We start from the raw sequence: 57,671 nt of genomic DNA, 5'->3' as shown, positions 1-57,671 counted from the left end.
CTTACAGTTGCGTTCGCGCTGCCTTTGGGTCGCTATATCGCAAAAGTATATTTGGGGCAACCTACGTGGCTGGATTTTATGTCGCCACTCGAAAATGTTATTTACAAACTCTGTCGCATCAATCCTAAAAAAGAAATGACGTGGAAAGAGCACTTGGTGGCGTTGCTGACCATCAATTTTATTTGGTTTTTCTGGATGATGTTTATTCTGATGAACCAAGGTTGGCTTCCGCTAAATCCCGACAGCAACCCTTCCATGAGTCCCGATCTCGCATTCAATACAGCCATTTCATTTTTGGTCAATTGTAATTTACAACACTATTCCGGAGAAACGGGTGCCACTTACCTATCTCAAATGGCTGGATTGATGTTCATGCAATTTGTGACGGCAGGTACAGGAATGGCGGCGGCGGCAATTGTATTTAAAGCCATGAAACCTCTCCCCTCCGAGGGAGAGGCTTATACAAAGACTCCCTCCCTTCAGGGGAGGGTTGGGGTAGGATTAGGCAACTTTTATGAGTATTTTCTCAAATCATGCACTCGTATTTTATTGCCTATTTCGTTGGTATCGGCTATTTTTCTGGCCTTCAACGGCACTCCTATGAACTGGGAAGGAAAAGCCTCCATCGTAACCCTGCAGGGCGATTCGGTGCAGGTATCACGCGGGCCTGCGGCGGCCTTGATTGCCATCAAACAGGCAGGAACCAATGGTGGTGGATACTTCGGAGCTAATTCAGCCCACCCCCTGGAAAACCCTAATTACCTGACCAACATCGTTGAAAACATTCTCATTATCCTCATTCCGATTGCCTTTATCTTCGCGTTGGGTTTTTATCTTAACCGTAAAAAACTCGCTTGGATGATTTTTGGCGTCATGACTCTGGGCTTTTTCATTCTTTTGAGTGTCTCCGTTTATTTTGAAATGCAGGGTAATCCTGCCATCGACAAAATGGGTATCAGTCAAACGTTGGGCAGTACAGAAGGAAAAGAAATGCGCTTTGGATCGGCCGCTTCGGCTTTTTGGGGTATCACCACTACAACCACTTCCAACGGATCGGTCAATGCCATGCACGACAGCATGACGCCGCTTTCGGGGGCCATGCAAATGATCGACATGATGATCAATGCACTTTACGGAGGCGTGGGCGTGGGCTTCCTGAATTTTTACATCTTTATCATTATTGCCGTCTTCATTTCAGGGTTGATGGTGGGACGAACACCCGAATTTCTGGGCAAAAAGATTGAAGCCAAAGAAATGAAAATAGCCACGATCATCGCGTTGCTCCACACTTTTTTGATCCTGTCCTTTACGGCTCTTTCAAATTATGTATTTACCAAAGACCCAAGCGTAGGTTGGCTCAACAACCCCGGTTTTCATGGGTTTTCGGAAATGCTGTATGAATACACTTCTTCATCGGCCAACAACGGCTCGGGCTTTGAAGGCTTGGGCGACAACAACCCTTTTTGGAACATCACCTGTGGGATCGTGCTGATTTTGAGCCGCTACTTACCCATTGTAGGTCCAATCGCCATTGCCGGGATTTTAGCCAATAAAAAGTACATTCCCGAATCGGCCGGAACGCTCAAAACCGATACCGCTACGTTTGGTTTTATGGTTTTTGCCGTGATTTTCATCATCGCAGCCCTGTCTTTCTTCCCCGCATTAGCGCTGGGACCGTTGGCTGAGTTTTTCACTTTAAAATAATCTATCCCAAAGATATGAAACGTTCCCAATCCAATTCTCTCTTTCAGGGAGGGATGGCTAAAACAGCTCTGCTGGAGTCGTTTGTCAAATTAAATCCCGCTGTTATGTACCGTAATCCCGTTATGTTTACGGTTGAGATCGGAACGGTGGTGATGTTTATCGTATGCCTTCAAATTGCCTTTGGCGGTGATACCACCCAAGGAAGTTTAGCCTATAACATCGTTATTTTTACGGTGCTGTTTCTAACCTTACTTTTTGCCAATTTTGCCGAAGCCATCGCAGAAGCGCGCGGAAAAGCCCAAGCCGACAGTCTGCGCAAAACCCGGGAAGAAACGCCGGCCAAAGTTATCAGAACGATGGGCCGATTGAAGATAAATGAATTACAGATCATTCCGTCTTCCCAACTCGAAAAAGGGGATGTGTTTGTCTGCGATGCGGGTGATATTATTCCGACCGACGGCGAAATCATTGAAGGATTGGCAACCATTGATGAATCTGCTATTACAGGAGAATCTGCTCCCGTTATTCGCGAAGCAGGGGGTGATAAATCGTCGGTAACGGGCGGAACCAAGGTGCTTTCGGACCATATAAAAGTCAAAGTGACGACGCAGCCCGGCGAGAGTTTTCTGGACAAAATGATTGCCTTAGTAGAAGGAGCTTCGCGTCAGAAAACCCCTAATGAAATTGCGCTCACGATCTTGTTGGCCGGTTTTACGCTGATCTTCGTTATCGTCTGCGTTACGCTTAAACCTTTTGCCGATTATGCCAATACGCCTATTACGATTTCTGCCTTTATCTCTCTTTTTGTGTGTTTGATTCCAACGACGATTGGCGGTTTGCTTTCTGCCATCGGAATTGCCGGTATGGACCGGGCATTGCGGGCCAATGTGATCACCAAATCCGGGAAAGCTGTCGAAACGGCCGGTGATATTGACACCCTGCTTTTGGACAAAACAGGAACCATTACCATTGGAAATCGCAAAGCCACGCAATTTTGGCCAACAGAAGGCATCAGCCAAGATAGGTTTATTACTTCCGCGCTGTTTTCCTCCTTAGCCGATGATACACCTGAAGGTAAATCAATTCTTGAATTAGGCCAACAAAAAGGGCAGAAACTCCCTTCTCTTCCCCAAAATGCCGAGATGATAAAATTTACGGCCGAAACGCGCTCATCTGGGGTCAACTTACCAAACAGTGTTCGTATCCGAAAAGGAGCTCAGGATTCCATTCGCAATCTGATCGAAAGAGCGGGCAACGTATTTCCAAAAGATACCGCTGAACAGGTTAGAATAATCGCGACGAATGGCGGTACGCCTTTGGTCGTATCCGAAAACGAGAAAGTGTTGGGTGTCATTGAATTACAGGATGTTATTAAACCGGGTATTCAGGAACGCTTTGAACGTTTGCGTAAAATGGGGGTAAAAACAGTCATGGTAACGGGCGATAATCCACTCACGGCCAAGTACATTGCCAACGTGGCCGGCGTGGATGATTTCATTGCCGAAGCCAAACCGGAAGACAAAATGAACTACATCAAAGCCGAGCAGGCAAGCGGCAAGCTCGTGGCTATGATGGGAGACGGTACCAACGATGCCCCCGCCCTAGCCCAAGCGGATGTAGGCGTAGCGATGAACAGCGGTACACAAGCTGCCAAAGAAGCCGGCAATATGGTTGATCTGGACAACGATCCCACCAAACTGATCGAGATCGTGGAAATCGGCAAGCAATTGCTGATGACACGCGGTACACTCACTACGTTTTCCATTGCCAACGACGTAGCCAAGTATTTTGCCATCGTTCCGGCATTGTTTATGGCCTCGATCCCTGCATTGCAGTCACTCAATATCATGCATTTGGCCAGCCCACAAAGTGCCATTCTATCGGCCGTCATTTTCAACGCCATCATTATTCCAATGTTGATTCCGTTGGCGTTGAAAGGCGTGGCGTACAAACCTATTGGGGCAAGCGCCCTGCTGCGCCGCAACTTGCTGATTTATGGCTTGGGAGGTCTGATCGTACCTTTTATCGGTATCAAACTCATTGATATGATTGTAGGAAGTCTGATGTGAGATTATTGTAGGTTACTCAGCTTGTGATGGAGGTTACTCATAACCTCCATCCGGGTTTCTCAAAACCCAATGAGAGGGTTGGTGTCGGGGGTTACTCCTAACCCCCGACCGGGTTTCTTAAAACCCAATGAATAATCATGATAGATTTAAAATTCGTCCGTACGACAAAAAACAGTTCCAATTATTAAAATGAAAACGCACATAGTTCCCGCTCTATTGATGACCCTCGCAACGTTTGTTGTATTTGTGGTTATCTATCCTCTGATCGTTTGGGGGTTTGCCCAATTTGCTCCCGAACAAGGTCGTGGAGAAACCGTTTCTGTCAACGGTAAGGTCGTAGGTTTTGCCAAAATAGGTCAGAAATTTACCGATGATAAATACTTTTGGTCGCGCCCATCGGCGGTAGAATACAACGCTGCCGGCTCTGCAGGCTCCAATAAAGGGCCTTCCAATCCTGATTATTTGGCGCAGGTACAGGCTCGGATCGACACATTTTTGGTGCATAATCCTACGGTACAAAAATCAGCCATTCCTTCTGAGCTCGTCACAGCTTCGGGAAGCGGACTTGATCCTGACCTCTCGCCGCAAGGTGCCGAGGTGCAAATTGCCAGAATTGCCAACGCCAGAAATATCGCTGAATCTAACGTTCGGGAGTTGGTAAAAAGACACACCAAAGGCCCGCTTTTGGGTATATTCGGGCCTTCGAAAGTCAATATTTTGGCCTTGAATATCGCTTTAGACCAATTGAAGTAACGATTAACGACTGCCGGACAAATACGTTCTGAACCGGCAGTTCCTTATTTTCCACAAATCAGACATTATCATGAATAAGTTTATAACAACCATAATAGTCGGTCTGCTGTTCTCACCGGTATTTGCTCAAAAGATTGACTCCACCGCAAAGCTTATCATAAGTGGCTACATAGAAGCCTATTACAGCTATGATTTCAATCAACCTACCAACAATGACCGCCCGGTATTTGTATACAGTCACAATCGTCATAATGAATTTAATATCAATTTAGGTTTTATCAAAGCCGCTTATGCCGGCGAACACGTTCGAGGAAATGTAGCTTTGATGGTTGGGACGTATGCCAATGCCAATTTGGCCGCCGAACCGGGCACCTTGCGTAATATATTCGAAGCCAATGTCGGCGTTAAACTTTCAAAAACGAAGAATATCTGGTTAGATGCAGGCGTTTTTGCCTCACACATCGGTTTTGAAAGTGCCGTTTCAAAAGATTGTTGGACGCTTACCCGCAGCCTGATGGCCGATAATACACCCTATTATGAAACAGGAGCAAAAATCAGCTACACCACCGACAGCGGCAAGTGGTTCTTATCCGGGTTGGCGCTTAATGGTTGGCAACAAATGCGGCGGGCCGATGGTACTACGCGTTTGGCAGCGGGTACCCAAATCACCTTTAAACCTTCCGGTAAAATAACACTTAACTCCAGTACATTTTTGGGTGGCCGCCCCGATAACTCCAACCGAACGCGTTTTTTTCATAACCTCTACGGTACCTTTCAGTTAACGGAGAAATTGGGTTTCATTGCTGATTTCGATTACGGCATGGATCAGCGTCAAACCGGTTTAGCCGGCTATGATTCCTGGACAAGTTGGGTTGCCATTCTAAAATATCAACTTAGCCCTAAAGTGAGCGCAGCAGGGCGTATCGAAAATTATACGGATAAAAAGAGTTTGGTCATTGCTGTCACTCCTTCAAACAATTTCCACGCCAATGGGTATTCCATTAACTTTGACTACGCTCCGATTCCCAATGCAGTATGGCGCATAGAGGCCCGTCAATTCGTTAGTCGGGACGATATTTTCGAAAAAAACGGCAGAGCAACAAACCATGATTTTACGTTGACTACTTCACTGGCAATCTCATTTTAACATTACCTTATTTGGCCATGCCTGAGCAAACCGAACAAAACGCCCAATATTTCCTTGACCTCATCAAAAAATCACGACGAGGTAAGTTTAAGGTATATATCGGTATGAGTGCCGGCGTAGGGAAAACGTACCGAATGTTGCAGGAAGCCCACGCCCTTTTGCGCAACGGCGTAGATATTAAAATTGGTTTTGTGGAAACCCATCGTCGGGCTGATACGCACGCATTGACAGAAGGTTTGCCGCTCATTCCGCACCGTACGGTTTTTTATCGGGGAAAAGAGCTGGCAGAAATGGATTTGCAGGCCATTCTGAACCTTCATCCTGAAGTGGTGATCGTGGATGAGTTGGCGCATACCAATATCCACGGCTCCAAAAATGAAAAGCGTTGGCAAGATGTATTAGACATTTTGAATGCCGGAATCAATGTCATTTCGGCCGTTAACATTCAGCATCTTGAAAGCCTCAACAACGATATTCTGCGTATTACCGGCGTTGAAGTCAAAGAAACAGTGCCCGATAGTGTATTGGAACAGGCTGACGAAGTGGTAAACATTGATCTCACCGCCGATGAACTCATTGCCCGCCTGAAAGAAGGTAAAATCTATGATCGTACCAAGATTGAAACGGCGCTCAATAATTTTTTCAAATCCGATAAAATCTTGCAGTTGCGCGAATTGGCGCTGAAAGAAGTGGCGTCGCAGGTAGAACGAAAGATAGAGACAGAAGTCCCCAAAAACGCCGCCTTCCGCTCCGAACGATTTGTGGCCTGCATCAGTTCTAACCATGAAATTGCCAAGAAAATAGTGCGTAAAACCGCCCGTTTGGCCAGTTATTACCAAGGAAAATGGTACGTATTGTACGTTCAAACGTCGGGAGAAGCTACCGACAAAATCGGCTTGGCAACTCAACGTCACCTCATTAATAATTTTAAATTAGCCACTGAACTCGGCGCCGAGGTGATTAGGGTCAGAAGCAATGAAGTAGCACAAACTATTTTTGATACGGCTAAAAAACACAATATTACTACCGTTTGCATCGGCAAACCGCACGGCAATTTCTGGAAAAACCTTACAGGCAATTCACTCTTTTTCAGACTATTGCAAAAAGTTTCCGATACTGACATTGATTTAGTAGTCATCAGTTAAAAAATCCCCTCCCTCACAGGGGAGGGCTAGGGTGGGGTCATGAAACTAAAAACCAAACTTCGTCTTGCGCTTACCTTTCTGTTTGCCGTGATCCTTTTACTCGGCACGTTAGGAGCATGGTATCTCAAAAAACTCTCCAACGAAGCGCAGGAGATATTGAAAGACAATTATATCTCGCTCGAATACATTCGTAACATGCGTAATGTGATTGATGAAAATGTGTGGAAAAATGAGAATATCCTGCTTTTTGAAAAAAGCCTTTTCTTTCAGGAACAAAATATCACAGAAATAGGTGAAGCTGAAGCTACGCAGCAATTAAGAAGGCACTTCAACGCTTTTCGTCGGAATCAGGACAGTACTCGTATTCGACTCATTACGCAGCAGTTGGCTAAGCTTACGGATGTCAATATGCAGGCCATTGTGCGCAAAAATGAGCAGGTCAAAAAAACCGCTGATGAAGTGTATACCTATATGGTGCTTATTGCTACGATTTGTGCACTGGTGGCTTTTTCATTTATCATCAATTTCCCGAATACCATCGCCGAACCTATCCAACAGCTTACCGAAGGATTGCGGGAGATCAGCCGAAAAAATTACGAATCGAGGTTAGGAGTAGAGCGCAGTGATGAATTGGGTGAAATGGCACATGCGTTCAATCAAATGGCACAAAAACTTGACGAATATGAACACAGCAGTTTGGCAAGGGTACTGTTTGAGAAACGCCGTACCGAGACCATTATCAACCAAATGAATGACGCCATCGTAGGCTTGGATGAAAATAATCATTTGCTGTTCATTAACTCTGTCGGCGCTGAAATGCTTGGCCTGGACGCCTCCCAAATAGCGGGTAAATACGCTCCGGATGTTGCCCTCAAAAATGACTTATTACGCACCTTGCTAAACGACGAAACCTCTTCCAAGCCGCTCAAAATATTTGCCAATGAGCGTGAAAGCTATTTTGCGAAAGAGGTATTGGACGTACAAAACGGTGAACAGCGAATTGGCAGGGTAATTATTCTTAAAAACATTACTCCTTTCCACGAGTTGGATCAAGCCAAGACCAATTTTATTGCTACCATCTCTCATGAGTTAAAAACTCCCATTTCCGGTATCAAAATGAGCCTCAAGCTCCTTGCCAATCAACGCATTGGTGAGTTGAACGATGAGCAGAAAAACCTGCTTAATCACATTCAGGAAGACAGTCAGCGCTTACTTACCATTACCGGTGAATTGCTGGATATGTCACAGGTCGAAACGGGCAATATTCAATTGAATTTCAGAAATGTAGCTCCACAGGAAATTGTTGAAATGGCAACCGGTGCCTTACGTTTTGCGGCCGAGCAAAAACACATTGACCTTCACTCCGATCTTCCCTCCTCATTGCCTGCCATTCAGGCCGATTCAGACAAAACAACATGGGTATTGATGAATTTTCTTTCCAACGCCATTCGGTACAGTCCTGAAAAATCCATTATAGAGATTTCTGTTAAAACCAATCAAAAATACGTAGAGTTTTCGGTGCAGGATGTTGGAAAAGGCATTGAACTTAAATATCAACAACGCATCTTTGACCGCTATTTTCAAGTGCCTACCAATGGCCAAACCAAATCCGGCACCGGGCTTGGTCTGGCCATTTCCAAAGAGTTTATCGAAGCCCAAAAAGGACACATCGGCGTTGAAAGTGAACCGGGAAGCGGCAGTCGTTTTTGGTTTCAGTTACCGGTAGTTTAGCTCGTCGGGATTTTTAATCCCGATGCAGTCTGATGGCAGATTTGCAATCCGCATTACCCTTTCCAAAGTCCCTTGGCTCGTCGGGATTTGCAATCCCGACGTAATCTGATGGCGGATTTGCAATCCACACTATCCCTGCCAAAGTTTTCTAATAACTACCAAATGAGAAAATAATACAACTGGCACCACAAATCCCGGCAACCAAATAAAAGAAGGTTTTAAGACGCCAACATTCGGTTGCTCAAAACCCAATTGCTGAAAGGGAAACGGCGCAGACAAAACTGCCGTAGTTACGATATTTATCAATAGCCCCAACGCAATTATATTCCACCAAAGCAATACTCTAGAAGACCATTTGTTCCGAGAAAAAACCATAAATACCACAAGGGGAGCGGTTAAACCCGCCAAAATATCCAAGTTTCGTCCTTCAAAAGTCATGACTCCGGGAATTTGACCAACTATAAATAATTGAAAAAGCAAAAGCTCTACCCCGATTCGTACCGTGTGTATCCAAGTCAGTTGACGAAGTGGTAATTGATCAATGAATTTGCGGCCATCCAAGCGTAGAAATAAAATTATAATCAGTAATAAAGGAGGCAGAATCGCTATCAAAAATCGAGGTGGTACTACCGTTACATTTAAAAAGAAGGCGTTTTCTGCCAAAACATAGAGAAAACTCAACCAAAGTAAACAGCCCATCAAAATAAGCAGCGCCTGCTTTTGGGAATTCTTTCGAAGGATATAATACATTCCAATAACAAGCAGTATGACCAATAACGTAAAACAGGCCGAAAGCCACACGGGAATGGGAAGATAGAGGGAGTGTAAATCGGGTTGCATGATGAAAAAAATAAAAGACCGGCAATAGTACCGGCCTCAAAGTAAACACACCCAATTTGATGGTTTATACCAATAAACAACTTTAAAAATGAATGGTACACTTTATGAGGACGAATGGTCAACCGTTGACGGCAGAATCCAGCCACTTTCTAAACTCGGCACTTCGATAGCGACTTACAACTACATCTTCTGTGGCTTGTTGTTGGTGCAATGAAGGCGACAATGAAACAACCAATTTGCGATTTACGTCGTCTTTCACCGACTTGATTGCGCCCAATCCTGCTATAATTTGTCGATTTAACGGAAAGAAATAATCATTTTCCAATTGCTCAGAGAGCTGCATCAGCGACTGATAATCAGTCGTTAGCTTTGTTCCATTGGATTTAACCAAAAGTACTATTCCTCCTGTCGAATAAAAATACGCTATTTCAGCGGGTTGCAGAAGTACTTGCCCGCTCACCGTCTCTACTCGAATCAAACTTGGCACCGCAGTTAGTTGGCTTTTTTTATGCAAGCGATGATCAAATTCAATGCTCGTCTGCGATTTTGCCCAATAAATGGTTTGAAGCAAATACAAGGCAATATAACTGCCATTAAAAATAGTGGCAATCGTAGCACATACCACCATTCCCGTTGCTAAGATTGACGGCGTGGGCCAACGGCCTGCATATATCCATTGCGACAGCGGAAATACTACCAAAAAGGTAAGCATCGTGCATAAACCATTCAATCCTATCTGCCGAACAATCCGTCGTAAGGGATCAATATAAAACGGCATTCGAACATCCATCCAATGAAACAGACGCACGTTTACTTCCCAACACGAAAACATCACAGTAGCAACAGTCAAAAAATACGGCCAAGGAAATTGGTAAGTGACTTGCCAAGGGAATTGTTTAGTAAAAACGACATGAGAGGCAACCAAAGCGGCTAACGGGATAGCAATAATTCTTGCATTCCGGTCTTGTTTCCGCGAAAATACCCTTTCCATGCTTCCTGTTTTAAACCGCTAAAATCCATTGGGTTTTACCCTTCATCTGTTACATCAAACTCTTTGTATACCAATCCGATTTCCTGCCGTACGGCATCAAGCAGAGAAATCAGATTCATACTATCTGTCAACGACCACCCATCACTTTCAAGCTTTTTTGCTGTCAGACAGGCATTCACCTCTTCTATTTCGTACTGATACCCCCACGTCGGGCGGTCAAACGTAAATGTTTCAGTTGTTTCATCAGCATATTCTACGGTAACTTCCTTGCTTTCATGCCAACGTGAGCTAATGGATATAGACCCTTTTTCCCCGTACACAAATGCTTCACAAGGGGTTTTAGCCATGAACGTACAATCCAGAAAGGCAAATTTTTCGTCATTATAAGTCAACGTCATTCCCGTAGACTCATCTACTTTAGTTGCACCAAAAATAGCCTGTGCCGTAATTTTGGTAGGTTTTCCTAAAATGAGGTAAGAGAAAAACAAAGGGTAAATACCGATATCAAGCAACGCACCACCACCCAGATCTTTATTAAAAGTGCGCCTATCCACATCATAGGGCGCTTTAAAACCAAAGTCTGCTTTCACACCCAATACTTTTCCAATGGCTCCCGATTCGATGATTTCAAGGGTTTTGAGCGTAGTTGGCAGAAAACGTGTCCATAGGGCTTCCATTAAAAAGACATTTTTGCTGCGTGCTACGTGGATCATTTCGCTTACCTGAGCGGTATTCATGGCAAAAGGCTTCTCGCACAAAACAGCAATTCCTGCATTGAGACATAACAGCGTATGTTCAAAATGCCCGATGTGAGGCGACGCAATATAAACTACATCCAGTTCGGGACAATTAATAATCTCTTCGTAGCTTCCGTAGGTGTATGTTGCCCCATATTCACGGGCAAACAGTTGCGCCCGCCCTAAATCACGCGAGGCTACGGCCGTGAGTTTGGCATTAGCTACCTGCATTAAGTCTTGAGCAAATTTATGCGCGATGCGCCCCGGCCCGATGATTCCCCAACGTGTCATGTAGATTTTGGTTTGAGTTTAGACAAAGAAACAATCAGACAAACAAGAATTCCAAATAGTTGGCGGAATTAATCACTTTCGTGTTAACAATTAGAAAATTATGGAATTAGAATTATGACTGCAAGATAAATATCCTCTACCCTTCCCGACGTTTCTTATAGGCTTTGGCAAACATGAACAACAAGAACCCAAATGCCAACACCCCGGAGAAAGCATAAAGAAAATTGAGCATGCTTTTCAAAACACCAAGCAACACAATGCTTACCAAAAAGAGCGTAGGAAGTTCGTTGAGAAGACGAAACTGGAAAGAATCAAAGGGCTTTTCACCTTTTTCCAGTTTAACAATGATACGCTTACACCAAAGATGATAAACGGTGAGAAGAATGATAATGGAAAACTTAACATGAAACCAACCCATTTGCCAATACGAAGGATTGAGAAAGGTCATAGAAAGGCCGCAAGTCCAAGTAAGCATCATGGCGGGATTACAGATGATTTTGTAAGCACGTCGTTCCATAAGGCCGAATTGCTCCTTAAAAGGCTGACGAAGGTGCTCGGGTTTTTGATCCGCCTCGGTATGGTATACAAATATACGTACCAAATAAAATAAGCCTGCGAACCAGGCCACGGCACCGATGAGGTGAAAGGCTTTAATGTAAAAAAGAGCCATAACTTGATGTTAATTGTTAATCGAAAGGAGTTATTCCAATAAAACCCCAAATAACGATTAACAATTAACAATTAACAAGTTTTGGGCTATCCAACCAATAATTTTTGACCTCTGCGCACCATATTTCCCCGAAGGCGATTCATCTTTTTCAGGCGAGATACATCAATTCCGTACCGCTCTGCAATCGTTGAAAGCGTATCTCCTGCCTGTACACGGTGATAACGTATTTTAATTTTTGTATTGGCCTTGCTTTTAGAAGAACCTCCGGCCAAACGTTGCAAAGTAGTTGACTCTTTATAAACAATGAGTCGTTTTCCTCTCTGAATTTTATTGGAACGTATTCTATTCCATTTTTTCAGATCATACGTATCTACACCATAACGATTCGCGATTTTTCCGAGTGTCTCGCCCGAGCGTACCGTATGGTACACTTTTTGGGTTTTGCGTTTAATGATGGTCTCAGGATCATCGCTCTCATCTTCGGCAGCGACAAGACCTCCTACTTTTTTAATGCCTGTAGTACTGTCTGAAATATCACCATTGGCTGCCAGAGCGGCAATAGCGCTAAACGGCGTTCTGGAAGCAGAGTCCCAGATCATTTGGCGGTTTTCTGCCAGATAATTATAACAATGGTTGGGAACTCGCAGTATACAGTTTTTAGTCTTCGCCGGTAATTCTGTATTGATAAGCATAGGATTCAGCTTATACAGTTCCTCCATTGTGATTCCTCCCAACTTGGCAAAAGTAAAGAGGTTGAAATAACCCGAAACCTGAATGGTATCTGACACCGTCGGAAATTCAGGAACTTCAGGAAAAATACCATGATCGGCGTGGTAGTGCATCATGTAGGTAATCGCCACAAACTGAGGAACATAATGCCGAGTTTGCTTAGGCAAAAAGTTATATATTCCCCAAAAAGTACTAGATCCTGACCGACGCATAGCGCGTTTTACATTGCCCGGCCCGACATTATAAGCAGCCAATGCCATTTCCCAGTCCCCAAACGCATTGTAAAGGCGCTTCAAATAACGACAGGCAGCATCCGTTGATTTTACCGGGTCAAAACGCTCATCAATATAATCATCCTGATGCATTCCGTATTCACGTCCGGTAGCGGGCATAAACTGCCACAATCCCCCCGCACCTGCATATGAAATGATTCGGGGATTCAATCCTGATTCGATCAACGAAAGAAATTTCAACTCACGCGGCATCCCGTATTTTTCGAGGGTCTGCTCATAAAGCGGAAAAAATAAATTCATCTGCTCCAGCATCTTTTTAACAAAGCTGGGCTTCCGATAAATGAAGTATTCAACAAATTGATGTGTTACCTTATGATACCGCAATGGAATCTCGTTCTGCAACTTGGCCAACCGTTCTCGTATCACCATTTCCGGTACCGTTGAGTCTGCCATTACCTCAACTTGTAATAGTTGCTCTTCTACCGTACCGGTATCAGCTTCTACTTCCTGTGAACGAACGGATGTTCCTGTTCCAAGCCAAAACATCCCCATCAACATCCCTACCCCCGCGATTCGCTTCAATTCCATCATTGCTTTTGGTGTTTTCTCGTTAGGTTTTACATTTTTTTCGTTTCGTTTTCAATGGCTGAGCTGTGTGCCTATACAACAGAATGCTGCGGCGTATGTGTATCTATAAGCTGTTTTGAAAAAGCCAATAATTCAGCCTCTCCAAAGGGTTTTCCCATTATTTGCAATCCCATCGGCAATCCCTGCGCATCCACTCCATTTGGGATCGAAATGGCAGGATTTCCCACTACATTGGCTTGCACCGTAAAAATATCCGCCAAATACATCTGCAACGGATCTTCGGTTTTGTCACCAATCGGAAAAGCCGTTGTAGGAGTGGTAGGCATCAGTAAGAAATCATATTTTTCAAAAACTCGGTCGGTTTGTTCTTTCATCAACCGACGTACTTTTTGAGCTTTGGTATAGTAGGCGTCATAATAGCTCGCACTCAGAACAAAAGTTCCGAGCATGATCCGACGCTTCACTTCTTTTCCAAATCCTTCACTCCGTGATCTTTTGTATAAAGAGGTCAGGTCTTCCGCTTTATCGGTTCTATGACCATAGCGAACCCCATCAAATCGGGAAAGATTTGAACTGGATTCGGCGGTAGTCAGGATGTAATACGTGGGAAGAATATACGCGAGTAAATCGAAGTCAACGGGCTCTACTACATGCCCCAACTCGCGCAATGAATCTAATTTAACCTGCATTGCCTGTTTGATCTCAGGTTGTAAACCTGCACTTTCCAAGCCTTCGCGGAGATACCCGAGACGAAGCGTTGGTTTCAAACTATCCGAAAGTTGAGTATAAGCCGCGACAGGCCGTGTAGAAACTGTACTGTCAAAATCATCAGCACCTGCCATGATTTCGAGCAACAACGCCGCATCTTCAACACTTTTGGTAATAGGTCCAATACAATCAAAGGAAGAACCATACGCCACCAATCCCCAGCGAGAGATGCGCCCATAGGTTGGCTTAAAACCGACTAATCCGCAAAAGGCGGCGGGTTGGCGCACTGAGCCTCCCGTATCAGAACCTAAGGAAACCAAACACATATCTGCCTGCACCGCTACCGCAGAGCCTCCTGATGAACCACCCGGAACCCGGGTAATATCTGCCGCATTGCGAACAACGCCAAAGGCAGAGTTTTCATTGGAAGATCCCATTGCGAATTCATCGCAATTTTGGCGCCCAATGATAATTGCATCTTCGTCTAAAATTCGCTGAATTGCGGTGCCTGTAAATTGGGATACGAAGCCCTCCAGAATTTTACTGCCGGCCTGTAACCCGTGGTCTTTGTAGCACAATACATCTTTGATTCCAACAACCATCCCGGCCAATCTTCCTGCTTTTCCTGCGGCAATTTTCAGATCAATTTCTTCGGCACGTTGGCGTGCTTCTTCATCATAAACTGCCACAAAAGCGTTCAGGGTCACGTTTTTCTCTTCAATATTTTTAAGATAATACGCTACCAACTGACGACACGAAACGGAACCGTCATTCAAATCTGCCTGTATTTCACGAAGCGATGTGTAGTACTTCAAAACGAAAGGGTATTATTAATAAGGTAAATCAAGGTTGGTATTAAATAAAAAATCGGCAGTAGCGCTTACGCTACTGCTGATTTGGGTATTTGAAGCATTTATTAGAGTTTAAACGCTGTTTTCAGGCGCTCAAGCCCATCCAAAATTTTTCAAACGTACTAGCGACTTACGTCGTCCAGTCCTTTTTCAATATTTTCTTTTACCTCTTTAGAGGCATCTTTGAATTCACGAATGCCTTTTCCCAACCCTTTCATGAGTTCAGGAATTTTTTTCGCTCCGAAAAGCAGTAATACAATAAGGCCGATCAAAAGGATTTCTTGTCCTCCCAAGCCCAAAATCAAAAAAACCGAAAGCATATTCATCTGAAAAATAAGTTAGTGATTATTTAGTTATCCGTTATTTGAAAACAGTACCTATTCACAAATAACAAGTCATTGTACGTCAATAAAACGAAATTGGGCATCAATTTTACCTTACATTTTTGAAATTTAACCCTTTTTTAAGATTTCGTTCTGCAAAATTAACAACTATTTTTCGAAATATCAGTCTATTGAGACGGTATTTCGCTGAGATTCCCATTGGCGAAACGCCTGTAAGTCATCTCCGATTGCTTTAAAAAGCCATATCACCAACGCAATATCGTCACTAAAACCGATCACCGGAAGGATGTCCGGAATTAAATCGATCGGTGAAAGGAAATAAATCAATACTGCAATAATTCTGGTGAGTGTTTTCCAAGGTACAGCCTTGTACTCCCCTGAAGTATAGGCTTTCAACAACCGCGCCAATACTCCGACCTTTTCGCGCAAGGCTTCATATCCTTCACCTTTTAAGGCATTTGTTTTGTTCAAAACATCCTTCAAAAGCTGTAAAAGGCTGCCGGTATTACGAGCATAGCGGCTTGCTTTACCCGTAGCATTTTTAAAAAATACGGACTTCAATACGCGTACAAGAATGTTGTCGGTAGTGGACTCAGTAGGCATTTCTTAAATTAATAGTTAAATGGTTATATGGTTATTTTACTTTATCAACAACATACATATAAACGTTGAATTCCTGAAAAAGATTTAGTACCCTCTAAAATAAAATACTTTCTATTCCGTGATCCATCCTTCTCGACTACAAAGTTGATGAATATGTTCATAGTGATGTTCGCTGTGCCATGCATACAAAGCTACCACTTCCTGCAACGGAAACACACGCTTTGTTTCAGGGTGAAAATATGTACGTTGTAAGTCTGTTTCGGTAAGTGAATTGAGCAGCATCACCCATCGTAAATGCAGGTATTTAAGCAATTGCAGCGACCAATCTAAGGGAGCGCCCTGCCCATCTGCCAACTCTGCCCATAGGGCCTCTTCGTATGGTTTAATAAACGGATTATCTTCGGTCAACGCAAGTTTGAAGCGAATATAGGCATTCATGTGGCTATCGGCTACGTGGTGTACCGTTTGCAATACAGTCCATCCTCCCGGACGATAGGGCGTTTCCAATTGATTGTTGTCTAACGGATTGACAATATTAAACAATTTGGAAGGCAAGGCACTGATGGTCTGAATTTGAGATTTTGTCTCTTCTACAGTGTACGTTTTCCCATATTCAAACCGTCCGATAGGATAACTGAGTGACTCCATACGCTTTATAAATTATCTGTTTTGTACTTTTTTGTTCGAGTAAAACTTATTTATCTTCCAAAATCATCCTGAACACGAACAATATCTTCTTCGTCTGAAGGATTTTCAGCATCAGTATGTTGCCAAATCTCAGCTAAAATCCCCCATTCAGCCAGTCCAACCAATCGATGCCGTTCCCCCTGTTTCAAAACGATCAACTCACCGGGTTTATACGCCTTTACTTCAGTTTCTTCATCTGTATCGCTCGTCACCACACCTACTGTGCCTGATACTACCCGCCATATTTCGGCACGACGATGATGGTATTGCCACGATAGCCGTTTTTCGGGCGCTACCACCAAAATCTTAGGGCTCAATTTTTGGGTAATTTGAAGAGAGGAAAGTTGGACGGTCGGAAAATAAGTGGCCGCAAATTGAGGCGTTTGCGACTCATCCAACACAAAAAAGCCCCCCCAAGGGCGGGTCTGATCTTCTTTCACAACGTTGAATCCCTGTTCAGCCAAAGAGGCTGCAATCTTTGAAAATACTTCCGGTTTTGTGGGTACAGTCGGTTCCATTAAAAAAATGATATAGGTGAAGCGTAAAGTTAGAAAAATCTTGTAAAGTAATCTCCGTATTTTTGCCCGAATTTTAAACTATTCTCATGTCTTACCCACAACTGGAAGTTTTTCTATCTCCTCAAAAAAAAATTTATTTTGCCTCTGATTTCCATCTTGGAGCGCCTAATCACGCTGAAAGTATGGTACGTGAACGCAGGTTGGTCAGTTGGCTTGAGTCCATTCGTCATGATGCACAGGTCATTTGTTTGGTAGGCGATTTATTTGATTTTTGGTATGAACACAAATTAGTGGTTCCCCGTGGTTTTGTGCGATTTATGGGAAAATTAGGAGAATTAACGGATGCAGGAATTCAAATCATTGCCTTCCCCGGCAATCATGATATGTGGATGAGCGGGTATTTTGAAAAAGAGTTGAATATTCAAACATTTCGCCAACCGCTGGAATTAGTGATTCATGGCTTAAATGCCACTATTTCCGATTCGAATAATGTTAAGCCAATTTCAGAAGCAATTTCAAAAAAATTCTTTATTACGCACGGCGATGGGCGCGGTCCGGGAGACCATACCTATAAAATGCTTCAAAAAGTATTTGAGAGTGGTTTGGCACGTTGGTCATTCGGCAATTTGCTTCACCCGGATTGGGCACTTTGGTTGGGGCAAACCTGGGCCAATTACAGTTGGCGAAAAAATGAAAAAGGCGTTAAGCCTGAGTTTCTGGGAGAGGAAAAAGAGTGGTTGTTGGTGTTTGCAAAAGAAGAAGAAAAAAAGTCACATCACGACTATTATGTCTTTGGGCACCGGCATATTGAATTGGATTATCCCGTTACTGCGCAAAGCCGTATTTTTATCTTGGGAGATTGGATCGTGGAAAATACGTATGCTGTATTTGATGGTAAAAGCATGAAATTGCACAACTATCAGCCCTAGCCGGCGCTTAGTTTTTATTTATGACATCTTGCCGGGTAATATTCTCCCTTGGAGCCTGATTAAGAATGGCTCGGTAGTCTTTCTTTTTCAGATCACCATTCTTAACGGAATTAATAAACTTAGCCCAGGCAAACGGATTTAAGAACGGAATAGCGGTGGTAAAACTTCGGTTCGCGGCGTTTTCACGGCCAAAAATCTGTTGGTCCATGAAATTTCGATAGTTACCTGCGGCGCTTAAAGGCGTTACGGCCGCCAACTGCATCAGCAACTCCTGACGGGTATTTTGCTCAAGATTATTCCGCTCAAATTCATCCGGAAGTTTCATAGCCACAAATGCCTTTTTGAATTCTTCTTCGGTGGCATAAGGATACACTTTTACTTCGGCCAAGGTCTTAACATCTTCTTTCATCAAAATAATGGCCGAATACGATTCTTCCATGTGCCGACGGGGAATAATATGGTATTGTTTTTGGTAACCCAAATAACTGAATACAATACTGTCTCCCGGAAAAACAGGCAGTGCAAAGTACCCTTCCGGATCGGCCAATGTACCCCGCCCGGCCCGAGGAATAAATATATAGGCTTTTCCGAGGGTTTGGGTGCCTTTTACCCCCACTACTCTCCCCGTAAACATGATACTTTTGACTTGGCCCTGTGCTTTTACTTCCGATGAAACCGTCGCACTCAGCATTATCGCCAATATCAAAATGAAGACGTTGTATATTTTTTTACGTTGCATAATCTATTCATTATAATCCGGAGCAAAATACCCTCTTTGTTTAACGCCGGAGGTCAGGAAAAAATTTTAACAAATGTCACAATAAAGGGAGTGGAAAGCAACAACCCGTCAAACCGATCCAGAAATCCACCGTGTCCGGGAATTGTACTTCCCGAATCTTTGATCGCAATGCTTCGTTTGAACAATGATTCTACAAGGTCTCCCAACGTTCCTGACACAACCATCAGTGCTCCGATACAATACCATTCCCAAGGGCGATGCGATGTAAAATTGACCCCTAACACAAAAGCTACAATGGCTGCCGCTAAAGCTCCCCCTGCCGCACCCTCCCATGATTTCTTGGGAGATACTCGTGCAAATAATTTACGCCGTCCAAAGTAAGTTCCTGCAAAATAGGCCCCAATATCCGTAGCCCAAAGCAGCAGCAAACAGCCAAGAACAATTTCGTAATTGTATTTGCCCCCGCGCATGGCCAATACGCTTAAAAGTGAAAAAGGAATGGCGACATAAATAATACCCAAAAAAGTGAACGCAATATTCATAAAGGGTTTCAGGTCGCGCTTTTTATAAAGTTTAATAAAGAATATCATCGTTACCATGGGGCTAATGAGAAAATAGTTTTGAAAGCCAACGATTTCTTTCTCAATCAGAAAAGTGATGACATTGATAAAGACACCGCACATGGTTCCGTAGTACGTTAGCGGTTGGTTTCCGTCTAACCCGAGAAGTTTATAAAATTCGAGTTGAGTGAAGATGCTGATCGTACAAAAAAGCAGGAGAAACGTCCAGTCTGCGTATAAAATTGCCCCCAAAATAATAGCGACTCCTGCTATAGCGGCAATGATGCGTTGTTGTAAATTTGAAAGACTATCCAAACGAGATTTCATTCACTACAATTGTTTTGGCAATGATAGCATCTTTCACGGGAACATACAACTCGCACTTTCCGAAATGGTAACTGCTATCCTGTTTATTTATAATTACAGCCGAGATTCCCTGCTGTTCCAAGTATTCGCGTACAATTTCTGCACGGTGCTGAAAGCTCGTTTCAAAAACTTTTTCCCAGTTATTAGGTATCATTGGTAAGATTAGAGCTTCGTTGAGAAATCACTTTCAGGCCCCAAAGCAGTGCTGCCGTTAAAACCAATGAAACGCCTGCTCCTACCCAAGTAACCGACGACTCTGTAGATATTTCAACATCCAAGACTTTTCGGTGAGACAAAAATATAATCAAAACGGTAAGGCCATTATTGATAAAATGGGCAAAAATAGGTGCCCATAGATTACGGGTCCAAAAGTACATATACCCCATCATTGCTCCCAGCAACATTCGGGGCACAAATCCATAAAATTGCAGGTGAATAGTACTGAACAAGACCGCAGTCAACCACACGGCAGAATGTATATCTCTTGTTTTATGAAATATTTTGCGTTGGATAATTCCTCTGAATAATACTTCTTCGCCAACCGACGGAATGATGGCAGTGACACATAGCGCAATAAAGAATTTAGGCCAAGAATTAAAATCAGTCATGAATTGCGTCATTACTGCCAGTTCATCTTCTTTATGACGCATCCAATTTTCAAGACGTTGTAATCCTTCGGGCAAGTGCAGATGGCTATTCCATTCTATAATCCAACTGTTTAGGGGGAGAAAGGCCAGCATTGACAATAAGACCATTGCCCAAACCGAAAATGCAGGCAACGGCCGACTCACAAACTCCTCCACTTTATGTTGTTCTGACCAACGCCAGTATATAACACCCGGAATTAAAAAAGTGAAAGAATGAGAAATAGAATGAAAAATCATTAAATACCACCAAGCGTGCGGAAATTGCCCGGGCTCCTGAAGCATCATAGAGAGTTGTTCTAAATCAGGACCTCCAAAGGATGATGCAAGGGTAATGATGATGATCGTAGCTATAATATTCCCAATTGATGTCCCCAATAATACCAACCCCAGCAACAACATTACATTGCGCCAAGGAGGGCGTTGAGGAACACTATGAATAATTTCGGGTTGAATTTCTTCCACAGGTTGGAATTTTAAACTTGTACAAAGATAACATTGCTCGCAAAAATATGGTATCCCAAAACTTTTTAGGAGTAAAAATTATCAAATGGTTCATTACGTTGATTTCTGTAAATAAGGCTGCAGTAGCTGTATAATAAAAAAACAGGCTTCCGGAGTTCCTAAAAGCCTGTTAAAAATTATAATGACATTTTACAATGTTCGTTTTACTTCTTTCATTTCAAAGCTTTCGACGATGTCCCCCACCTGAATATCATGTAAACCTTTGATACTCAAACCAAATTCAAATCCGGATTTTACTTCATTGACATCGTCTTTGTAACGTTTCAACTGCGAAATATCTCCTTCATGAACCACGATGAAGTCGCGGATAACTCTGACTTTATTATTACGTTTAATGATACCATCGGTCACATAAGAACCTGCTACGGTACCGATCTTACTGATCTTGAATACTTCACGTACTTCGGCATTACCAACAATCACTTCTTCCATCGTTGGTTCCAACATACCTGCCATGGCGTCTTTTACTTCATTGATGGCATCATAAATGACGGAATACAAACGGATTTCAATTTGCTCCTGTTCGGCCAGTTTTTTGGCATTGTTGGAAGGACGAACCTGAAACCCTACAATGATGGCATCGGAAGCGATGGCTAAGTTAATGTCGGATTCTGCAATCTGACCCACCGCTTTATTGATGATATTTACCTGTACTTCTTCCGTTGAAAGTTTAAGCAGTGAATCCGATAATGCTTCTACCGAACCATCCACGTCACCTTTTACGATGATATTCAATTCTTTAAATGTACCGATCGCCTTTCTGCGACCAATTTCTTCCAAGGTAATGTGCTTACGGGTACGAATGGTCTGCTCACGCATGATCTGCTCGCGCTTGTTGGCGATTTCACGAGCCTCACGTTCATTTTCCATTACGTTGAACTTGTCACCCGCCTGTGGCGCACCGTTCAACCCTAAAAGTTGTACCGGAGTGGATGGGCCTGCTTCTTTAAGACGTGTACTTGTGGCATCAAACATGGCACGAACACGTCCGAAGTGGGCACCCGCCAAAATCACATCCCCAACTTTCAATGTACCGGTCTGTACCAGAATAGTTGCTACATAGCCACGGCCTTTATCAAGTGATGCTTCAATAACGGTTCCGGAAGCTCTGCGGCCGGGGTTTGCTTTCAGTTCAAGCAAGTCTGCTTCCAGCAATACTTTTTCCAACAGATCGGGAATACCTACACCGGATTTTGATGAGATTTCCTGAGTTTGGTATTTACCACCCCATTCTTCCACTAAAATATTCATATTGGCCAATGCCTCACGGATCTTTTCTGTATTGGCACCGGGCTTATCTATCTTACTAAAGGCAAATACGATCGGAACGTTGGCATTTTGAGCGTGATTAATTGCTTCCCGTGTTTGGGGCATGATAGAGTCATCAGCCGCAATTACAATGATAACCACATCCGTTACTTTAGCTCCACGAGCACGCATGGCCGTAAAAGCTTCGTGACCCGGCGTATCAAGGAAGGCAATTCTGCGTCCGCCATCTGTTTTTACGCTGTAAGCGCCAATGTGTTGCGTAATCCCCCCTGCTTCACCGGCGGCAACCCGTGTACGGCGAATATAATCAAGCAATGATGTTTTACCGTGGTCAACGTGACCCATAATGGTTACGATCGGTGCCCGTTCCAGGAGATCTTCTTCGGCATCTACCTCTACTTTCACATCGCCCTGAATCTCTTCTTCCGCTGAAATAAATTCAACCTCGTAGCCAAACTCATCAGCGATCAGTGTGATACTTTCAGCATCGAGACGTTGGTTGATCGAAACAAACATACCCATGCTCAAACAAACCGAAATTACTTCCTGCACCGATACGTCCATCAAAGAGGATAATTCGTTGGCAGAAATAAATTCCGTTACTTTCAGCACTTTCGCATCTTCCTGTTCCTGCATTAAGCGTTCTTCTTCCGCATCTGCACGCAACCGGCGGCGTTCACGACGTTTATCAGCCCCAAAGTTCTTACCACTACTGGTACCACTCAAACGTGCATAAGTAGCCTTGATTGAATCTGCCACTTCTTTGTCGCTGATCTCATCTTTACGCTCTCCCCGACGGTTGTTTCCGCCTTTCTTATTTGCGTTGGTACCGGTATTTGTATTGGTATTAGGGCCTTTTTTCGCGTTGTTGTTATTCCCTCCGGCAGCATTTGCATTAGGTGCGGTCGTATTGGGAGTAGCGTTGGCGTTGGGAGTAGCCGGGGTGTTTGTCTTGGCACCATCCCTTGGCGGATGCTGATGCTGTTGATTCGGATTATTAGGTCTGTCGCCCTGTCTGCCTCTATTGTTATTATTAGCATTACCTTGAGCATTAGGAGTATTTGCCGGCGCATTTTCGGTCACTTTTTCTCCCTTACGCAGGCGTTTACGCTTACGCTTTTTATCCTTATCCTTGTCTCTGTTGCCTCCGTCTCCATTACGGCGTTCGGTAGGCAATTCGATTTTCCCTAAAATAGTCAACCCCTTTAAGGTCTCTCCTTTTGCTTCAATCAGCACCGGCTCGGGTTCCGGTTCGGGCGCCGTCACTTCTTTTGGTGGCTCAGGCTTTACTTTTGCGGGTTGTTGTTGAGCTGACTGGTGAGGTCTTTCCGCTCTGGGGGTAAATTGTTGTGGTTTAGCATGCTCTTCCCTTGGTTTAGGTTGAGGTGCCGGTTTAGATTCCACCACTGGTTCTTGTACCACTTCTACTTTAGGTTCTATAATTGGCTCTACTTTTGGCTCTGGTTTGGGTAATTCTTCAACAGCCTTTACTTCCGGTTTAGGCGGTGTTTCAACAGGAGGAATGACTTCTGCTTTTGTCTCTGCAACCGGCAATGCCACTTCTTTAGACGGCTCTACGGCAACAGATACAGGTGCCGTTGGCTCCGGCTTTTTCTCTTCTACCGGTTTTACTTCGACCGGTTTCTCTTCAATTTTCTTCTCTTCAATAATAGGTTCCGGCTTTTTCTCTTCTACAATCGGAGCAACCTGTGTTGGTTTTTCTTCCAATTTAGGAACAGCAGGAGGAACACTTGGAGTTTTAGGAGCATCCAAGTCTATTTTTCCAACTACTTTCAGTCCAATAGAAGGTGTTTCGGGAAGCACCGGCTCCGGCAGCTTCTCCTCTTTTTCCGATTGTGATTCTGAAACAGCAGGCTTAGCAGGATTTGCCGCCGCCTGCGATGTACGAAAATAGAGTACAGGGCTGTCGTCTGACTTAGTTTGTGGTGCGGCAGGTTCTTCTTTTTTGGGGGTAACTCCCCCCAACAACGCATCTACCTTGAATTCTTTGGACAGAAATTCAAGTTGTTCCGCGTTTAACTTTGTATTGGGATTATTATCAACCTTAAAGCCTTTAGCGCCCAAAATACCGGCGACCGCAGCGTGGCTTCGGTTGAGTATTCTGGCTGCTTGACTAAGGCGCATACTTTTTTCTTCCGACATACTGGAAATAGACGTACCGAAGTACGAGTTATTGGTTATTCGTTATTAGGAAAACCCTGAAAATTAACCCAAAGATACAGATTTATTTTTCAACTACATTTATCTGTTCTCTGTACGTCAAGTATAGTCAGCAATTAACTTATAAATGTCCCATTTTTAAGAGTCATTTTATACCATATTGACTACATTTATTCAAATTCACGACGTAAAATTTCCAGGATCTCTTCTACTGTCTCTTCTTCAAGGTCGGTACGGCGTACAAGTTCTTCTCTACTGATATTGATCACTTGTTTTGCAGTATCCAAACCAATCTTGCGGAATTCTTCAATCATCCACTCGTCGATCTCGTCCGTAAATTCGCTCAAGTCCACATCTTCCTCGTCTTCCTGACCTTCTACATCACGGAACACATCTATTTCCATGCTGACCAAACGTCCGGCGAGTTTAATGTTTTGTCCGCCTTTTCCAATCGCTAACGACACTTGGTCCGGTTTCAGATACACCGATACCCGTTTGGTATCTCGGTCTATCACCATTGAAGTGATTTTGGCAGGGCTTAAGGCACGTTGAATGAGCAATTCGAGATTTTCGGTATAATTGATCACGTCAATATTCTCATTGTTCAGTTCTCTCACAATCGTATGAATCCTTGAACCTTTCATCCCTACACAGGCACCTACCGGGTCGATACGATCATCGTAAGACTCTACCGCTACTTTGGCACGCTCGCCCGGCTCACGTACAATTTTACGGATGTTGATGAGGCCATCGTAGATTTCAGGAATCTCGGTTTCAAACAATCGCTCCAGAAACACGGGAGAAGTACGCGAAAGCGTAATTCTTGGTGTACCGTTGTTGAGCTCTACTTTATGAATGACTACCTTTACAGGTTCTCCTTTACGGTATTTATCCTTAAAGATCTGTTCCTGTTTGGGCAATACCAATTCATTCCCTTCGGTATCTAAACAAATGAGTTCATTTTTGAGTATTTGGTATACTTCTACATTGAGAAGGTCTCCGACCATGTCTTTGTATTTGAAGTACAGCAACTCTTTCTCCAAATCTTTTACTTTCTGGATCAACGTCTGACGTGCTGTTTGCACGAGTCGCCGTCCAAAATCTTCCAATTTTACTTCTTCCGCTACTTCCTCGCCTACTTCAAAGTCATCCTGAATTTTGTGGGCTTCAGCCAGAGGTATCTTATCCGGTTCCCAAATATCTTCTGAATTATCGTCCACAATTTCACGGGTACGCCACATTTCGAGGTCGCCGGTATCAGGGTTGATAATCACGTCAAAGTTGGTATCAGTACCGTATTTTTTACGAATCATTGTGCGAAACACTTCCTCCAGTACCTTAATAATCGTAGGACGATCAATATTTTTGGAGCGAGCAAACTCAGCGAACGATTCTATTAATACTACGCTATCCATTTTCTTTCAAAACAGTTAATTGTTATTTGTTAAACACAGAACAATTCTTTAAAGCTTAAACAGTTTATAGAGGCTTAATTCAGGCATTCCAACGTACGTTGTTTGAAATAGCTAAACTAAAATAACACTTTCTTATGATACTTAAAACTTAATTTGCACTTCTGCTTTTGCAATGTCTGCATAGGCAAATGACAGTTCAGCAGGGACTTGGTCTTTTTTCTTCTTTTTCAGTTCTTCCAACAAGACAAATCCTTCTTCATCGGCCGAGATCAGTTCTCCTTTTTTCTCTATCCCGTCTTTCAATACTACCCGTAACGACCGCCCGATATTTTTACGAAACTGCCGCGGCATTGCCAGTGGATACCCCACTCCCGGAGACGAAACCTCGAGCGTATATGCATTTGGAATTACCTCCTGAGTTTCGAGCATTTCTCCCAATTTCCAACTAATTTCGGCACATTCATCAATACTGATGCCCGGATCGCTGTCAATTAGAATAGTTATTTTTTGTCGAACTTTTGAGGAAGAGACCTGCACTTCAACGATGAAAAATTTGTCATCCTCTAAAAGGGCAGAAAGTAACTCGACAATTTTTTCCTGTACATTCATTTTTTTCCAACAAAAAAGGGGAATCCGTTTCCCCTCAAAATCTTAACCGTAAATTGTGGTGCAAAAGTAAGCACTTTTTATTAATTTAACAATACCCATTGTAATTATTTGCTATGCCACAGCACGTTGTCGTTTATGAGTATGATGTTATCCGGCGCGCTTCCGAGGTTTCAGGCGTTATAAGTATAACCCAAAATGCCGATACATTTGTTCCCGATACTACTTTTGACTTACTCAAACAATGGACCTTTACGGCAGAAGCCGATGCTGTTATTCAGTTTTTCATGCAAAAAGGCAAAGAGTGTTTACGATTTAAAAATTATGTAGGCATTTTGCAGACTTCCGATGGCACCCAATTTGAGATATTACCCAAACTATCCCAAAACACCGGTCTTTTTACGGCAAGGCAAAGCTTATTAAAAATGCTTCGCACGATTTCTGACGTTCCCTTTCATCGACTTTCGCAAGCTCACTTACAACAGGCAAACCAACCGCTTTGGGAAATTTTTATCTCGGCATTTATCCGGGAAATGGAGCAAATCATGCGGCAGGGATTGGAAAGAGCTTATCAAACGATTGAAACCGAACAATCATTCGTGCGCGGGAAATGGCTGCCCCACCGCCAAAACCCCTTGCATCCGGAATCACTTTTTACGGCCATTGATGAGTTCAAATCCGATATTCTTCCTAATCGGCTGTTGAAAACATGTGTTTTATTTTTAGCCAAGCGCAGTCAGCATCTACCAAATCAGGTTAGATTAAGGCAATTGCGCTTTGCCTTTGAAGAAGTGGGAACGTCGCATCAGGTAAAAGCAGATTTTGCGAAATTGGAAAAATCTGACCGGCGCTTTAATCGCTATGTTCAGGCGCTTCAATGGGCAAAAGTGTTGCTCAATCATCAATCATGGGCTACGGCGGGAAAAGACGTCAACGATTCGTTGTTATTTCCGACCGAACGTTTGTTCGAAAATTATGTAGCCCGAGGAGCAAAGCGTTACCTGCCGGATCATGAAGTTTCTTATCAGGACAATATGCATTTTTTGATCGATGATCATTCCGGCAAACGCCGTTTTCGGCTTCGCCCCGACTTAGTAATCCGCAAAGACAATCAAACTTTCATTTTAGACATGAAGTGGAAGTGGATTGAACCACATGCTAAAAATTACGGTATCGAACAATCAGATTTATATCAACTGTATGCTTACGGACGCAAGTACAATGCTGACGCCTTATTTCTGATCTACCCCGCTCATGAGGATTTTCAAGCGCCGCTTCTTCCCTTTCGTTATGAGGAAGGATTGGTTTTGAACGTTATTCCTTTTGATATAACGGTGCCTTTATCGGAAGAAATAAAAACGATGGAAAACAGACTGGAAATAAAATAGAAAATGCATCAGTCAATCCAAAATGAATTGACCAATGCATCATTCATCGTTGATGTTAAGCATTCAAAGCGCGATTACCCGTTGCGGCCAAACAGGCTTCTTTGAAAGCTTCTGTATACGTAGGGTGAGCATGCGACATACGGCTTATGTCTTCTGCTGAGGCGCGATATTCCATCGCAACCACCGCTTCAGCGATCATATCAGCCGCGCGTGGGCCAATAATGTGCGCGCCGAGAATTTCATCTGTTTCTTTATTAGCCAAAACTTTTACCATACCGTCAATGTCCATGCTGGCGCGGGCACGGCCAAGGGCTTTGAACGGAAAAGAGCCTGATTTATAAGCAATTCCCTTTGATTTCAATTCATCTTCGGTATAGCCCACTCCGGCTACTTCCGGCCAAGTATATACTACGTTTGGAATCAACAGATAGTTGATATGTGGTTTTTGTCCTACAATGGTTTCTGCTACCAGCACACCTTCCTCTTCTGCTTTGTGGGCCAGCATCGCTCCACGAATTACGTCTCCAATGGCATAAATGTTGGGCACTTTTGTTTGAAGTGTATGGTCATCCACTTCAATTTTACCTCGTTGGTCAGTAGCAAGACCTGCATTTTCGAGGGCCAAACCATCGGTATAAGGCTTACGTCCAACGCTCATCAGGCAATAATCTCCCGTAAAAGTGACCACTTCGCCTTTGGGGTTTTCGGCCGTTACAATAACTTCATCGCCGGTATTTTCAACGGTTTTTACTTTGTGACTAAAATAAAAATCCGCTCCGAGCTTTTTCACCGTCCGCTGAAGTTCTTTGCCCATGGTAGCATCCATGGTAGGAATCATAGCCGATGCATATTCTACAAAACTTACCTTGGCTCCAATGCGGGCATATACCGAGCCTAATTCTGCCCCGATTACTCCTGCCCCAATCACAATAAGGTGTTTGGGTATTTCATTGAGTTGAAGGGCTTCGGTAGATGTAATGATACGTTTTTTATCAATCGTTACGCCCGGCAGTGACGACGGTTTAGAACCGGTGGCAATGACGATATTTTTGGAGGTGATCATTTCAATATCGCCGCCTTCTTTCGTCACTTTGACGGTATTTTTATCGACAAACGAGCCAAGTCCCTGATATACATCAATTTTATTTTTCTTCATCAAAAACTCCACTCCCTTGCATACTTGACTCACTACTTCGCTCTTACGCGCAATCATCTGTGCCAAATCTACCTTTAAATTTTCAAGCTGAATACCGTGTTCGGCAAACGTGTGTGAAGCGTTGTAATAATGCTCGGAAGAATCAAGCAAAGCTTTGGAAGGAATACAGCCTACATTAAGGCATGTTCCGCCAAGGGTTTTATATTTTTCAATAATGGCGGTTTTCAAGCCCAACTGAGCACAGCGAATGGCGCAAATATAGCCACCCGGCCCCGAACCGATTACGATAACGTCGTATTGCATAATGAATTATAAATTTAATAGAGATTTCAAATGTAAAATGGGCTTACTCTGTCGATTTTCCAACTCTTTAACCAATTCCTTGAATTGGGTTAGGCGCAAATGAATTACTTTGTGTAAATCTTTGGCATTATTTTCAAGTCGGAAGTCTTTCTTTAAATCTATTTTTTCTGCTTTAGCAACCTCCACTATCCAGTTTTCCAAGTCAGGACATAAACAAATAATTTTATGCCCTCTTTTCTCGTCTTTAAAATATTTTACCTTGAACTGAGTGCTTTGCAGTTTCCATTCCTTTTGGATCGGGTGTTGAACTTGCAATGGATCTTCATCAATTAGCCCTTTATTTTCTACAGTTTTACAAAGACTGTCGCAGACTTTATTTCTGCCTTTGGAATGATCAATATGTTTTATAGAAATTCCCAATGAATTGGCTAATGCTTCATCAGGATAACACTCTAAATACAATATCATTCTATCAAAAACTTATTCAAATTCAAAAATATGTCGCTATAACCCATTAATGATGACAGGTCTTTTTCAGATAAAAGCTTTAGCTTAGTTTCATAATTTCCCATGTACGTAATATAAACCGCCAGTTCACTCAGAGGGGTTTTTTCAATAAGCGGCTCTAAGAAATAAGGATTATGCGTTGCAATAAAGAATTGATTTCCGGCTTCGTTTTGGGCAATGAGTTCGGCAAGATATTTATTGTAAAAAGGGAAAATATGAGATTCCGGCTCCTCAAAAATCAAGGCAGAATCTTTATTTGACTCAATAGCAGCAAGGTAGAAAATAATACGCTGAAGCGTATCTGACATACTGCTGAAAGGATAAGATAAGCTAATGCCATTTTCTTCACTTTCAACAATGTCTATTTCTTCTTTTCCTCGGTTTACGTTCAATTTATATCCTTTATCTGAGATAATTTCACCCACCAGCTCGCGCAGGTGTTTATTATAAAAAAGAACATCCGGAAGATTCTCACCAAAAGGAGGCAACAGAAAAGTAGAAGAACTACTTTCAAAGTTATTAAGTAGTTTGTATTTGTAATACTTTGGGAATTTAAATATGCCATTAGCATAACCGACATCTCCTGAAACACCTACTTTCCCCTCTTTAGATAAATGGTAATCAATTAATGAGGTTGCACTATTTTGAAAATAAATCTCAATTTTTAACAGCTCATAAGCGAGAATCAGTCGTGCATCATCAATATGAACTTGAATGTCATTATCAAGCTCATATTTGTGAAACAAATCACCTACATTTCGGCAGCGGGCTATTTTTTGCAAGTTTCTGGAAAACTCTACCGAAAACAACCCCAACGCTTCCAGAATATTTGACTTCCCGGTATTGGGTTCGCCAATAAAAACATTCACTCGCCGCGCTTCAAACGACAAGTCTTTGATAGACTTAAAATTCTGAATGTTAATATTTTGAACCATCTTTCTAAAAGAAGCGTCCTGCAAGAAGTTTTACAGGACGCCTACTTAATTATCTTAAACTTCCAGCAGCAATCGGGTCGGGTCTTCGAGCAATTGTTTCACTCTTACAAGGAAACTTACCGAATCGCGCCCGTCGATGGTGCGGTGGTCGTAACTGAGCGCTACGTACATGATAGGACGAATCACAATTTCTCCATTCACTACTACAGCACGCTCTACGATGTTGTGCATTCCCAAAATAGCCGCCTGCGGTGCATTAATGATGGGTGTTGAAAGCATTGAACCAAAAATACCACCATTGGTGATGGTAAAGGTTCCGCCCTGCATTTGGTCAATGGTCAATTTATTGTCGCGGGCAAGGCCGGCCAAACGAATGATCTCTTTCTCAATTTGAGAAAATGTCATTTTTTCAGCATTACGAATGACCGGTACCACCAAACCGCGTTCTGTAGAAACGGCAATGGAGATGTCCGAGAAATCATTGTAAACAACTTCATCGCCATCAATGAATGCATTCACTACCGGGAACTCCTGTAAGGCTACGGCGCACGCTCTTGTGAAGAAAGACATAAAGCCCAAACCCACACCGTGTTTTTCCTTGAATTTATCTTTGTATTTATTCCGTAACTCCATGATCGGCTTCATGTCTACTTCGTTGAAAGTAGTCAACATGGCCGTTTCATTCTTAACAGCCACCAATCGGCGGGCGATGGTCTTCCGCAAAGAAGTCATTTTTACGCGACGTTGTCCGCGTGGATCGGCCGCTTTGGGAGCAGGAGTACTTGCTGCAGGTGCAGCAACCGGTGCCTTTGGCTGTTCTGCCGGCGGGGTAGCAGGTGCTGCTTTGGGTTGGGCTGCAATTGCATCTTCTTTCATGATTCGTCCACCAATACCTGAACCGATTACGCTTGCAGGATCAATACCTTTTTCTGCCAAAATCTTAGCTGCTACCGGCGATGGATGGCCGGCGGCGTAACTGTCTTTGGAAGCGTCTGCCGTAGCTGCCTGCCCGTTTGATTGAGGAGCGGCGGCAGGGGTTTCCGGTGTGGGTTGAGAAGCCGATGAGCTTCCTACTTCAATTTTACAAATAACTGCTCCAATGGAAAGCGTAGAACCTGCTTCTGCCACAATGCGTAGTATACCGGCGGCTTCAGCCGGAAGTTCGAAGGTTGCTTTATCAGACTCCAGTTCACAGAGCACTTCGTCCAATTGAACTATATCGCCGTCTTTTTTACTCCAACTTGCGATGGTTACTTCTGTTACAGATTCACCCACTGTTGGCACTTTCATTTCCACTACTTTCGCCGCTGTTGCCGGAGCAGGTGCTGCAGAAACAGCAGGGGCAGGAATCGGTGCAGGGGTAGCGGCAACAGGTGCAGGAGTAGCAGCAACCGGAGCCGGCGCAGGAGCGGCCGATGCCGTTGCTGATGTTTCAACCACACAAATCAATCCACCAATCGGCAATACATCCCCTTCCTGAGCTTTGATACGTAAAACGCCATCTGCTTCAGAAACAACGTCAAACGAAGCTTTGTCAGAATCTAGACTGCATATTACTTCATCACGTTTGACACTTTCACCGTCTTTTTTCACCCAAGAACCAATGGTTACTTCAGTGATCGATTCTCCGACGGTAGGGACTTTTATTTCAATCTGTGACATATATTCAGAATTTGGGAATTGTCAATTTGAAAATGAGTTAGGTTGATAACGGAGTAAATCAGAAAGAAATCCGATGTACTCCGTTATCACTATATATTTTAAGAAAAAGCCTGTTCAATGAGTTCTGCCTGCTCTTTAGCGTGTATTTTCATGTAGCCGGTTGCCGGTGAAGCACTGGCTTTACGGGCGATCACTTTTCCTAAGCCGATCTCAGGGAATTCACGCAAAATAAACGACCAGTACCCCATATTTTCGGGCTCTTCCTGTACCCAAAGCACTTCCGCTTTTTTGTACTGAGCCAAATAGGCGTCTATCTGCTTTTTAGGGAAAGGATAAAGCTGTTCCACACGGATAATGGCAACATCTTTACGATTGTCTTTTTGCTGTTTATCCAACAGTTCCCAGTAAAGCTTGCCCGTACAAAGCAACACCTTTTTTACCTTTTTAGGTTCAGCAAACGAGTCTCCGATGGTTTCCTGAAAAGATGTTCCTTCGGCAAAATCACTCAATGGCGATACTGCCATCGGATGCCGCAGCATCGATTTTGGCGACATCAAGATGGCCGGCTTTCTGAAAGGCAATGCCAACTGACGACGAATCATATGGAAGTAGTTTGCCGGGGTCGTAATGTTGCAAACATACATATTGTATTCAGCAGATAGAATCAGAAAACGCTCAGGGCGGGCACTTGAGTGTTCAGGCCCTTGGCCTTCGTATCCATGAGGCAACAGCAAAACCAATCCGTTCATGGCATTCCACTTCGATTCTGTGGCCGCAATAAATTGGTCGATCATGATCTGTGCGCCATTGACAAAATCACCAAACTGTGCTTCCCAAATGACTAACGCGTGAGGGTTTGCCATAGCATATCCGTATTCAAAACCCATTACGCCGTATTCGGAAAGTAAAGAGTTATAGATCTCAAATTTGCCCTGTCCTTCCTCAATGAAAGCCAAGCTATTGTGATTGGCATTGGTTTCAGTATCATGAAGCACGGCATGACGGTGCGAGAACGTTCCGCGTTGGATATCCTGCCCGGTCATCCGAACTGTTTTTCCTTCGGCTAAAATAGAGCCATACGAAAGAAGTTCGCCCGCCGACCAGTTCAGCGGTTTTTCACCCGCAAAGATCTGCTTGCGTTCTTCAATTACTTTTTCAATTTGTTTTAAGGCTTTAAAACCTTCGGGCAAATTTGTAAGCGCTTTGCCTACTTTATCAATAACCTCTTTTGAGATACCCGTTACCGGTGATTTTTCAAAATCTTCGGGTACCGAACGGCGCAATTCTGCCCAATCCCGTTCCAATTTCGGTCTTTTATAAGGAAGTTGTTTCTGTTTTACTTTTTGAAGCAGATCCTGCAATTCACCTTCAAGTTCTGCCTTCATTTGATCCGCTATTTGGGCGTCCAATTCTCCGCGCTCGGTCAACATTTTCAGGTACAGATCCCGACCGTTGAGCTGCTGAGAGATTTTTGAATACATTGTCGGTTGCGTAAAACGCGGCTCGTCCGACTCGTTGTGTCCATACTTACGGTAGCAAACCATGTCCACAAACACATCACGGTTAAACTCCTGCCGAAATTCAATGGCCATTTTCATAACAAATGCCACAGCTTCAGGGTCATTGCCATTGACGTGAAAAATAGGCGCATCAACGATTTTAGCAATGTCTGAACAATAGATCGAAGAACGGTCGTCTTCGTGGTCTGTTGTAAATCCGACCTGGTTATTGATCACAAAATGTAATGTCCCTCCTGTATAGTAAGCAGGCAGATTTGACATTTGCGTTACTTCATACACAATCCCCTGCCCTGCCACGGCGGCATCGCCATGAATCAAAATAGGAAGCACCGGATCATATTTATCCTGTCCTTCTATATGGCTATAATGCTCATCCGCACGGGCCCGAACATATCCGACTACGGCAGGATTAACCGCTTCCAAGTGCGAGGGGTTAGGCATCAATTTCAGGCTAACGGCTTTTCCGGCAGGAGTTTCGACCTGACTTTCATAGCCCATATGGTATTTTACGTCACCATCGCTGAATTCATCCAATTCAACGTTTTCTTCAAATTCATTGAAAACCTGTTCGTAAGGTTTTTGAAGAATGTTGGTCAACACATTAAGACGGCCACGGTGAGCCATTCCTATCACGACTTCCTCCACTCCCAATTCAGCTCCGCGGCTGATCACCACATCTAACGCAGGAATTGTTGCTTCTCCACCTTCCAATGAAAACCTCTTTTTACCCAAAAACTTGGTGTGCAAAAAGTTTTCGAAGGTTACTGCATCGTTTAATTTTTCAAGGATACGTTTTTTCTGCTCAATGGTAGGCGTAAAATTGAGGTATTCCTGCTCAATTTTCTTTCTCAGCCAACTTTTAGCGCGACGGTCACGGATATATTGGTATTCAAAACCAACCTTTTCGGTATAGACTTTCCGAAGGGCATCTACGATCTCACGCAATTTTGCCGCACGACCAAAGACTTCAATTCCGGCCTCAAATACCGTTTCCAGATCGCTCTCCGCTAAATTAAAATCTTTTAAATCCAACTCCGGATAACGATTCTTGCGAGGTCCGAGCGGATTGGTTTGTGACATCAAATGTCCTCTTTGGCGGTAACCTCTGATCAGGTGAACTACCTCCATTTCTTTACGGGTATGCGAAGCAGAGATTGGCGCTTCGGCTACCGGTGCGGCACCATTGCCATTTAATTTAGGCTTATTTTCACCGTATTTGGCAGAAAATTCAAACCCTTCAAAGAATCGCTGCCAACTTAGATCGACAGAATCAGGTTGTTGTAAATATTTTTGGTACAAGTCCTCAATGTACGCAGCTTCTGAATTAGCTATATATGAGTATTTTTCCATTTAAAGAGACGCTGGTTGAAAGTGTCGCAAATTTAGTTCATGTATTTTGAATTCGTTGCAAAAGTCTTATAGATTTAGCAAAAATCTACTTAGGACGTGGATTCGGTTGAAGTGTAAACACAATTTCATGGATGCCTTTACCTGCTCCGGAACATTGGTAGAGTTGCCATAAAAGTCTTCCACTCGCCTTGAATTATAGGTATAACCCACTCTAATATTTTTTGAAAAGTCATATCCCAATAAAACCTGAAAATAGGTAACGGTTCCTAAACGAACAGACAGGCCTGCCAATGCTACATTTTTGTAATGCATCAAAGCATTCAGATCTGTTCTGATTTTTCCCTGCTCCGGCTTCGTAATAAGCAGTGAAGGAACTACATTTAAGTCATCGCTGAGATCCATATTCAGTCCTGCCTGCAAAAAAACAGGTCGCTGGTAATTGAGCAAGCCGCTGGTATTATTGTATCCATAACTCTGTTTCAAAACCTCCGGCATTGATATTCCTCCAAAAAACATTTCATCCTGATAATAAATTCCTACACCGGCACTTGCTAATGCTTTATTAATTCCTCCCGTGGTGTTGATAGCGGTACGTGAAGGCAATACGTTGATTCCGCCTAATGCCCCAATCGAAATTTTCTGATACTCAGAGAGTTTAATAATATAAGAAGTACTGCCGAAAACTGCTACATTGACCGATACCCGATCATTCAGCCCTTGCAGCCCCAGTCCAACTTTGCCGTTGGCAACGCTCCCATCCATCGCAAAAGACTGGGTGACAGGCAATCCCTGGATTCCTGCAATAAATTGTCGGCGCAATACTGCATTAAAATAGAAGTTTTCACGAATCCCCGTAGCGGCCGGATTAATGGCAAGAGGATTGACCAAATATTGAGAATATTGAACTTCTCGCTGTGCAATTGTATGATATGCAGATAAAAAACAATAGCTGATGAATACCCAAGTAAAAAGTGTACGTATCTTTTTTTCCATGATGATGTATAGTGACTCTTTTATCAACGCAAAAGAAAGCACTAATCTTGCCAAACCCAATAAAAAGGCAGAAGTCCATGCGAACTTCTGCCTTTTTAAAACGACCCTGAACTAATTATTTCACCTGATCAAATCGGAAAGCACTAATCGGGTGCGGTCGCTGTTGTTTTTTGTACAATTGGCCACACGCCGGGTCTTGGAAAACTTACGCCTTTTGTAGCGCCCCGCACGCCGTCGTCCTGACCAAAATAATATAATGGCCAACCTTTATACACCAGTTGTGTTTTGTCACCCACTTTGATAGCGCTAAAGAGTGTTTTGTCAAGGGTAGAGGGTATATCCTTCAATTCCGCCTCAAAAATCGGCCAAACTGAGTTATTGCTGAAATCAGCTTTGGTGAAGTTATTCTTGCCTTTTTTATCGTTGGCAAAAGCATACAATGTTCTGCCCTTTCCATCGACAAAAAATTGGGTATCGGCCGTACCTTCCTTGTATTCAGCAGTATAAAGCTTGCCATCATGCCCCTTCAACTGCGCATTGGCAAGCATTACGGTGTAGGTCGTTTTAGCCGCTATCCAAACTCCTCCCACATTTTCACCTTTTACATCACCGGCAACAGCATCACTTTTGTAGGCATAAAGCGGCCAGCCTTGATACGTTGTTTGTTTTGCCCCATCGTCCCGGGTGATTGTTCCAAAGTCTGCGGCATTAAGCGTCGGGTCCAACTTTAAGGTTTCTTTGAAGAAAACAGGCCATGTGTCTTTGCACCCACCCGTACAGACCGATGTACCATTAACATCTTTCGTAAATACATAAAGTGTTTTGCCGGCGTCGTTCGTGAGTACTTTGCCCAAGGATGTTTCCTGTAAACTTACGTCATAAACAGGCGCTGCGTCTTCTGTCTTGCATCCTACCAGTAATGCCATAAGACAATAACCCACAACAAGTTGCGGTAATTTGTTGATTTTCATTTTTTCCGGTAATTTTAAGTGTTCAATAAAAGTGATTTCGTAGCCAATACGGGCACCAGACTGTAGAGGTTGCGTAAGACACTAAAAAGAAAGCCGTCTCTCATTTGAGGTTCGGCTTTTTTGTTGCGACTTTATACAGGATTTATAAAAAAAGCAGAAGCCCTTTTGAGCTTCTGCTTTACTAACCAACCTTCAAAACTTTCACTTTTACAAACTCAATATCTTTATCTCTGTACGTCGGTTTTGTTGATGTTCCTCTTCAGTACAATTAACGCCGTCTTTGCATTTATTGACAAGTTTACTTTCGCCATAACCGGCAGCAATGATTCTCTTGGAAGAGACGCCTTGGTTCACAATGTATGTTACCGCCGCTTTTGCCCGTTTGGTAGAAAGCGTTTTATTGTACTTAGCTGACGAGCGGCTATCTGTATGTGATCCAAACTCGATCTTCATTTTTGGATATTTGTTCATCAGATCTACCAATTTTTTCAATTCAGAAGAGGCGTCCGATCTAATATTTGACTTGTCTAAATCATAATAGATATTATCGATTTTAATCACATCCCCCTTTTCAAACATTGTGATATTTGCTTCGGATGTTTCCCCCCCTTTTACTTTGCTTCCCATCGTCCCTAAATTATCCTTTAGGGCTTCAATAGAATAATCACATCCGCTGGGTACTTCAAATACATATGTCCCATTCTCATCGGTTACTGCTTCCTGAATGCTTTCATCGCATTCATTGTGAAGTAATACTTTCACACCGGAGATGGGTTTACGGTCTTTCTGGGTCGTTACCAGTCCACGAAGCGTAAATGTTTTGACCTTTGCTTTGACTTTATTTAGTGGGATATCCAATTTAATAGCGTCGATTATATCCGCCTCTTTGGAAGCAAAATCAACCGAATTGCCAACATAGCCTTCGTAGGATGTTTTGAATACAAAGGCTATTTCAGGATCAAGGCACAAGCGTATGCTGCCGTTAGTATCGGTTTGCCCCGTTTTTACATCCGTCTCGCTTTCGTTTTTGCTCGCCATGATTACGACAGCATTTGCCAAAGGAGTTTTTGTCTCTGCGTCAATCACATTTACGATCACATCCTGACACGGATTAAGCGGCCCATTGCGTTCGAACCGAAACAGGTCATCGTCAGAGCCGCCTTGGCGGCGATTGCTGCTGAAAAAACCGCTTGTGCGTTCTCCATCGGTGATCAATCCAAAATCATCTTTGGCAGAGTTGATCGGGGTTCCCATATTTCTGGGCTTTCTGGCCATCACTCCCTCAATGAGTTTGGCATAAAAGATATCAAGGCCTCCCAAACCGGCATGACCATCTGACGCAAAGTAAAGATTCCCCTGCTCATCTACGAATGGGAACATCTCATTGCCGGCACTGTTGACAGCCGGCCCCAAATTGATGGGAGTAGCCCAATTTCCGCCTTCGTTTTTACTTACGTACAGATCTGTTCCGCCAAACCCGCCGGGCATATCCGACACAAAGTACAGGAGTTTATCATCTTTTGACAAAGACGGATGCCCTACTGAATATTCATCGCTGTTGAATGGCAACTCTTTTAGATCATTCCAGCTGCCGTTCACGTTTTCGGCAGAATATAATTTCAATTTATTAATTCCATCTTTGCTCGTCTTATACTTACCGTTAAGGTAGTTATTACGGGTAAAAAGGATTCTTTTGCCATCTTTGAAAAAAGCTACCGGGCCTTCGTGGTATTTTGAATTAATGGATTTGCCCATGTTTTGGGACTCAATAACTGCATTTTGTAGAGGAGTGTTGGAAGTACCGTTTACAGTACGATAGTTTCCGGGAGTATGTGAGTCGTTGGCTGTCGGTGAAGTATATTCATCACTTCCCAGTAAGTATACCCCTTTTACACGATCAGTTTTATTAGCGGCGGCAGAACCTCCCAGTCGACTCGTTTTTTTTGAATTGATAACAGATAGATCAGGTATTTCGTACAGGTCCAAAAAGGCCGTTTGGTTCCAACCATATACGCGTTTTACATTTAATCCTTCATTACGTGCCGATACAAATACCAAACCCTTTTTATAATAGGTGGGGCTAAATTCGGCACGATTTGTATTAATATTATCCAGCGACTCTACCGTATAACTTGTTGCGTTTTTAGATAGCTTTTTTACATCAGTATATAATTTTTTAAAGTCTTTTCCACGTTGATCATCTTGCTGAGATTGGTTATATTTTTCATAAGCATCTTTAGCCTCCTCGTATTTTCCATTGCTTGCCAATGCCTGCGCATAGTACAAATAGCAATTGGCCTGATCAGCAGCAAGCGTATTTCCCTGCTCTGTCACTAACCGATACACACGTTCTGCATTTTGAGTATCTCTGATCTGTCGGTAGCTATGACCTAATTTAATAAGTATATTCAGTTTTGTTGAATCTGCCGGGCTTCCTTTCAGCACCTGTTCGTAAAGATCAATCGCTTTCGAATAAGCCATCATTTCATATTGACGATTGGCTTGCTGCAACGGCGACTGCGCTTTTACTTCCTTTACCCAAAGGCCAAAGGCCAAAGTAATGAGTAAAAAATATGTTTTCATAGATCACGATTTAAGATAAAAAAAGGTATATTCTCCCTTGTTGGTATCGTAAGAACCCTCCATGAAGAATATACCTTTAACTACGGTTAACAAACAGCCTCTTTAGAAATAACGCGGGGTAAGGATTTTGCTTTTGCTAAATCCAAACTCATAACGCAGCATTATTTCGTGGGTGGGAATGCTCAAAAACTTGCGTTCCTGATTAAGTCGATTACGCGTCCAGTCGTAAGAATAACCCAGACGAAATTGATCCGAGAGTTGTAATTCCAACATTCCTACCAGCGCATCACCACTCAACACTTTCCCATCTTTGTCTTCCTGAATCTTACCTGCATACGTTGAAAAACGATTATGACGATAAGACATTCCGACGGCAATACGATCGTTAAACCAAAGATTTAAGTTTCCGTCCAGCGATAGACCCGTTCCCTGTACATAGCGAGCCATCATGGATGGTTTCAATTTGATATTGTTACGACCAATCACAAACCCGCCTATGGCATAGAAATGACGGCGTACTTTCGCACGGTTATCTCCGGAATCATAATCTGACAGGTTGTTCTCAATCAGATACGGCACCGAAACGCCGATATAAGAGCGATCATTACTAAGATAGATACCTGTACCAAAGTTAGGCAAAATTTTGGAAACGTTACTGGCAAAAGCGGGGTCTGTCAGGTTATTGCCGAGATTCGCTTTGGATAGATCCCAACGAAAGCTCATAGCTCCTCCCTGTAATCCCAATGCCAGTGTTGAACGCTCGCCCAGTTTGATACGAAAGGCGTATGACAGCATTGCACCGGTCCAGTTTTCAAGACCGATCTGGTCGTTGAAAAGTTGAAGTCCAAGCCCTACTCTTTCGCGATTTACCGGCATATCAATGCTGAATGTCGCGGTCTGGGGAGCTCCGGCCATGCCACCCCACTGGTTGCGGTAGAGAGCGGTTGCGCTCAGCACATCACGGCTCCCGGCATAGGCAGGATTAAGTGCCATCATATTGAACATGTACTGGGAGAACATTTTGTCCTGCTGAGCCCAGGTTTTACTGCTGCTGATCAAAGCGATCAGCAGCAGTAACATTGTCCATTTTTGTTTGATGATATTGGTCATCGTTCTTATCGGTTAATGGTCATAAATCGGCTTGTCTTCTTAATCTCGCCGCCGTTTTGGTCAACCAAAATCACGTTATAGAAGTAGGTTCCTACCGGTATTATTTGATTGTTGGTACCAACTCCTACGTTAGCTGAACCTTCCCAGTCGTTCTGATAATCGTTGTTACGGTATACCAGATTCATCCAGCGGTTATAGATTTCTAAAACAATCTTCGTGCCGGATGGGTGACGAATTACAAATTTATCATTAATACCGTCACCGTTTGGAGAGAATCCTTCAGGAACAAACAACCCGGCATCAGATGGAATCACAATCGGCGTAAATTCAGCCTCTGTTGCATCCGTCGGATCATTGTTTCCGTTCAGATCAGGATTCAAACCGTTGGTTGAAATATCAGCAACTGTATTCTGTCCTGATAGTGCGGTACCGTTGGCACGGTTGAGATAAGGCGTAATTCGTCCGTCTGTGGTTACATTGACCGTAAAGAACAGTGAGTCTAATCGACCGGCTGCCAATCGGCTTTGCTCAGCGATCAAGAGGTTCACGTTGCGATCTCCGTCGAAGTCAGGATTGATCCGTAACGTACTTGAGTCGTTGGCCGTTGGTGTTCCTACCAGTTGGTAACTGGCTCCTGTCAGCGAACTGTAGACTTTCGTCAATGAATCCGAAACCTGTACGTTGGTCAGCGCGGTTGCACCGTAGTTTTTCAAGATAACGCGATAAGTGATGTTTATACTTCCATCGCCTTTGCGCAGTGTATCTTTGATTGACATAGCCAAGCCAAGCAAACCTTTTCCGGGGGTCGAGTTAAGTGAGATCGGAGTAGATTCACTGTTATTACGTGGATCAAGGTCATTGTCAGGGTCAGCGTTATCACCCGTAGTTGATGTATCCGCTGTCATTACTCCCCCTTCTGTAAATCCTACACCGATAGCGATGTTGTTGAAGGTTGTTACAGAATCAGGTTTGTAAAGTGAGACAACTACCGCCAGGTTGATATTACGCGTTACGCCTTTTGGCAATGAGCTTAGTGTGTCAACCAACAGGTTGGTAAGTAATCCCTGACCTGTATAGCTTGAATCCACTGCTAATCCAAGATCTGCCGTTACCAAAGGTTTACCGATAATGACCGCCTTACTACCGAACGTTTTGCCCAAGTCATCCTGTACTCTCAATTTCTTGAGGTCAGTTGTACCAAGGTTTGTTACACTGATGGTATATGGTATTTTGAATTTACCATCACCAAGAGCTATCGGCGTACCTGCTGATTTAGACAAACCAACCAATGTGCTTGGCAAATCGAATCGTACAGGTGTTGGAGTATTGATCGGTGCATTCACGACAACACCTTTGTTTGAAGCATCCGTAACCGGTGTACCGCTTCCGTTTGCTGTTGCAATCACGCTGCCCAAGAACGGCCCACTATTACCATTTGGTTTAATATTAATGGTAATTAGAACCGTTTCTTCAGCCCCTACCGCCAGTGTACTTCCGGAACCCAGGAAGTTCTTATCTGATGTTCCATTGTAACCCGTGTTTGGTACAAGTGTGCTGCCGCTTTGTACTACAGGAGCGCCCAAGATTGCAAACGTAGTTGGAGAGACGAAGCTAGTGGTGATACTATCCCGTACCTGTACATCTGTCAGAGGTACGTTGCCTACGTTTTTCACCGTTATTTTGTAGGTGACATTGTAGCCGGTTGTATCGCCTTCGCCTTTTTTCTCGATCTTATCAACCGCCAGGGCTACGCCAATGGCAGGAGATACTGTACCGTCGCTGATGACAATGCTCACCGATGAAAGGTTGTTTGCAGCATTCGGATCTACTTGGTCAGCATAGGTAACCTCGGCTTTGTTAATTACCTGATTACCTGCTTTCACCGCTTTGGTGACAACTGTCAATGTTGTACTGTCTCCTGCGGCCAGTGCCGGAATACGAGTTTTAAGTACACCACTTGTATTTGTCAGGCCCGACGTTGAAACCAATTCCAATTCTGTCGGCATTATGTCGCGTACGTCTACATTGGTTGCATTGTGCTGTCCGTTGTTTTTCACAACAAGTGTATAAGTGACTTCTTCACCAATAAGGGCGAGCGTTTTGTTCGCTGTCTTCTTGATGCTTAAGTCGGAACGCAACGTGTCGGTAGCGCAATCGAAGATTTTCACTTCAATGGCAGCCGGCGCACTATAGCAACCGTCTCTCTTATAGGTAACATAGTAAGTACCTACACCTACTGCTTCAGGCGTACCCACCAAACATGCACATGATGGTTGAGCGGCTGATTTAAAGATGGTTGTGTACGTTATGTTTCCTTCCAGTGCCGAGGTTAAATCTACCGTATTACTTGGGCAAGTATTACGCAGATTCTTTACGATTGGCGTTGGTAAGCTTTTGACAACTACCGTAATGTACGCCGAGTTCACTGAGCAGCAAAGACTGTCGTCAACCAATCCGTATGAATAAGTACCCGGTTCTGTTACATTCCACTGTCTGATACCATCAGAGGCAGGGAATAAGACTTTGCCGTCTTTAAACCATTTTACTTTATAGCCATTCTCACTTGCTTTCAACTTAACCGTATCTCCTTGGCAGATAGTGATTGTTTCCGGCAGCGTATCCGCTTTAAGGACACCGTTCACTATGATCTGCGGTCTGAATTTGATACCGCTGAATATAAGCTTCATTGTATCCACTCCGGCTTTACAGTTGCCTGTTCCGTCAGGATCGTTGGTGGTAAGGGTGAGTATTACATCACCCTTAATTAAATCTTCCAACGATGGATAGTATGTTGCATCCAATGCAAGCGAGTTGCTGAATGTACCTGTACCGTTTGTGGTCCATACTGCTCCTGTAGCCACACCTCCGATTTTACCGTTGAGCTTGTACTGAAGTGCTGCACAAATGGAAGCGTCTGCACCTGCATCGGCGGTAGCCGGATTGGTTTCACAAGGCGTAGTCTCACAAGATGAGATCAATACGGAGATGGCAGTTCCTGTACTGTAGCAACCTGCCGTTGAGCGGAAGAATGCGTAGTAAGTACCGCTTACACCTACTGCTAAAGGATTAGCTACCGGCGGAGAGGTTGGTGAATTAGTCTCGTGGAATTCGAGTACCAAACCTGCTCCCGCAGTGTAATTCTTAACCGCAGTGGTTAGATCTACCGTCTTCACAGGGCACACATTTGCTAAGTTTACTACGACAGGAGCCGTAATGGCCGGAGATACGATCACATTGATCGGATTCGAGGCTACACTCTTGCAAATTGAGTTAAAGCAACATGCCGCCGTGTAAATCGTACTCTTAGCAGGGATGAGTGTAATGCTACTTCCAATTTGGCCGTTTGACCATTGAATGTATCCTTCACAGTTACCCGTTGCGGTCAGCGTTACCGATTCACCAAAACAAAGCGTTGTTTTCGATGCCTGAATCGTCGGAGGCGCAGGGCTTCCTACCGTGATAGTCACCGGAGCGGAAGTTGCACTCTCACAATCACCTACTTTACATTTAACCGAGTAAGCGGCTGTTATGCTCGGACTTACTTTGATTGAGGTGCCTGTTGCATTGTTTGACCAAAGCAATGTACCGTTGCAACCGGATGCTGTCAGCGTTACGGTATCACCTTTACAGATGGACGTCGCAGAAGCAATGATGGTTGGCGCGTAAACTTTAGTCACAACCACAGTTACTGCATTCGAAGCATCGCTGGTGCAATCTCCTTTTTTACATACTGCGGTGTAAGTGGTAGTTCCCAACGGTGTTACTGTGATACTGCTTGTTGAATCGGAAGTTGACCAGTGAATGGTTCCTCCATCACAACCTGCGGCGTTCAGTGTTACGCTTGTACCTTCACAGATCACTGCCGAAGTGGCAACAATGCTTGGTGCAGTACAATTAGCAACTTTAACAGTTACCGGTACAGAAGCCTCACTGGTACAAGTACCCAAGTGACAGATTGCCGTGTAAGAAGTCGTAACAGTTGGTGCTACCACAATACTTGCACCTGTCATATTGTTCGACCAGGTAACTTCTCCGTCGCAGCCTTCCGCTGTCAGCACCGTTGTTTCACCCAATTTAACAGATGAAGGCGTTGCTTTCACAGTTGGAGGTGTGATCGGCACAACCTTGATGGTGTAATTATTCGAAATTGGGCTCGAACAATCTCCTACTTTGCATATTGCAGTGTAGGTAGTAGTTATCGTTGGAGTCACTACAATTGCCGGGCCTGTTTCATTTGTTGACCAATGAACAACACCTGCACAGTTGTTTACCTGAAGTGTTACACTTCCGCCGGGGCACACTTTATCAGTGCTGCAAATTACAGCCGGTTTCTCAGGAGCAGGAACAACGGTTACTGTTGCTGAACCCGGATTGCTTTCACAGGCACCTATTTTACAGATCGCAGTATAGGTTGTAGTTCCGTTAATTACTGCTGTAATACTTGCGCCCGTAGCACCTGTGCTCCATATAACCGTACCTGCACAACCGGCGGCTGTAAGCGTCACCGAGCTGCCCGCACATACTGTAGATGATGGGCTTACCGTGATGGTTGGCGGTGTTGCGTTGTTGCCTACGGTTACTGTCACACTACCCGGAGCGCTGTCACATTTACCGGCGGTGCGGCATGAAGCGGTATAGGTAGTGGTAGTGGTAGGTTTAACCACAATACTTGCCGTTGTTGCACCTGTGCTCCAGATAATTGTACCTGCACAATTGCTTGCCGTCAAGGTTGTGCTGTCACCCGCACAGATACTTGGTTTAGAGGCAACCACCGTAGGCGCGGGGCCGGAAGTAGTTACTGTAATTTTTACTTTATTTGATTTAACGCTTTCGCAAGTTCCCACTTTACATACCGCAGTATATTCAGTAGTGGATGCAGGAGTCACAGAAATGGTGCTTCCCGTTGCGCCGTTAGACCATACGATACTGCCTTCACACGTTCCTACTGCTTTCAGCGTAGTACTTTGACCTGCGCAAAGCAAGGTCGAATCAGATGAAATGATCGGAGCAGTTGGGTTTCCTACTGTTATGGTTACAGGGGCGGAAGGATTGCTGACACATTGACCGAGCGTACAGGTAGCTGTATACGTAGTTGTTGCGGTTGGGCTCACTACAATACTTGCGCCTGTGGCTTGATTCGACCATGTAACAACTCCGTCACAACCGGCGGCCGTAAGGGTAACGCTGCTACCATTACAAACTGTAGTTGATGTAGCTGTGATCGTTGGTGCCACTGCCGGAGCTACTTTTATAGTGTAGTCCTTAGATTTGGCTTTACATCCGTTCACATTACATACTGCTGTGTAAGTTGTTGTAGCAGTTGGGTATACTACAATAGCCGGGCCTGTTGCGCCTGTTGACCATTCTACAACACCGGGACAGTTATTCACCTGAAGCGTAACGCTCTGACCCGGGCAAACTTTGTCGGTACTGCAAATGATTTCCGGCGTCGGTACACTTGGTGTCACCGTAACAGTTACGAAAGCAGGATTGCTTTTGCAGGTATTAAGTGAACAGTTACAGTGTCCGATTCTACAGTATGCCGAGTAAGTAGTGTTCGCATTTGGCGTTACTGTAATTTGCGCGCCTGTTTCGCCTGTATTCCATACGATTGTACCTGCACAATTTGAAGCAGTCAGTATTACCGGCGTACCTGCACAAACATTCGTTGAAGGATTTACGGTAATGATCGGCACTGTTGGCGAATTCACATAGATCGTAATCGAATTTGAAGGCCCGCTTTCACAACCGTTTTTCTTACATATTGCCGTGTAAGTAGTGGTTTGAAGTGGTTTTGCCACTAAGCTGGCTCCTGTAGCCTGATTCGACCAGATAATAGTACCGCCTGCACAACCCAACGCATGGATCACAGAACTGTCGCCCGGACAAATTTGAGTGACGGCACAAGCCAGAATCGGAGGCTCAGGTTGTACGCAATCTGTTCTGATTATCACACGCGACGTATCGTTGGATGTTTTCGATGGATCGTTGTCCGGGCTCTTAACGATTGCCGTATTTGTGATTGAGCCAACTGCATTAATCGTTGCCTGGACTTGCAGGGTGCGGTTAGCACCATTTGCTAAGTTTCCAATTGTCCAAACACCTGTTGCAGCATTGTACTCACCGGCAGGGTTTGCACTTACGAATGTCAACGAAGCAGGCAACAGATCACTTACCGTTACACTTGTTGCATTGGCAGGGCCATAGTTAGAGGCAATTACACTATAGGTAATTGTTTGTCCAACGGTATAAGGTCCGGCTTGAAGTACTTGTTTTGTTACGCCCAAGTCTGTCAAACGCACACATGATCTGATCGTAAGATTCAACATAGCGCCGTTGCTGAATTCTCCACATTCGGCGACTTCGAATAAGAAGTACTGGCCTGATGTACATATTTTACTTGGATCAGCCACTTTCGTTCCGGGTTTGTGGTCGAAGGTAGTATACCACTCAAAGTGACCACCCGGCGTGCGAATTTCACTATGGATAAAGGTTGCCAAGTTTACACATGTATCAGGACATGTATTTTCTCCCATACCGCCACATGTTGGGGTTGGAGGAATAGCACAAGGTACTTTTACAGTAATATCCTCGTCGTCTTCATCATCTTCTTTTGGTTTTCCATTGCCATTGCCCGGATTTGAATCAATATCAGGTTGGTCAACCTTGCTGATTTGAGCAAAGTTTTTGATCGTTCCTGTACCCGTTACTTTCGTAATGAATGACAAATTAATAGTTTGACCTACTTCAATTTTCGCAATTTTTCCGGTCAATACAGCTCCGTTAAGGGTAAATGCTGCATCTCCTGATACATATTGTAAGCCGGCTTTCAATGTATCGGTTACCTCAACATTGGTCGCTACCGAAGGACCGTCATTTTTCACTGAAATAGTGTAAGTGACGTTGTCATTTTGGTTTGGCGTTTTATTGCTGACTATTTTAGCTAAACTTAAATCAGCAGCGCAGCTTTTAATATCTACCTCAAGAAGCGCACCATTGCTGTATACTCCACAGGCTGCTACCTCGAAAAGGTAATATTTGCCTGAAGTACATACGTGTGTTGGGTCTGCTACTAATGGACTGGTAGGGCTTGAGCCTGTATGCCACTCGAACTTACCACCCACGGTACGAATTGCACTTGATATATGGTCGTTTAAGTTAACACATACAGCAGGGCACAGATTTGATACAATACCTGCACAAGTAGGCGTTGGAGGAATCGGGCAAGCCTTAACTGTTACCGGTTCGTCATCATCATCATCTTCTCCTTTGGTGAAGCCATTGCCCGGCGTCGAATCCTTGTCTTTCACAGGGTTGCCGTTCTTATCCTTGGCATCCTTGATCTGGGCAAAGTTGGTCAACGTCGTACCTGTAAACGAAGCATCCACTTTCACCGTGATGTCTACCGTCGCTGATGCTCCCGGGGCCAATGGTCCCGCAAGCGGTACATTCAATGTCGCGATCTGACCCGCGGCTGTCCAGTCGGCATCGGCCAGTGTCATACCCGCAGGTAATGAATCCGTCAGGGCAATCGCCGTGGCTGTCATCGAACCTTCGTTCTTCACTGTCAGCGTGAACGTTACATTATCGCCCGGAGCTACTTCTGAATTTTGTCCTGAAGCTAATGTTTTGCTCAGGGCCAAGTCAAAGTTCGTTACCGCTGCGTCTATTGTTAAATCACTGCGATTGTTAACTGTCAGTACGACAGGACCACTGAAACCTGTTGTTGGATCGGCATCGCTGTCCGTTACATCCGATCCCGTGTTTGGTTTCAAGCTCAACTGACACGTGTCAGGCAAACTCTTAGGATCAAACTGCACATAATACGTTCCGATCGGCAGGTTGGTAAACAAATACTTACCGTCTGTGCCTGTTAACATCGAGTCTTTCTTCGCCGTCGGTCCGTTTGCGGTTCCTGTCCACAGGATCACCTTCACGTTTTTCACCCCCGGCTCACCGGAATCCTGCTGTCCGTTATCGTTACGATCTTTCCATACATAATCACCAATGCTGCCAAGTGGCACGACATTGATCGGCTCATCATCGTCATCATCTTCTCCTTTAGTGAAGCCATTGCCCGGCGTCGAATCCTTGTCTTTCACAGGGTTGCCGTTCTTATCCTTGGCATCCTTGATCTGGGCAAAGTTGGTCAACGTCGTACCTGTAAACGAAGCATCCACTTTCACCGTGATGTCTACCGTCGCTGATGCACCCGGGGCCAATGGTCCCGCAAGCGGCACATTCAATGTCGCGATCTGACCCGCGGCTGTCCAGTCGGCATCGGCCAGTGTCATACCCGCAGGCAGCGAATCCGTCAGGGCAATCGCCGTGGCCGTCATCGAACCTTCGTTCTTCACCGTCAATGTGAACGTTACGTTATCGCCCGGCAAGACATTCGCACTCTGACCCGAAGCCAATGTTTTGGTCAAAGCCAAGTCGAAGTTCGTTACCGCCGCATCTACTGTTAAATCACTGCGATTGTTAACTGTCAGTACGACAGGACCACTGAAACCTGTTGTTGGATCGGCATCGCTGTCCGTTACATCCGATCCCGTGTTTGGTTTCAAGCTCAACTGACACGTGTCAGGCAAACTCTTAGGATCAAACTGCACATAATACGTTCCGATCGGCAGGTTGGTAAACAAATACTTACCGTCTGTGCCTGTTAACATCGAGTCTTTCTTCGCCGTCGGTCCGTTTGCGGTTCCTGTCCACAGGATCACCTTCACGTTTTTCACCCCCGGCTCACCGGAATCCTGCTGTCCGTTATCGTTACGATCTTTCCATACATAATCACCAATGCTGCCAAGTGGCACGACATTGATCGGCTCATCATCGTCATCATCTTCGCCTTTAGTAAAGCCATTACCCGGCGTCGAATCCTTGTCTTTCACAGGGTTGCCGTTCTTATCCTTGGCATCCTTGATCTGGGCAAAGTTGGTCAACGTCGTACCTGTAAACGAAGCATCCACTTTCACCGTGATGTCTACCGTCGCTGATGCTCCCGGGGCCAATGGTCCCGCAAGCGGCACATTCAATGTCGCGATCTGACCCGCGGCTGTCCAGTCGGCATCGGCCAGTGTCATACCCGCAGGCAGCGAATCCGTCAGGGCAATCGCCGTGGCCGTCATCGAACCTTCGTTCTTCACCGTCAACGTGAACGTTACGTTATCGCCCGGCAAGACATTCGCACTCTGACCCGAAGCCAATGTTTTGGTCAGGGCCAAGTCGAAGTTCGTTACCGCCGCATCTACTGTTGGATTGTCTTTATTAATACCGCCTTTGGTTGGATCAAGCACGATGGCAGTCGTGAAGCCTGTTGTTGGATTGGCATCGTTATCCGTTACATCAGGACCTACATTTTGATTCAAGCTCAACCGGCATGTATCAGGCAAACTTGTTGGATCAAACTGTACCTGATATGTTCCGCCCACCAAATTAGTGAACGAATAATACCCGTTGACGTCTGTAAATGTCGTGTCGATCGCCGTCGTTGGAGTTGTGCCGTTGCTGGTCCACAAAATCACCCGCACGTTTTTCACGCCCGGTTCACCTGAGTCCTGCTGACCGTTGTCGTTACGATCTTTCCATACATAATCGCCGATGCTGCCCAATGGACTGTATAATGCACCATCAACCGTTGGATTATCTTTGCTCAAACCGCTCTTGGTAGGATCAATGCTGACAATTTGGCTGAAACCGGTTGTAGGATTAAAATCACTGTCTTTGGTATCATCATTACCCTGATCAGTCAGAGTGCTCAGCACACATCCTACAGGAAGCGTGCTCTTAACGATCTGTACCTGGTAATCTCCGACAGAAAGCCCGTCAAATGTGTACCAACCCGGCAAACCTCCGTTAGGATTAGCCGTTGTCAGCATTGAATCAACCTGCACAAAAGAATTACTGATGTTCTTATATAAACGTATTAATACGCCGTTCACACCCGTTTCTCCGGCATCCTGAATACCGTCATTATCCGAGTCTTTCCATACATAATCTCCAATACTGCCCAGTGGACTGTATAATCCCGCATCTATCGTTGGATTATCCTTCAATAGGCCTCCCTGTTCAGGATTGATCGTTACTACTTGGCTAAAACCGGTAGTAGGATTAGGATCGCTGTCTGAAGAATCAGCACCTACATTCTGTTTTAGTGAAAGCAAACATCCGATAGGTAATGTAGTGCCGACAAATTGCACTTGGTACTCACCCGGAAGCAGATTGGAAAACTTATATTTACCTGCGCCTGCCGTAAGGGTAGAATCTGTTTTTACAAAATTACCTAAGTCATTTTTTTGGAACAGACGTACCAATACATTATTTACGCCCGGTTCACCAACATCCTGCTGACCATTGTCGTTTACATCTTTCCATACATAATCACCAATACTTCCCAGTGGTCCGGGAATAACAATGATTTCACAACAGCCGGTAGCAGGGCATGTATTTACCTGAGCACTAAAGCCAAAACGTCCGGTACCTTTAATAGTCAAAGTATCACCGCTCACGCTTGAACTGTCGGAAGGAGCGCCCGTAATTGGTGCTCCGTTCTTTGTCCATATGACATTAGAATAACCCGGTACGGCAAGTGCAACCACATACTCGTCACCGGGATACCATAAAATAGGAACAGAAAAACAGGAGGTAGCATAATCATCTTCGCCTAAAACGCCGTTATTCGGGTCAGAGTCTGAATCCTCCTGCCCGGCCGCCATCGATACTACTTCAGCAATGTTAAAATAAACACCACGACCGATAACTGTTCCTGTCAATTCAAGCTTTACCGAATCCCCGGGGCTGATTGTTGGGATTGTCCACAAGCCGGCATTAAAAGTACCTACACTTGGCGTACTGCTGAGAAGCGTCGCGCCGGCAGTAGGAAATATGTCTTTTACACCAATTGTTTTCGCGGTATCAGGTCCTTCATTTTTTGCATAAATTGTATAAGTAACAGCTTGGCCAAGGGTTGGCTGAGCATTGCTTATGGTTTTAGACAGCTTAATATCCACCACTTTAGGAGACTGCTGGCCCAACGCACTAAACACAGTTAGCATTAAAAGCACCAATATCCCCATAGAAGACGCGAAGCCTTTTGGAGTAAATTGTGTGCCGGTGTGAATAACTGACTGAAAATTAGATACTGCCCCATCCTCTAAAGGAGGGGAAGCAGATACCCATCGTTTCGATTTTTCATCGAAGCGCGTCCTCAGAACACGATGTTTATCCTGAGGAGGAGGAATGGATAACTCACTCATAATCTGTGAAGTAAATGTTTGAAATGTAATATTCGGAGTAAATTTATAGGGTAATAGTGTATTCTGTTGATACAATGGTGGGGACGCCCCCGGCAAATGATAATAATTATCAATAGCTACCGAATTTACCAAATACGCAATTTGGCCATTCTGTACCAATTTTGGCTTAAAGGGCTTATTATAAACAGCACTGTTTCGCACAGGCTTGCTAATTGAATGAGCCCAAGGGAGACAAGATAAGGCTTTTGTAAAAAAAGTCCAAAGAGTCTTTTTAAAAAGTACCTTTGGTAAGGTGCTTTTTAGGTTAAACCCTTTCTCCTTCTCTTGGTTTTGGACTGTGGTAAATAGTGCTTTCATCTGCCACTTTTCGTTTATTATTGAATATACTTTACCGGTAAAATCTGATACCTTTGATAATGGAGTTATCACCATAACATATTTAATTATGCTCTTACCGTTAAATTAAGGCTTTACCCCATCTAAAAAGTATCTAAAATTATGCCAAAGTCTCCTACTCAATAACTTACTTTTGCCAAAAACAGCTAACCTACTGTCTACCAATATTTTGCAAAAGGCGTCGTTGTTTTATAAAACCTCTGAATTTTGAATTTTTCCTGAATATCATTGTATTATAAACGAATTATGTGCCGTCAACGGGGGGTAGCTAAAACCGTGCCAAGAAGCCTGATTTTAAGCCCCTTTTAAGGGTAAAAAAAGCTTGATTCAGCCGTTTTAAGGAAGATTAATACTAATCAAGAGTGTTTTTGCTTACGGAAAAAGTACACAGCGGCCACCGAAGTTTATGGAAACATTTGCAGCAATTGAGCGGGCAATTTAGCAGGCCGAGAATTATACAATTTTATCAAAAATACCTTTTAGGTATACATAGATTTTGTTTATATACCTATTTTAACAAAAAAAGCTGAACAAGTCTGTTCAGCTTTTTTTGCATGCATAAATTTATTAAAAATCATATCCTAAAGTCAGATAGGGAATCGCTTTATTGATTTCTCCATTATCCAATCCCCAGGCATAATCAAACTTAACATAGAAGCCAAATAACATCGTTCGCGCTCCCAAACCATACCCCAATAAAAATGGATTACGGAAATTATTGACGGTTGCACTAAAGAAATCCAACCGGATAATTTCTGTGTTCAGGCTGTTTTGGCGATTGAAGGGCCACTTACCCGTCCATGCAGTACCAATATCGGTAAACCCAACCAATTGAAAATTTCTCAGAAAGTTTGAAGTGATCGGACCACGATAAAAATACTTAACAAGCGGCATTCTCAGTTCACCATTAAACAGTAAATGGTTTGTACCGGATACCTTATTTATGTTAAACCCTCTGAGGTTGGTGGCCAACTCCACGAAAAATATATCTCGGTTATCAATAGGAATTAAGGCACTGCTCAAACCTACCGCCAGAGGATTCACACTCCGCTCATCCTGATTATTTCCGGTCCAGTTTTCCATTCCTCCCAAAACACTTTGTTTAGGCGCTTTACCACCTGAACGAGCAAAAGAAATACGCGTAGCAAAAATCAAATCACGGTGAATTTTCTGATAATGCCGAAAATCAACCACCAATCTGTTGAATCCACTTGTACCGCTTATGCCTCCAAACAAATCATAGCGCACTTTAAAGCGCGTCCCTTCCATCATATTCATCCCATTGATGCGAGAGTTGTCGTACACAAATTCGGCACGAGCTCCTAAATAAGAGGAGGCAACATCTGCAGCAGCAATATTACTAACGTCTAACAATTTGGATTCTGCAAAGAAAGGGGTAAGTGAGACCCGTGCATTATTATTGAAGGGATAGGCGGCCGTAAACGCTACCCGATTATAACGATATTTCTGACTGGCCGGCGGTTGAACATAAAGGCTTTGGCGGTCTACGCGAACACTGAAATCAATTCTGTGCGCGAGATTTTCGTATTCAGCCCATAGGTTATTTGTTCTAAAATTGAGAAGGCCTAAGAAAAATCCTGCTTTAACAATGTGATTTTCAAGCAGATCGTTCATTGTAAGCGACTGTGCAAACCCAAAACCGCGTACAGGATCTATGCGCCAATCGGAAGTGGCATCGTTACTGATGAATAAACTTTTATAATCAATAGGCCCTTTTATGGTAATATTATCTCTTTTGCGATTCCGACTTGGCAGGTTAGCCGCGCTTGATATAGTAGTACCTCTTCGCTGACGATACTCAAAACTTTTAAGAACTTCAGGATCAAATTCATAATTATCAGTATCGACCTCTCCTGAATCTAATTGTATTTTTCTAGGATTGGCCATTTGAGCTATCATGCTGGCATCGGCCGCAGGATTAGTGCGTTGTTCTGTCTTATAAACAGACATTCCCGACATGCTTTGTACCCGTGGAGTGGCAACCAACTCATTGGAGATCGGGGTAAGGCGCCTCTGATAAAACACGGCCTCTTGATCTTTAAACCAATTGACACTTACAAACGCCCCCGAAGCCGCCAGGTAATCATAGTCCCGAACGTTTTGATTAAAACCGGTCATAGGAGTTAGCTTTTTAATATCTAACTCATACCGATATAAATTTGTAATCCCCTTATAATCTGAGAGGAAATAAAACGTGTTTTCGTCAGCAGTACGCGCGTTCGATATAATGTTCAGGGAATCAACAATTCTCGTGACTGTTTGTGCACGAGGATTTCCATCATGAACAAACAACGCCATTTTCTCCTTGACCGTTTTATAAGACCCCTTATCCGCAATTGCCAACGAATCTTTTATGCGGTTTGATGAGAATACTACCCGAGTGGACGATGTTCCAACGAAATGGGGGTAACGATCATCGTATAAATCACCCGTAAGCCCAAGCAACGAAGAACGCCCGATATTGAAAAGAAACAAATCATTTTGCCCTCGGCTATCGGCACTCAATGCTAAAGTAGAGCCATCGTTAGAGATATCAAAATCAACCACTTGATTAACTCCTCTGATTTCGCGACTCAAACGCAGCTTGGATCTACCTTTTTCTCCAATATCAAATAATTCTAAAAACACCCGTCCGTTTTCTTCAGAAATGATAGCCAAACCGTTGTTACGGCTCCATGCAATCAAAGGCATACGACTCAGGTACATCCGTTTTTCCTGCGAATATTTCCCTTTCAGAACTGTCGTAACTGCTTTAGTTTCAGTATTGATGATCTCGACGGTATAGTGCCCTGCCTTGCGGTTTGTTACGGCAACGTATTGGTTATCTAAGCTAATTCGTGCGCTGTTTGGCAAATGCCCCAATGGCAATTCCAGTTCCTGCATCCAGTCACCGGAAGGGTCTTTATAACCGGTGGTACCTGCAGTAGTAGCCATGTTGGTGTAAAAGTCCCGCCACTCTTTGAGAAAACGGGAAAACGATACTCCCAAAGTACTGGCTACGCTGGTTTGTTCGGTGCGTATGATGCGTGTAAGGTTGAGAATATTTGAAATATTGTCTTTTCCATACCGCTCAGCAATATAATTCCAAATAGATTGTCCGACCAACGTTGCTTCCGGTCCGGTCAATAATGAAGGCTTTTTCATCTGACGATGAACGATGGCATCTCGCATATAATCATCCAGTTCAGGACTCCAACCTTCGGCGATATATGCCGCTATTCCGGACATAAACCAGTCGGGCAACGAGAGCAATAATGAACTTTGCAACGCATCTTTCAGGCTTCCCCCATAAAGCATATCATAAACAAACAAGCGGGATATCTCCTTGATTAACTGCTTCCGAAAGCTGATTTGGTCTCCTGTAAAGGCAATTTCTAAGCGAGCTTTGGCCAAATTGAGTTCTGTTTCACTTAAATCAGAACTGTTTGCCATTCCCATATTGCTTTGTAAAAGCTCTTGGGGTGAATTGTAAAGAAAAATTTTGATACGGTTATAGGGTGTATACCCAAGGGCTTCCGTAATTCGGTCAAATTCAGATTCAGCATATTGGGCTGCCAAGGTAGCAAGTGGCGTACCTGCCCCATAATGATAGATCTCAAAATTGTTGGTTTTAAGGATTTTCCATTCAAACCGCTGATATTGTACGCGGTTTTTGCCGAATTTCTCTTGAGAAGGATAATTTTGAGCTTCAACCGATTGGGCCAACAATGCCACGGCCCCCATCCACAACAATCTAGTTATAAAACACCTTTTCATATTCAGAACTACTCTGTTAATCGTTAAGTGTTAAGTGTTTAAGATCAATAGCGCAACAAATGTACCATTAACTTATACTATTAACGCTTAACTTTATTTAGAACGAAAATATAACGAAAAAACTCGCTCAATATTCGCCTCTTTATTTATTTCTTCTCCGGTTTCTAAAAATTTTGCAAACTGCTCTGCGAAATAGGGTGCCAAGCTTACTCCTTTCGTTCCCAGACCATTAAAAATCCCAAGTGACGGATATTCAGGGTGAATCCCGACAAACGGTCTTCGGTCTTTGGTAGAAGGCCTTATCCCTACCTGTTGCTCCAAAATTTGGTAGGGTGTTTTTAAAAATACGTTGATTTTTTCCTGTAAATATGCTCGCGCATCTTCTGTCGTTTCCCAATCAATATCATGCCAGGTATAGGTAGCTCCCAGGCGGCATTTTCCTTTTCCATCAATGGACAAAATAAACACTCCCTGATTGACTATTTCTTTGATCGGATAGTTATCAATAAATGCGATAAGGCTTTGACCTTTCACAGGATTGAACGGCAACCAACTGAAAAACGGATTCTGACGAGCTTCAAATCCTTCACAAAATAGTATTTTTTTTATCTTCAACTCTCCGTACTTTACTCCATCTTCTTGAATTTCAATTTTTTGATAATCAATTTTACCGTACGAATATTGTTTTTTATCACTAAAATAGGTTTCAATTTTTTGAAGCATTCGGGTGCAATCTACCCAACCTGACCGGGTAATTTGTAGCCCTCCGTATTGATTTTGAATATAAGGAGCAAATTCAGCATCATTTGTCCGGTCAATCACGTACTTTGCAATAGTGGGATCAGCCGTTTGAGCTATATACGAGTTTTGTTCCTCAATGGAGCGAAAGGGACGATATACATCGCAATCGTGAAGAAATTCCACTTCCAACAGTTGCTGCATTTCTGAGTAAAATTTGTGCGCAAACGGAAAAAGCTCGTCGGCCTTCCAGGTACGGGATAATTTCTTCCCGGTCAGCGGATTAAATATGCCGGCAGAAACTTTAGAAGCCGACGGAAGCGTTGGATCGTTCAGGATCAGTACATGATGCCCGCGTTGCGACAATGTCCATGCAAGGATTGACCCGGCGATGCCCTGCCCAACAATCAAATAATCGGCTGTCATTCGTGCGCGTTGCGTTGTCTTATCG

General features: G+C 43.8%; 38 protein-coding genes (2 of these 38 running past the window's edge). 8 read left to right on the top strand and 30 right to left on the bottom strand.

Annotated elements, in window-relative coordinates:
* The 6 genes from kdpA to ACQY73_RS26870 all read left to right on the top strand — a co-directional run.
* On the top strand, window positions 1–1,704 hold the 3' portion of the coding sequence (kdpA, locus tag ACQY73_RS26895) for a potassium-transporting ATPase subunit KdpA (RefSeq protein ID WP_428657139.1). Its footprint begins 39 nt before the window's first position; the window shows 1,704 of its 1,743 coding nt (coding positions 40–1,743); the start codon falls outside the window, past its left edge; the stop codon is at window positions 1,702–1,704.
* Window positions 1,705–1,718: 14 nt separating this feature from the next.
* Window positions 1,719–3,773 carry a potassium-transporting ATPase subunit KdpB gene (gene kdpB, locus ACQY73_RS26890; protein ID WP_428657137.1) on the top strand — a complete coding sequence of 685 codons (2,055 nt, stop codon included), beginning with the start codon at window positions 1,719–1,721 and terminating at the stop codon, window positions 3,771–3,773.
* Window positions 3,774–3,962: 189 nt separating this feature from the next.
* Window positions 3,963–4,526, top strand: coding sequence for a K(+)-transporting ATPase subunit C (locus ACQY73_RS26885; RefSeq protein WP_428657135.1), 564 nt, complete (start codon window positions 3,963–3,965; stop codon window positions 4,524–4,526).
* Window positions 4,527–4,596: 70 nt separating this feature from the next.
* On the top strand, window positions 4,597–5,673 hold the full coding sequence (locus tag ACQY73_RS26880) for a porin (protein ID WP_428657133.1): 1,077 nt from the start codon (window positions 4,597–4,599) through the stop codon (window positions 5,671–5,673).
* 17 nt (window positions 5,674–5,690) lie between these two features.
* The gene (locus ACQY73_RS26875; RefSeq protein WP_428657131.1) at window positions 5,691–6,818 is read left to right on the top strand and encodes a sensor protein KdpD; all 1,128 of its coding nucleotides are present in this window, start codon (window positions 5,691–5,693) and stop codon (window positions 6,816–6,818) included.
* Between the two features lie 39 nt (window positions 6,819–6,857).
* Entirely contained in the window at window positions 6,858–8,549 is a 1,692-nt protein-coding gene (locus ACQY73_RS26870; RefSeq protein WP_428657129.1) for an ATP-binding protein, read from the top strand.
* 129 nt (window positions 8,550–8,678) lie between these two features.
* On the opposite strand, the gene ACQY73_RS26865 is transcribed toward ACQY73_RS26870, so the two are convergent.
* From ACQY73_RS26865 to ACQY73_RS26820, 10 genes are all read right to left on the bottom strand, one after another.
* A complete protein-coding gene (locus ACQY73_RS26865) occupies window positions 8,679–9,389 on the bottom strand; it encodes a hypothetical protein (RefSeq protein ID WP_428657127.1) in 711 nt (236 codons plus the stop codon).
* A gap of 118 nt (window positions 9,390–9,507) precedes the next feature.
* Complete coding sequence (locus tag ACQY73_RS26860) at window positions 9,508–10,380, bottom strand: LytTR family DNA-binding domain-containing protein (protein ID WP_428657125.1); 873 nt, start codon at window positions 10,378–10,380, stop codon at window positions 9,508–9,510.
* A 35-nt stretch (window positions 10,381–10,415) separates the two neighbouring features.
* Window positions 10,416–11,408, bottom strand: a complete 993-nt coding sequence (locus tag ACQY73_RS26855) for a Gfo/Idh/MocA family protein (RefSeq protein WP_428657123.1) — start codon at window positions 11,406–11,408, stop codon at window positions 10,416–10,418.
* A gap of 136 nt (window positions 11,409–11,544) precedes the next feature.
* The gene (gene hemJ, locus ACQY73_RS26850) at window positions 11,545–12,078 is read right to left on the bottom strand and encodes a protoporphyrinogen oxidase HemJ (RefSeq protein ID WP_428657121.1); all 534 of its coding nucleotides are present in this window, start codon (window positions 12,076–12,078) and stop codon (window positions 11,545–11,547) included.
* 86 nt (window positions 12,079–12,164) lie between these two features.
* The gene (locus ACQY73_RS26845; RefSeq protein WP_428657119.1) at window positions 12,165–13,631 is read right to left on the bottom strand and encodes a transglycosylase SLT domain-containing protein; all 1,467 of its coding nucleotides are present in this window, start codon (window positions 13,629–13,631) and stop codon (window positions 12,165–12,167) included.
* Window positions 13,632–13,699: 68 nt separating this feature from the next.
* Window positions 13,700–15,151: an Asp-tRNA(Asn)/Glu-tRNA(Gln) amidotransferase subunit GatA gene (gatA, locus tag ACQY73_RS26840; RefSeq protein ID WP_428657117.1), complete on the bottom strand. Its 1,452-nt coding sequence runs from the start codon at window positions 15,149–15,151 to the stop codon at window positions 13,700–13,702.
* A gap of 158 nt (window positions 15,152–15,309) precedes the next feature.
* Window positions 15,310–15,513, bottom strand: coding sequence for a Sec-independent protein translocase subunit TatA/TatB (locus ACQY73_RS26835; protein ID WP_428657115.1), 204 nt, complete (start codon window positions 15,511–15,513; stop codon window positions 15,310–15,312).
* 180 nt (window positions 15,514–15,693) lie between these two features.
* Window positions 15,694–16,134 carry a YkvA family protein gene (locus ACQY73_RS26830; RefSeq protein WP_428657113.1) on the bottom strand — a complete coding sequence of 147 codons (441 nt, stop codon included), beginning with the start codon at window positions 16,132–16,134 and terminating at the stop codon, window positions 15,694–15,696.
* A gap of 111 nt (window positions 16,135–16,245) precedes the next feature.
* Window positions 16,246–16,782 (bottom strand): YfiT family bacillithiol transferase, encoded by a 537-nt coding sequence (locus tag ACQY73_RS26825; RefSeq protein WP_428657111.1) that lies wholly within the window; start codon window positions 16,780–16,782, stop codon window positions 16,246–16,248.
* A gap of 50 nt (window positions 16,783–16,832) precedes the next feature.
* Window positions 16,833–17,339, bottom strand: a complete 507-nt coding sequence (locus tag ACQY73_RS26820; RefSeq protein ID WP_428657109.1) for a phosphoheptose isomerase — start codon at window positions 17,337–17,339, stop codon at window positions 16,833–16,835.
* Between the two features lie 86 nt (window positions 17,340–17,425).
* On the opposite strand from ACQY73_RS26820, the gene ACQY73_RS26815 reads away from it, so the two are divergent.
* The gene (locus ACQY73_RS26815; protein WP_428657107.1) at window positions 17,426–18,268 is read left to right on the top strand and encodes a UDP-2,3-diacylglucosamine diphosphatase; all 843 of its coding nucleotides are present in this window, start codon (window positions 17,426–17,428) and stop codon (window positions 18,266–18,268) included.
* Between the two features lie 7 nt (window positions 18,269–18,275).
* On the opposite strand, the gene ACQY73_RS26810 is transcribed toward ACQY73_RS26815, so the two are convergent.
* From ACQY73_RS26810 to rimP, 7 genes are all read right to left on the bottom strand, one after another.
* Window positions 18,276–19,007, bottom strand: coding sequence for a carboxypeptidase-like regulatory domain-containing protein (locus ACQY73_RS26810; RefSeq protein WP_428657105.1), 732 nt, complete (start codon window positions 19,005–19,007; stop codon window positions 18,276–18,278).
* Between the two features lie 53 nt (window positions 19,008–19,060).
* A complete protein-coding gene (locus ACQY73_RS26805; RefSeq protein ID WP_428657103.1) occupies window positions 19,061–19,894 on the bottom strand; it encodes a phosphatidate cytidylyltransferase in 834 nt (277 codons plus the stop codon).
* Window positions 19,875–20,087: a DUF2007 domain-containing protein gene (locus ACQY73_RS26800; protein WP_428657101.1), complete on the bottom strand. Its 213-nt coding sequence runs from the start codon at window positions 20,085–20,087 to the stop codon at window positions 19,875–19,877. The genes ACQY73_RS26805 and ACQY73_RS26800 overlap by 20 nt, the downstream gene beginning before the upstream one ends.
* Window positions 20,077–21,042, bottom strand: coding sequence for a lysostaphin resistance A-like protein (locus ACQY73_RS26795; RefSeq protein WP_428657099.1), 966 nt, complete (start codon window positions 21,040–21,042; stop codon window positions 20,077–20,079). Before ACQY73_RS26795 ends, ACQY73_RS26800 begins: the two co-directional genes overlap by 11 nt.
* Before the next feature lie 189 nt (window positions 21,043–21,231).
* Window positions 21,232–24,516 (bottom strand): translation initiation factor IF-2, encoded by a 3,285-nt coding sequence (infB, locus tag ACQY73_RS26790; protein WP_428657097.1) that lies wholly within the window; start codon window positions 24,514–24,516, stop codon window positions 21,232–21,234.
* 206 nt (window positions 24,517–24,722) lie between these two features.
* Complete coding sequence (nusA, locus tag ACQY73_RS26785) at window positions 24,723–25,967, bottom strand: transcription termination factor NusA (RefSeq protein WP_428657095.1); 1,245 nt, start codon at window positions 25,965–25,967, stop codon at window positions 24,723–24,725.
* Between the two features lie 141 nt (window positions 25,968–26,108).
* The gene (rimP, locus tag ACQY73_RS26780) at window positions 26,109–26,576 is read right to left on the bottom strand and encodes a ribosome maturation factor RimP (protein WP_428657093.1); all 468 of its coding nucleotides are present in this window, start codon (window positions 26,574–26,576) and stop codon (window positions 26,109–26,111) included.
* 113 nt (window positions 26,577–26,689) lie between these two features.
* On the opposite strand from rimP, the gene ACQY73_RS26775 reads away from it, so the two are divergent.
* Window positions 26,690–27,961: an McrC family protein gene (locus tag ACQY73_RS26775; RefSeq protein WP_428657091.1), complete on the top strand. Its 1,272-nt coding sequence runs from the start codon at window positions 26,690–26,692 to the stop codon at window positions 27,959–27,961.
* A 55-nt stretch (window positions 27,962–28,016) separates the two neighbouring features.
* On the opposite strand, the gene lpdA is transcribed toward ACQY73_RS26775, so the two are convergent.
* From lpdA to cmk, 13 genes are all read right to left on the bottom strand, one after another.
* Entirely contained in the window at window positions 28,017–29,420 is a 1,404-nt protein-coding gene (lpdA, locus tag ACQY73_RS26770) for a dihydrolipoyl dehydrogenase (RefSeq protein ID WP_428657089.1), read from the bottom strand.
* Window positions 29,421–29,426: 6 nt separating this feature from the next.
* Window positions 29,427–29,888 (bottom strand): hypothetical protein, encoded by a 462-nt coding sequence (locus ACQY73_RS26765; RefSeq protein WP_428657087.1) that lies wholly within the window; start codon window positions 29,886–29,888, stop codon window positions 29,427–29,429.
* On the bottom strand, window positions 29,885–30,886 hold the full coding sequence (locus tag ACQY73_RS26760; protein WP_428657085.1) for an AAA family ATPase: 1,002 nt from the start codon (window positions 30,884–30,886) through the stop codon (window positions 29,885–29,887). Before ACQY73_RS26760 ends, ACQY73_RS26765 begins: the two co-directional genes overlap by 4 nt.
* A gap of 30 nt (window positions 30,887–30,916) precedes the next feature.
* Complete coding sequence (gene odhB, locus ACQY73_RS26755; RefSeq protein ID WP_428657083.1) at window positions 30,917–32,524, bottom strand: 2-oxoglutarate dehydrogenase complex dihydrolipoyllysine-residue succinyltransferase; 1,608 nt, start codon at window positions 32,522–32,524, stop codon at window positions 30,917–30,919.
* A 98-nt stretch (window positions 32,525–32,622) separates the two neighbouring features.
* Complete coding sequence (locus ACQY73_RS26750) at window positions 32,623–35,394, bottom strand: 2-oxoglutarate dehydrogenase E1 component (protein WP_428657081.1); 2,772 nt, start codon at window positions 35,392–35,394, stop codon at window positions 32,623–32,625.
* Window positions 35,395–35,460: 66 nt separating this feature from the next.
* Window positions 35,461–36,387, bottom strand: coding sequence for a PorP/SprF family type IX secretion system membrane protein (locus ACQY73_RS26745; RefSeq protein ID WP_428657079.1), 927 nt, complete (start codon window positions 36,385–36,387; stop codon window positions 35,461–35,463).
* Between the two features lie 143 nt (window positions 36,388–36,530).
* Window positions 36,531–37,358: a COG4315 family predicted lipoprotein gene (locus ACQY73_RS26740; protein WP_428657077.1), complete on the bottom strand. Its 828-nt coding sequence runs from the start codon at window positions 37,356–37,358 to the stop codon at window positions 36,531–36,533.
* 207 nt (window positions 37,359–37,565) lie between these two features.
* Window positions 37,566–39,941: an OmpA family protein gene (locus ACQY73_RS26735; protein WP_428657075.1), complete on the bottom strand. Its 2,376-nt coding sequence runs from the start codon at window positions 39,939–39,941 to the stop codon at window positions 37,566–37,568.
* Window positions 39,942–40,043: 102 nt separating this feature from the next.
* A complete protein-coding gene (locus ACQY73_RS26730) occupies window positions 40,044–41,051 on the bottom strand; it encodes a PorP/SprF family type IX secretion system membrane protein (protein WP_428657073.1) in 1,008 nt (335 codons plus the stop codon).
* A gap of 5 nt (window positions 41,052–41,056) precedes the next feature.
* The gene (locus ACQY73_RS26725; protein WP_428657071.1) at window positions 41,057–52,309 is read right to left on the bottom strand and encodes an SdrD B-like domain-containing protein; all 11,253 of its coding nucleotides are present in this window, start codon (window positions 52,307–52,309) and stop codon (window positions 41,057–41,059) included.
* 963 nt (window positions 52,310–53,272) lie between these two features.
* A complete protein-coding gene (locus ACQY73_RS26720; RefSeq protein WP_428657069.1) occupies window positions 53,273–56,482 on the bottom strand; it encodes a hypothetical protein in 3,210 nt (1,069 codons plus the stop codon).
* 93 nt (window positions 56,483–56,575) lie between these two features.
* Window positions 56,576–57,646, bottom strand: coding sequence for an NAD(P)/FAD-dependent oxidoreductase (locus ACQY73_RS26715; RefSeq protein WP_428657067.1), 1,071 nt, complete (start codon window positions 57,644–57,646; stop codon window positions 56,576–56,578).
* Window positions 57,643–57,671 carry the end of a (d)CMP kinase gene (cmk, locus tag ACQY73_RS26710; RefSeq protein ID WP_428657065.1) on the bottom strand. Its footprint extends 679 nt past the window's final position, so the window shows 29 of its 708 coding nt (coding positions 680–708); the start codon falls outside the window, past its right edge — the gene reads right to left on this strand; its stop codon occupies window positions 57,643–57,645. The genes ACQY73_RS26715 and cmk overlap by 4 nt, the downstream gene beginning before the upstream one ends.

It is taken from the genome of Runella sp., assembly GCF_965279615.1.
In the GTDB taxonomy this organism is placed as follows: domain Bacteria; phylum Bacteroidota; class Bacteroidia; order Cytophagales; family Spirosomataceae; genus Runella.
Note: the sequence above shows the minus strand (reverse complement) of the source record. Positions and strands in the feature narration are given on the sequence as shown.

What these genes read in the sequence shown, in the direction of transcription:
- ACQY73_RS26800 (WP_428657101.1), bottom strand. Translation starts at nt 20,087, where the DNA reads ATGATACCTAATAACTGGGAAAAAGTTTTTGAAACGAGCTTTCAGCAC.
- ACQY73_RS26720 (WP_428657069.1), bottom strand. Translation starts at nt 56,482, where the DNA reads ATGAAAAGGTGTTTTATAACTAGATTGTTGTGGATGGGGGCCGTGGCA.
- ACQY73_RS26750 (WP_428657081.1), bottom strand. Translation starts at nt 35,394, where the DNA reads ATGGAAAAATACTCATATATAGCTAATTCAGAAGCTGCGTACATTGAG.
- nusA (WP_428657095.1), bottom strand. Translation starts at nt 25,967, where the DNA reads ATGGATAGCGTAGTATTAATAGAATCGTTCGCTGAGTTTGCTCGCTCC.
- ACQY73_RS26725 (WP_428657071.1), bottom strand. Translation starts at nt 52,309, where the DNA reads ATGAGTGAGTTATCCATTCCTCCTCCTCAGGATAAACATCGTGTTCTG.
- ACQY73_RS26775 (WP_428657091.1), top strand. Translation starts at nt 26,690, where the DNA reads ATGCCACAGCACGTTGTCGTTTATGAGTATGATGTTATCCGGCGCGCT.
- ACQY73_RS26810 (WP_428657105.1), bottom strand. Translation starts at nt 19,007, where the DNA reads ATGCAACGTAAAAAAATATACAACGTCTTCATTTTGATATTGGCGATA.
- ACQY73_RS26740 (WP_428657077.1), bottom strand. Translation starts at nt 37,358, where the DNA reads ATGAAAATCAACAAATTACCGCAACTTGTTGTGGGTTATTGTCTTATG.
- ACQY73_RS26855 (WP_428657123.1), bottom strand. Translation starts at nt 11,408, where the DNA reads ATGACACGTTGGGGAATCATCGGGCCGGGGCGCATCGCGCATAAATTT.
- ACQY73_RS26880 (WP_428657133.1), top strand. Translation starts at nt 4,597, where the DNA reads ATGAATAAGTTTATAACAACCATAATAGTCGGTCTGCTGTTCTCACCG.
- ACQY73_RS26715 (WP_428657067.1), bottom strand. Translation starts at nt 57,646, where the DNA reads ATGACAGCCGATTATTTGATTGTTGGGCAGGGCATCGCCGGGTCAATC.
- ACQY73_RS26745 (WP_428657079.1), bottom strand. Translation starts at nt 36,387, where the DNA reads ATGGAAAAAAAGATACGTACACTTTTTACTTGGGTATTCATCAGCTAT.
- hemJ (WP_428657121.1), bottom strand. Translation starts at nt 12,078, where the DNA reads ATGGCTCTTTTTTACATTAAAGCCTTTCACCTCATCGGTGCCGTGGCC.
- kdpB (WP_428657137.1), top strand. Translation starts at nt 1,719, where the DNA reads ATGAAACGTTCCCAATCCAATTCTCTCTTTCAGGGAGGGATGGCTAAA.
- ACQY73_RS26875 (WP_428657131.1), top strand. Translation starts at nt 5,691, where the DNA reads ATGCCTGAGCAAACCGAACAAAACGCCCAATATTTCCTTGACCTCATC.
- ACQY73_RS26805 (WP_428657103.1), bottom strand. Translation starts at nt 19,894, where the DNA reads ATGAAATCTCGTTTGGATAGTCTTTCAAATTTACAACAACGCATCATT.
- ACQY73_RS26870 (WP_428657129.1), top strand. Translation starts at nt 6,858, where the DNA reads ATGAAACTAAAAACCAAACTTCGTCTTGCGCTTACCTTTCTGTTTGCC.
- ACQY73_RS26865 (WP_428657127.1), bottom strand. Translation starts at nt 9,389, where the DNA reads ATGCAACCCGATTTACACTCCCTCTATCTTCCCATTCCCGTGTGGCTT.
- ACQY73_RS26815 (WP_428657107.1), top strand. Translation starts at nt 17,426, where the DNA reads ATGTCTTACCCACAACTGGAAGTTTTTCTATCTCCTCAAAAAAAAATT.
- ACQY73_RS26730 (WP_428657073.1), bottom strand. Translation starts at nt 41,051, where the DNA reads ATGACCAATATCATCAAACAAAAATGGACAATGTTACTGCTGCTGATC.
- ACQY73_RS26845 (WP_428657119.1), bottom strand. Translation starts at nt 13,631, where the DNA reads ATGATGGAATTGAAGCGAATCGCGGGGGTAGGGATGTTGATGGGGATG.
- ACQY73_RS26830 (WP_428657113.1), bottom strand. Translation starts at nt 16,134, where the DNA reads ATGCCTACTGAGTCCACTACCGACAACATTCTTGTACGCGTATTGAAG.
- ACQY73_RS26835 (WP_428657115.1), bottom strand. Translation starts at nt 15,513, where the DNA reads ATGAATATGCTTTCGGTTTTTTTGATTTTGGGCTTGGGAGGACAAGAA.
- ACQY73_RS26765 (WP_428657087.1), bottom strand. Translation starts at nt 29,888, where the DNA reads ATGATATTGTATTTAGAGTGTTATCCTGATGAAGCATTAGCCAATTCA.
- infB (WP_428657097.1), bottom strand. Translation starts at nt 24,516, where the DNA reads ATGCGCCTTAGTCAAGCAGCCAGAATACTCAACCGAAGCCACGCTGCG.
- odhB (WP_428657083.1), bottom strand. Translation starts at nt 32,524, where the DNA reads ATGTCACAGATTGAAATAAAAGTCCCTACCGTCGGAGAATCGATCACT.
- ACQY73_RS26825 (WP_428657111.1), bottom strand. Translation starts at nt 16,782, where the DNA reads ATGGAGTCACTCAGTTATCCTATCGGACGGTTTGAATATGGGAAAACG.
- ACQY73_RS26820 (WP_428657109.1), bottom strand. Translation starts at nt 17,339, where the DNA reads ATGGAACCGACTGTACCCACAAAACCGGAAGTATTTTCAAAGATTGCA.
- ACQY73_RS26735 (WP_428657075.1), bottom strand. Translation starts at nt 39,941, where the DNA reads ATGAAAACATATTTTTTACTCATTACTTTGGCCTTTGGCCTTTGGGTA.
- ACQY73_RS26885 (WP_428657135.1), top strand. Translation starts at nt 3,963, where the DNA reads ATGAAAACGCACATAGTTCCCGCTCTATTGATGACCCTCGCAACGTTT.
- ACQY73_RS26860 (WP_428657125.1), bottom strand. Translation starts at nt 10,380, where the DNA reads ATGGAAAGGGTATTTTCGCGGAAACAAGACCGGAATGCAAGAATTATT.
- lpdA (WP_428657089.1), bottom strand. Translation starts at nt 29,420, where the DNA reads ATGCAATACGACGTTATCGTAATCGGTTCGGGGCCGGGTGGCTATATT.
- rimP (WP_428657093.1), bottom strand. Translation starts at nt 26,576, where the DNA reads ATGAATGTACAGGAAAAAATTGTCGAGTTACTTTCTGCCCTTTTAGAG.